Raw genomic sequence first — 42,995 nt, forward strand, 5'->3', positions numbered from 1 at the left:
GGAAAATCACGCCGTTGACCTTCCGTTCGTCCCCGATTTTCTTCATGTGGACGATCATGTGAATGGTGGCTCTGATGTCATCGACCACTTCTGACTTTTGAACGGTCGGAGATCCGCGACGCACCATCTTGCTCATCCGGCCAATGGCGTCTACGGGCGAGTTTGCGTGCATGGTGCAGACAGATCCATCGTGGCCGGTGTTCACCAGTTCCAGGAACATATTCGCGTCGTCGCCCCGGATTTCACCGCAGACGAGGCGGTCAGGCCGTAACCGCAGCGCCGATTCCAGCAGCTTTGTCGGTGATCGAGGTCCATCTTCTTCAGAACGGTCGGCAAGCAGGTCAACAGAGTTTGGTTGCTCGATGTCCAGCTCTGCCACTTCTTCAATTGTTACGATACGTTCGCCCGGATCGATGCGCTTCAGCATTGCATTGAGAACGGTGGTTTTGCCAGACGAGGTGCCCCCGGCAATGATCACATTCCATTTGCTTAGCATCGCAAGGTCGGCCAACTCGTCAAAGTTCATTGTTCCGGCAGCGAGAGCAGCACGCGCGTTTTCAAGCGCACTGTGATCGTTGCTTTGCGCCAATGCGGCCTCTTTGCTGGCGAAGCTGAACGCGCCCAGATCAACAGTTTTCACGCGGAGCAGGCGGATCGCCACAGACCCCACGCCGGTTGTTGCTGGCGGAATCACAACCTGCACCCGCGCTTTACCCTGCTGTGTCGGCACGTTGGCCGTCGCAATCGGCTTCTTTTCTCCGAATGTCACATCGCTGAAACCGGCCACGCAGCGCCCGATGTTTTCTACATCGTCTCTGTTCAGAGTGATGTCTGTCCTGGTCATGTGCGTTGTGCCCATTTCTTCGACCCAGACCGATCCGTCAGGATTCACAGAAATTTCGCTCAGGCTTTCATCGTGCAACAGATGTTCGATCTTGCCTGTATAGTATTCCAGAAGGCTATTCCCGTTCCGCCCGCTCATGTTCTTGTCCTTGTTAGAGCACTTTTTGGAGCAGCGGTGGTTACCTTCGCTGCCTCTCGGCTTTGCCTCGAACGCGAACGCACCCACATAAGTTTTATTGATTCCAAAAAGTGCTGAATTTGCTTCAAAAAAGGCCGCTACCGCACTCGATCATGCTGGCAGCGGCCGGAAAGACCGCTGAGGCGGTCGGCTCATTGTCTCGCGTTCAGAAGCTATCGAACACAACGTCGCGCTGCAGGATCGCGTTGATACGACTGCCCTGATCGACAAAGATTGTCGGAGTGATGCGCAGATATTCATCAAGCGCCGCTGCCGTGGCGTTCTGCAGGTTAGACCCCACTTGCGTTGCCAGATCCGTGCGAACCGAGTTGTTGCTATCGCTGTCAGACACCAGTGCCACCGGCGCAATGCCGATGATGGACAACAGCGCAGCAGTTCCGAACCGCTTCCCAAAGTGTGTATTCACCCTGCCGGTCGCACCTGTCCGGCCTTGGCCGTCCGTACCAGCCGATCCGATCTGAGCGGACAGGCCGTCAGGCGTGATGACACGGCTCCAAACAATCATGATGCGCGTTTGCTCCAATGTCGTATCCGCTCGATACTCGCCATAGAGCTTCGACCCGCGCGGCAGAAGCAAACGAGTGCCGTCCATCGAGTAGACGCCACGCGTGATCGTCGCCACGACACTACCGGGCAACTCCGAGCTGACCGCGCCACCGAACACAGCCGACAAAACCGTGCCTTGCGTTAAGGTGCGCGACGGATCGTCAATGATCGAGGCCCCGACGATGGGGGGATATTCTTCGACCAGATTGTTTTGCCATGTCGTGTTTTGGTTTTCCTGATAGCCGCGCTGTTCTTCAGGCAGGCGGGTATCGTCCGGCTGGACTTGAACCGGTTGAGGGGCAGGGGGGTAGGGTTGGAAAATGACCGGCTGCGATCCGCTGTTAATCGGCTGGTAGTTTTGACCGGGTGCTTCCTGTGCCATCGCGCTTGACGCCAACGTGACCAGGGCGAGGGTGAGTGCTGTTCTGTTCATCGTCAGCTCCATTAGTTTCTGCCGTATGGATTTTCATCGAACACGATGCCGTCTGACTGGTTCTGGCGCTCGCGCATTCGCTTGAGTTCTTCAAGCCTGCGCCGTTCGTCCTCAGTCAGACCTTGGGTTTGCAGATGGCTCATGCTGGCAAGTGCGCGGGCTTCAGCGTCAGCAACAGCTTGGGCAAGCTCTGTCTGAAACTTTTTCTCGCGCTCATCATATCTGACCTGAAGGCGTTCGTTGGTCAGATTCAGCGTTGCGATTTCACTGTCTTTTTCCGTCAGCGAAACTTTTGCATCGGTCAGTTCGCCTTGAAGGTCTGAGATCCGACCATTCTGCTGTTCGATAGTTTTCATGGCTTTGTCAAACCCAATGAATTCAACCGGCTGTGGAGCTGAGTCGGGCGTTGCGACGGCGATTTCCTCCGGCAAAGCTTCTGGTTCAGGCTCGTCTACGTCCGGCCCCCGTGCCGTAAGCAGGCCATAGCGTTCGCCACCGCTTTGTTGCAGGGCATCGACGCGGACACCTGTGCGGCTGTTCTTGGTGTCGTCGCCCAGCACAAACCAAGCGAAACCAACGAACACGGCACCCGCGAGGGCAACGGTTATCAGCTTCTTGGGGTCGAACTTCTTCCGGACACGTTGCGACGGCTGTTCAGCCGCCGCCCGTGCCGCAATTGTTTGATCGCGGTTCATTACTTGCTGCCCCCCGGTTTAACTGTCTGTGAAGTGACAGGCCGACCGCTCACGCTTGCCTGCTGAAACTCGTCGCCATCGTTTCGAACACAGATCGAAGTGTCCTCGATGCGCAGTGTCCAAAGATCTGAAAGGCCCTGCACCTGGATAATGCCGCGCTCTTTGACTGTGGTGTTCACCATCAGCTCGCGGCCATCAGGCAGGACACGGAAGATCCCTGGCAACTCCGCATCCTGTGGGATCTGCATATAGGTGTGTACACCATCATCCCAAACGGCGGTGGGCGCAAAGTCCGCTTTGCCCGAGCGCGAGTAGTTTTGGTTGACGAACCGGCCTGTTGGTTTCGGCTCGCTGCGTGCCACCGTGCCACGGCGCGTTGTGGTCCCGCCGCTGTTGTTTTTGTTGTAGAACGTGACCCGGAATGGAACACGTTTGCGTTCGGCGGCGCTCTCGGCCGGAACCAGATAGAAGTTGTATGTCCCGCGATTGGTCAGGACGGTCAGGTTTGAATCCGAGTTCAGGATTTCCGGCTTGAACGCAATAACGCGACCTTCCTGCAGGCGAGTGATCTGAAAACTTTCAGTGTCGCCCGCACCAATGCTGCGGACGGTTTCGCCCTGCGGAAAGTGAACATAGGTAATCAGGCGTTCACCCACAGGGATGCGGTACACCTGGTTCTCAACGTAATGGAAATGCGTGATGCGATGATCCGCATTCTTCCCGTCTGGTGTCGGTGTGATTTCAGCGAGCAGAGGCGTCGAGAATGCCAAAACTGCTGCGGCGGTGGCAGGGAGTGTTTTGAAAGAACGCTGCATCAGATGTCTCCCATTGCGTCTACGCGGTAGTTGGTGACGACGAAGCCGAATGGATTTTCCAGAAGTTCATCCATCGACGTCACGATTTTCTCCTCAAACCCGAAGGTCACAGTGACCACGTAGCGGGCCGAGGCTATTGCCTGGTTTGGCACGATCAAGGACTTGCGGATCTCGACCTGCACCGTCTCATCGTTGACAGGCGAGACGCCCAGAATTTCGGTCTGCACCTTTGTCTTGGGCGTATAGATTTCGTCAGGATGGTTGTCGTTCGACCCATCCCACAGTTCGCGGTAAGACGTTTCGGCCAGCTCATCAGAACGACGCAGTACCGATTTCAGGCGCTCGTTGTTGTCCTGGACATCATAGGTTTCCCGGTCGCGCACATAATTCGCGACTTCACGGAAGGCCATCGCCTCAGAAGGTTCCAATTCTTCGACCTTTTCGGTCAGCAGCACCGGGAGCTTTGTGTCCGGATCAATAGAGAATGGCACCGCGCGGATTTCCTTCAGGGGAAGGAGCATCGCCCAGCCGATTATGGAGGCAACGCCCATTGCCATACCGACCATGCCGAATACCTGCCATTTGAAGGCATCGCGGCGTGCGCCCAGAAAGAGTTCTTTTTCGTGATCTGTCACGTGTGACATTTGCTCTGTACCTCGATTTATGAAGATTTATTGGCGCGAGCTTGTCGAATGCTCTGCCGGTAACGGTCAGCGGCGTAGCTCTGTCGAGCTGCCCCATCCTGATTGCGGGCTCTGTGCGCTATGTCCCGACGCGCTTGCATTGCGCGAGACGCGCTGTCACGAACGCCAGTCCCGTCACGTGCTGCGGAAGCCATCGCGGCGGCGGTTTTGCCCCCAGCAACAGCACCGCGCGCGCCATCGCTGGCAGTGCCCAATGCACTTCTTGCGGCTGCAACCGCGCCGGTTGCCACAGCAAGACCGGAGGATGCCGAAACTATCGCGCCAGACATGCCGCCTGCCAGTGACGGGATTTGCGTGAGCATGACGATAGCCACGATGCAGATTGCTAGAAAACGCCCGCTCGCTTCCATGTCATTAACATCAGACAAGGAACCAAGCTCCGAGGCGAAAAGCGCCTGAATAAGAGAAACGATGCCTGTCAGAACGACGATGACCATGATCAGGCCAACGGTCGTTTTCGCCCAGGCTGCGAAGATATTGGCTGTGGCTGAGCTGAGCAACGTAGCAATAAACACAGGTGCTAGACCCAGCAGGACAGCCAGACCACCTTTTGCGATGAGTGCCATGCCAGTGCCAAAGGCAACGATGACGGCCCCAACAACCCAGAGAATAGCCCCGGTGATGCTCAGGCCCCAGGTCGCGTTTTCAATGGCCTGCTGGCCCATCAAGAAACACTGAAGCGCAATCTCATCCAACGCTTGCCATACATTAGTGGTTCCAGTGAGTGCCCCGGCAATGCTGTCCGGCAAGGTTTGGACGCCTTGATAGATTGGCTGGAAAAAGGACCAGCTCGACGCCATTCCGATGATTATCGTCGCCCGAATGATCCAGCCTATATAACCACCAAACCCAATTTCTCTGATCTGAAGTACGCCGTTGATCAGCATCGCTACAAAGATCAGCGCAGCAATAGCCCAGAGGGCGGATGCGAGATCCGCCGCAAGGCTGGTGTATGCTTGCTGAGAAAAGTTGCTGATTGCTGATTCAATCGAGCTGACGAAATCCTGAATCACGGCCCACAAGCCTCCTCAATTACAGGGCGCAGCGCTTCCAAGCGTTCTTGCTGCGTCTCTTTGAGCGATTTGAGTTCGCTGGAAGGCTTCGACCAGAATTCGCCCTGGTCTGCGCCCACCAACTCGATTGCAGCTTCGCGGCTAAGGTTGCCGAGCGGGCATTCAGTGCTGAAAGCTTCATCGGATTTGCGCAGTCGGCATTGCTCAATGGCAAACTCATGAGCAGCGATCACTTGCTCATTCAGAATGGCATCGGTCCAGTTGCCGACGACATACTGTTGATCCGCGCCCTGACCAGCGTTAGCGAGCTGTTCAACTCCGTATTCCTTCAGGGGTTTTTTGAACGCTCGCACGCCCGAATAACCAAGACAGGTCCGATATTCCCCAAATGTCCAATCAACATTGGGGGGAAACGGCAGTCTGGCCTCAGCACTGGCCGACGACCCTAAAAGCGTCGCCGTCAGTGTGATCAGGGCGAAAGTGGTGCGGCTTTTCATTGGGTTTCTCCTCTTGCGTAATTGCTAAGCGTCTTTAGGTCCGCTGCGTTTGCAGCCAGATCTGTGCCCGACGCCAGAGCATTAGCAGAGGTTGTGCGCAAGATTTCAATTTCAACTTGCAGGAGTTTTATAAGAACCGCCGTGTTGTAGTCGATTGCGTCCTTCAGATCCTCTTGCTGGCCGATTTCACCGCGCAGTTTTTCAGCATCTTCGGAGAGTTTGCCCGCCATGTCATAGCCCTGTTCGCCCAGAGCGGACGCCATCAAGCCAGCGCCACCTCGCTCCGAGAGAATGCGCCGAGCTGGCACGTCTGACGTACTGAATTCTTTAAGGATCCCATTGTTCAGCCCCAGGCTGATTGATCGGCGTTCCATCGCGAGCCCGGCGACGCCTGGAAGATCGCCAATTGTATCTTCAGTCGCGTCAAGGGCGTAGCCGAGCGTGTTAGCGGCGGTCGCCAGTTTCAAAAAGCTGCGGCTGTTGAACTCGTCCAAATCCGTAAGACCAGAGATGGCCTTAAACGAGTTCTCCAACATGGCGCGCTGCTGCTCGAGCTTCTCATATTGTTGCATCAGCTGTTCGTATTGGCGGACCATTTCCGCGACTTCGCGGGCCGAATTCGCGGCGTCCTGTGCAATGGCTGTGGCGTCGATGGTCGGAACACCTTGGGCCGATGCCATGAGGGGCAGGGCAGTCAGAACTGAAACGGCAATGGTTGTGAGGAATTTCTTTGAAATATTCATCAGACAAGCTCCAAGTTTTCAGGGGGGGTCATGCGCTCAAAGTCGCAGGCGCATTTGCTGCGATAGCCCGAATAGGTGCTGGTGCAGGCCGAGACGGCGGCCAGAACAACAAGGGCGATTACAAGGCGAGTTTTCATGTGATTTCCTTCCAGAAGTTGGGGTTTTGTCGCCAATCAGGATCAGGGAACGATTTTCCGTCTGATCCGCTCAGAACACGGAGAAGCGGGCCGAGAGCGCCGACGTCGACATCGAGCCAAACACTCTCGTCACCTTTCTTCATGAGCATTACGCGGTCGCCAAAGTGTGCCCTCAGCGCGCCCAGCTCTGAATCGTTCAAGCCGATTGCCCGGTAGTCTGCTTCATTGCCGGATCGAGAGGGGAACAAGAGTTGCGTGCTGGTGTTTTCCAGGATCGACTTACTTGCCGCCGACGACAGGAGGTGATCGGGGATCTGAGTCATCATCATCATCATGACGTTCAGCTTCCGATACGTGGTGTAGGCATTTATGAGAATGCCAGCGCCATAAGGGTTGCCAGCAATTACCCATGCTTCATCAATCACAAAGACAGTGGGTATCTTGGTGGCGCAGCGGCGTTCGATCTGGCGCATGACGTAGCTGATCCATGCCAGCCGCACCAATTCGTCATCCAGAACCTCGGAAATGTCGAAAACAAGATGACGGTCGCCAGCAGCAAACGGATCTGTGCCACCCTGGCCAAACATCCAGGACAAGCGGCCTTCGCCAGTCCATTCACTTGCACGCTTGTACAGGTTCTTGTCATCGTCAAAGGCTCTGAACCGTTCCACCAGTGAATCGAAGTTCTGAAGCGCAGGCGGCAAAGTGGCATTCGCTTGGCAAGCCCGCGTGATTTCATCTTTCTGATCGGTGGTCAGTGGTTCGTCATAGCTCAACAGGGCAATGACCCAATTGGCGAGCCAGCTTTGCCCAGCCTCATCCGTCTCGGTCTGAAACGGGTTCATGCCGGTTGGTTCACCAACTCGGACGCGGGTGTACTGCGCACCAAGCGCCCGCATCGGAGCCTCCATTGCCCGGTCTTTGTCAAAAGCGATAATCCGCGCGCCCTGTGCCACCGCCATTGTTGCCAGCAGCATCGCGATCACAGTTTTACCCGAGCCGTTCGGTCCAAGAACGATCGTATGCCCGGAGGGCAGGTTTTCGGCGTCTTTACTGGTCTTGGGAAGGTGCAGCGAAACATCGTAGCTGTCCCCGTGTGTCGTCGGGAAAGTCGCCAATGGCCCCGGCCAAGGTAGCTTTGCCGCATCCAACCCTTTGGGGCGCATGTGGAACGCAACCATATCCGCAAAGTTCTGGTCCGTGATCAGTTCTTCACGGGCGCGGAACGCGAAATTGCCGGGATGCTGCGCGAAGTATACCGCACGGGCCGACATCGCTTCGCGCTTCACTGTGCCGCCTGAAATCTGGATTTCGCCGATGATATGTTTTTCGGCGGTTTTCAGATCTTCCTCTGTCCCGAACACGCAGATCGACAGGTGGTGCTTGCCGAGTGACATGGTGCCGGAGGCAATACCGTCCGCCAGAATGGACAAATCCTCTTCAAGCGACTTCGCTTTGTCGCCTGCCGAGCGCATTTGTCCCGACTTGCGGCGTTCCATTTCCTGCGCCTGGGCGCGGCTGATCTGCAGGAAGGATTGAGAAATGACGACATCAACCGGCAGGTCCAGCCCGTCGAAAATGCCGGGGAACGAAGCCATCGGGTAATTCTTCAGGGAATAGACCCGTATGAAGCGTTCCTGATCATCGTCCGTGACCAGTTTGCCGGTCTTGCCCTGAAACAGTACATCCTCTTGCGGCATGTTGAAGGCGATGGGTTCTGCAATGTTCGTGTGAATGATCGGCTGATACCGACCGTTCAACAGCATTCCATAATAGCCGAGCCAACGCCCCTCGCTGAGCTTCAGCCGGCGCACACGGGCCTCACCCAGCGTGCCTGCCAGTGTTGTGAACACACCGTCGAGCTGTTCCATCATTTCGCGGCGTTCCTCGTCTATCGTTCCAGACGACATGCCGAACATCTGTTTTGCCCGCTCATCCTGCCGCTTTTGGAGAATGGCGCTGATGATGATCTTGCGTTCTTTCAGCTCTGCATCGACGGACGCTGAGCGCATGGCCTGCGCCACTGCACCGGCAAAGCCGGTTGGATCTGTGATGACATGACCCGTCTCAGCCGGGACGGTCAGTCGATGAACGTAAAATGCCACCTCATTGGGTGTTGTGCGCAACACACGCTCAAACCGTTCGGCCAGGAACTCGAACTCGTTTTCGTCCAGCGTATTAGCGTTGATTCCGGTGATTTCTGCAGCGGCGATAAGGCCGCCATTGCGTGTGGAAATGACTTCATCGTCCACGACATAGCCATACGGCAACATCTGAAAGAGGTGCATTTCATCCTTGTGCCAGCTCGGCTCGATCAACGAGCGGGCAAGGGTCCACATGCCTCGGGCAGCAGGCTTAGGCACTATAGTAATCTCCCCCATGATGCTGGCGGTTTTTGGTGCGCGGAGTTTTGGAAAGGGTTACGGACAGGCCGCGGAAGAAAGCCGGTTCCCATTCGTAAAAGAGGCGAAGCCCGGTGTAGAAAGCAAAACCCGCAATGATTGCTGGCGCTATCCCGAACATGAAGAACGAAAGCATGGTCATCCCGAGGATCACCAGCAGATAGATCACGGGTAGGCCGCCCCATTCTGCGGGGCGGCTCAGGCCGCGAAAGACGGTATTTCGGCGCGGCATCGATCAGGCTCCGATGAATGTATCGGCAAGGCCAATGACGGCACCCACAACAATCGCGACCACTGGACCCTTCAGCGAGCCCCAACCGAACACATAGGCAAGACAGCCCCAGATGAAGCCGACAGCGGCAAGGCTGACGCCAACAACCTTGGAGTCGGCCAGCGTTTCGTTGATAAAATCGCCGATCGCGTCTTGGAGCCAGCCAGCGGAGGCGGGAGCTGCACTGACGATAATCATTGCCAGCGCGAAGAACGCGGTCTGTTGGATGAAGTGGGTTCTTTTCATGAGGAAGTGCTCACTTTGCTTAGGATGATCCGCACGTAGTTGCGGGTTTCGGTGAAGGGGGGGACGCCGCCATATTCGACGACGCGGTGAGGCCCGGCGTTGTAGGCGGCAAGCGCCAGCTTCCAGGTTCCGAACTCGCGGTACTGCGCCGCCAAATAGCGGGCACCACCGTCGAGATTTTCTGCAGGGTTCTTTGGGTTCACGCCCAGGTCTTTCGCCGTTCCCGGCATGAGCTGTGCAAATCCATAGGCACCCTTGGGTGACAGAGCATCAGCCCGATACCGGCTTTCCTGCCAGACCAGCGCCATGAACAACTCGGCCGGAATGTCATGGCGTTCCGCCGCTGCATGGATTTCTTTGACGATCCGCACTTGCGACCAGCCGCCCGAGGATCTGCGAGGCCGCGGTGCCTTGCCCGCAATCTCGATCTTTTTCTGTGGCTTGGCCTTCGGGGATTGCGGTTGCTCGTCAAGCGTGTATTCACGCATCCGGATCGGACGCACGACGCCATTGACGATTTCTGCCCGCGCACCGTTCAGAAAGACGCTGCCGTTCGGTTCATACTCGATGACCTGGGCAGGAGCGGGGTTTGTCGCCGCAAACCACAGCAAGAAAGCCAAAGTGGAGCGACTGAAAAGCGTCCTAAGGAGTTGGTTAACAAATCCGTGATCGGATTTGATTTCGCGTTGTTTTGAAAAGATTGGCTTGGGTGGTTTTGATGGTGCCGCTTCGCTTTGATTGGCGGAGTCGGATAGGTGGTGGGCACAGCCCCATCTGGAGCTCACCACGTTCTCTCTTCCGTGTAGCACCATATGCATCGAAGAGAGTTTCCCGCTGATAACGCCGGTTGTTGTTGAGCAATTCAGCCAAGTTTCGAAGGCCAAGGTGATTTCCCTTTATCCTGAAATTAGGTCAACAGTTTTTACATAATTACTATTACGGGTGCTTCGAGCCGGGCGCTTGAGAGGGAGGAAATCAAACGCCCGGTCACCGGCATGACGCCGCTACCGGCTCCACAAGAGACCCATGCTCAGGCCGATTTTCTCGGCTCTGAACCCGTACCCCAGCGTTCCAAAAACCTGCCAATTGGTGTTCTCGATCCGGGCCGTCCCACCGATGGAAAACGCTGAAGAACCCGAGTAGTAGCCGTACCCCATGGTCACGGCCTGAACGGTTCCGTCAGAGAGCGTTGGCACTTGCGCGGCCAGTGCCATGGCGATCCCGTCATTTGCGATGTCAGCATTGCGGTCGATCTGCTGCTGCAACTCATTGATGCGCCGATCCGTATAGGCGTTGGCTTGGGTCAGCGTGTTTGAGTTGCTGTTGTCGATGAATTGCCGAACTTCGCCGTTAAGATCTTCCAGCAGGATCGAGTCATTTTCGATTGTGTGGCTGTTCACAGAACTCTCGGCCAAATCCTCGTTTTGGATTGTGCCGTTGACGATGTCGTTGGATGTCACGCTGTTGTCGATAATCTGGGTCGATCCGACCGAGCTGTCGGCAAGATCGGCCTGCGTCACTGACTGATCAATGATTTCATCCGATCCTACTGAGTTATCAGAAAGTTCATTCTGAGTTATTGAGCCATCCTGAATATCCGTACCCGTGATCGAACCATCAGCAATATCGGTTCCGGTGACTGACCCATCCTGGATGTCCGCGCTCGTGACACTGTTGTTGATGATCTGAGACGCACCGACAGTATCAGCGTCGGGGTGTGCAGCACCGGCTGCTTGAATACGGTCATCAATGGCCTGGTTGATCGAGCTGTTTGAAATGCAGGGTCGATTATCAGTCTCGCTGTCTTGCCCGACATCACAGGTCCGGATTGCTCCGCTTCCGGTTCCGTCGCCCACAATGACGCCAGTGGTACTTTGCGCAGATACGGTAGGAGCGTGGCTGACAAGTATCGTCAGGCTGACAGCTACGCCAAGGGCCAGAGGTTTCGCAATTCCGAATATCTTAAGAACATACCCGACGAACGCGCCGTGTCTGTTGACTCCCGCCTTGCAGACGTGATTCTTGGGAGCAGCATTGAGTGATGCTGTTTTTACCATAGTACAGTTACTTTCTCGATGTGTGAGGAATGCCCCGGATGGATTAGGGGTGTTTCAGGTCCTGCCGGTTGTTGGCGCAACCGACAGGACCGCTCTTTGCTCGGCTAGTTTCCTTCTTTTTGCTGCAATTCAGATTCCAGTTCGTCAGCTCAGCTGCACCACGACGGGCGTTTGCCGCCCCGGTATGGCCGTGCGAGACCTTCCGAAATCAGGACAGGCCCCACCTCATGCCCATTTACACTCGCAACCGCCAGAAAGCGGCCGTAACGATCCAGGTCAGGCTCAATTTCCAGTTTCACCTCCCCGGCAGATTGTATGATTTCTGTCAGGCGCATCTTGGCTTTCATCCCCAGGGCCTTCTCAGCTGCGCATTGCGCGCGGAACGTCTCCGGCGTGTCGAAACCAATCAGGCGATATCGATTATCGCCGTGACCAAGTGTATCGCCGTCAACAGCAAAAACTTCCGAGGCGTTCAGGGACTTGGTCCTGTAAAGCATGTCCAGGCGTTGCAGATAGACCAACACGCCCGCCAAAGCGACCGAGACGAGCAAGATCTTTCTCATGCTCCCTGCCCCACTGGCCGCGAAACGAAAGCAGCATGCCGGAAGGCAAGACGCACGCAATTGATTGCGCGAAGCGTCAATTTCGATGCCAGGTACCCTGTCGTTGTGAAAGGCTGGTACTTCTTCGGTCCGAGCAGGCGGCCAGAATGAGATCCGGCCGGTGCCGCCTTAGACTTTTGATTTTTCGTCAAATGTCTTTGCGATTTCGAGTCCCTCTGGGGTGATCGACTCGATCGTGTAATCTGCTTTGACGCAGAGAATGCGCCCATCCCCAAATTCCTGGTGATGCTTGAAAAGCCCCGGCCAGAGATCGAACTCTCTGGGCTCAGCGCCCGCGCGAGAGATCTTCGACTTGCACAAGGCCCCGACATAGTTCGGAGAGCTGTAAATGCAGTGGTATTTAGGTCGTCCAAGGGAAGCGAGTCCGATAAATTCGTAGCGGCATGTAAAGGGAACCTGATCCTCTTTCAGGCCCCGAACCATCTCAATGGTTACCACAGTGTATTGTCTCTTATTGTCCGCCATGACGACCCCCTATGGATCGCCTTCTACATCCAAAAGTTGTGGACTAAAACACAATCTACGTCAATATAAGAAAGCACGCCAATATACTAAATCGGATTGCCAGGGGCATATTGGCCGGATATTGCTTAGGAGATTCGCAAGCAGGAGAGATCATCTTGAAACGCCTAAAACCCAGAATTCGAAACCGCGCGAAGACCTTTGCAGTTGCACTTGCAGTTCTACCGGCGGTACAGGCCGGTGCTTATCCAATCGACTGTGCGATATTCCTGTGTCTCGCCGGAGGTTGGCCAAGTTCACCTGATTGCGTCGCTGCCAAGGCGGAGTTCATTCGACGTGTCACGCCCTATCCGGTTGAGCCCCCGCTCCAACTCTGGCGCTGTCCGATGAATGCGTCAGGCAGCTCCTCAGGCTTGGGTCCCATGGAACGGTTGGAAGCCATCAAACGCACCAGTGCTAGCCCAGTTCCAGAGCTTCCACTTGACGATACCACTGAGCCGTTACTGGTAGATGTTGCGATCTCCATAGAAGCGATCCAGTCATTTCATGACGACTTCGGCGATAGGCTTCAGGCCACGCCGATCAGCGTTGATCTCTCATCGCCGGATTTCGACATTGTGAGGTCCATCAGGGTTTGGGATGTGCGCCACTACAGCTTTCGCCGTCGGTCGCGAGAGGGCGACTGCGAGCGATCGCTTGATCTGGTCGTTGGCAGCTATGACGACAAGGCAAACTTTCAATGGTCCGAGCGCGCTCCTGCCCCAATCCCTTCTTGGCTGCCACTGGGCAATCGCTGTGAACCTCCCAGCTATTTCCGTGGCGTTGGTGTCGAGTGGACCGACATATTCGGGTTCAGCGACTACGACCTCATCCGATACTGACGAGCCCGCTCTCGCGTGAGCACGTTGCTCCTGCAAGGGCCAGTGAATTTGCCAGCCGCATTGGCAACGAAGCCGTCTGGGCCAGAGGAACATCCTTTCCCAGAAACAAAAACCCCCGCAAGGCGGGGCCTCAGCGGGGATCTTCCTAAGTCACGTTTGATCACCTGATTTATAGGAAGTTTCCGAAAATCTGACAAGGATAAACGCATCTGTGCGAACGGTTTTTCTGTGTCTTTTCGCTGAGGTTCGACCCGCCTTGCTTCCTCAATAAGAAGCAGACCATGAAACCGTTGAACCAATCCAAATACTCTGCCCACAGAAGCTGCGATAACAACTCTTACCTTTGCCAGCTGAGGTTGAAACCATGAGCCTCCGGCACATCTCATCCGCCCATCACCGCGAAAATATACGCTTCCACAACGGTCTTCCCGAGGGCTGGAACCGAGACAGGTTTCGGCAGCTCTGTGTGTGCTATGCTCAGATCAGAGGCGCATCAGCACAGTGTATTCGCACCTTAGAGATCATCATTGATATGATTACGCCATGTGCATTTCGCGATCCGTCTCAGGAACCCTTTTGCTTCGCGCGCCAGGAAACCCTCATTGCCGGGCGTGGCGTGACAGATCGAACAATTCACAATCACGAACGTGAGCTGGAAAAGATTGGATTGATCGAGCGCAGGATTGGCGCAAATGGGGCGCGGTGTAAACGTAAGGCGCTTGGCCTGTTCCTGACCCCAGCCCTGAACCTCATTCCCGAGATGCGCACCGCGGACGAGCGCAGCAAGGCTGAGAAGAAAGAGCATGACGAGCTGCGTGGAGATCGATCACGGCTTTACCGATATGTGAAACACAGCCTGGCAATGCTTTCCTCACTCCCCTGCCCTCCTGAAGGTATCGACGAAATGATGGGTGCGTTTCGGTCCTGGCCGCGCGCTGACAAGTTAAAATATATGTCGCTGGATAAGCTGAGATTACACGTTCGTATGGCCCACGAACTTTGGAAGCGGATCGAAGAGCATGTCGAAAAACCCGGTGAAAATTCCGGTGAACCCGAAGCCTGTTTCGGGTGCCCTATACAAGACCAAATTGAAGAAAAAATTCTGTCCTGTAACGCCGACAGCGAAGTGATAATGCCCTCGGCAAATGCCTCGGAACCAGATTGTTCTAGCTTAGAAAGCAATCATCCGACGGATATTGAACCGTGCAAGTTCCAAAAACTGCCTCGGGTGAATAACCGCACCCTGTATGACCTGGCCTCACCTGAGCTGCGCATGCATATCGATATTGCCGGGGGTGGAGTTCAGAATTCCTCTCCGACACTCTATGCAATCGAGACCGGCGTTTGGTCCCGGTTGTCTGAGATCGGCACCAATGTCTCCGCCTGGCACGCGGCGATTGATCGTCTGACCATCATGGGAGCGATCCTGGCTGGCGTGATCACGGATGCGAGGCTGAGTGATCCGCGGCTGCCGCCCGTTGTCAATCCGGGCGGATATCTGCGCGGTATGGTGCAGGCAGAGGAACGTGGTGACCTGAACCTGATTGCCAGTTTCATGGGGCTCTTGGCGAGGCGGGCGCGGGAAGAGGAGCAAGCCCTCAGATCGGACGGAGCGCCGCCAGCAAATGCCTTGACGCGAGCATGGTAGTGACGCGGAAATTCGTTGAAATACCGTGCTCGAGAATGACCACCGCATTGCCTCTGAACGGGTAGATTTCGTGTTTTTTTACAAAGACATACTCACGTTGTCGTTAGCTAAGGGATTTCCCCAATGTTGCTCTTGTACCAGAAGGTTTATTCCGCTCGGACGACAAGACGGAATAGAAAGACGATCAATGAAAATCGCGGATATTGGCAGGTCTGAGCTGGATTTCAAGCAAACCGGGGAGGCGCGTCTTCAGGAAATTTGCTCCAGGTTCGGATTGGAAAATGCCTCCTATGCCCATATCGACAAACATCACAACATTGTCCACGGTTGTACCACGTTCACAGGCGAGTGGGTCAGACATTACATTGATAACAACCTGGTAACGGTTGATCCTGTTATTCGGTTTGGCGCCACCATGATCGCTCCGATCGACTGGAATGTGTTCGACAAGCAGAACGAACATGCGCCACTATTCGATGCTGCCAGAAGGTTTGGTGTGGGTCAGAACGGTCTTTCCATTCCGGTGATCAACCCGTTTGGCGAGCGTGGTGTCTTTACGATCACGTCCAATCTGCCCCGCTTCGAGTGGGACGCTTTGGTCGTGAGAATACTCCCTGCCCTGCGTCATGAAGCACAGATCCTGCATCTGCTCGCGCTCGATGTCATCGATACGAGTTTCAACTTTCGCTCGGATGCGCTCTCTGATCAGGAGATGGGTGTGCTGAAGATGCTTGCATCCGGCTTGATTCCACCCGTCATCGCCAGTCAGACGGGCTTTTCGTCCCGAACGGTGGATGCGCTGATTGCTTCGATTGAAACCAAGCTCAAAAGCCGCACCATCGAACAAGCAGTCGCTCGGGCAGTGAGTGCGGGTCTTCTCAAATGGACCGATTTCTTTGCTGATCCCGTCGCCGAACTGGTTGATGTCGAACGCAGAATGCTCTGTGGCGGAATCGTGCGCTGGTCTGGCAAGTCTCACGAATTGATTTCATTCGAAGAAGGTCGGACGGTGCGAGGCTTGGAGAGCCTTCAGGCGGTTCAGGTCCAAAACCTTGCCAAGGATTTCAATCTGGATGCTGAAAGGATCCTTGTAGGACTTGGGCTCAACCGGGATCAAAGCGTGTGGATCAGATACCTTTGAACGGCGTTGGCGTTCCATTACGATAGAGCGGGATATGCAGGGAAGTTTCTTTCTACAAAGATATGCCAACAAATTACGTCCGAGCGCGCCCATTATTGACAGTTGTATGCGGCAGCTTATACTACTCAGTAGTATAAATGAGGCCTGATATGAGCGTCAAAGCATCAATATCCCTGACGGAGTCACAAGAGGCCTATGCGCGGAATCTTGTCGCCCAGGGTCATTACGCTAGCCTGTCCGCCGTGCTTCAACATGGGCTTGAACTGATGCGTGAGCAATCGCAAAACACGGATGCACTGCGAGAGCTGCTGGATCAGCGCCGAAACGGACCCTTCGTTACTCTCGAAGAGGGCGAAAAGCGCACGCAAGACATGATCGCACGCAAGCGGGCAGAGCGTGGTCTATAAAGTCGTTCGCGCCGAAGAAGTCACCGCAGATCTCGATCTCATATTTGACTATCTTGTTGAAGCAGCTGAGCACTTTGGTGAAAACTCAGAGACCGCTTTTTTGCGCGCTGAAAATCGCGTCGTCGAGATTCAGGAGAGCCTCGAAGGCCTGGCCAAAGTTCCACATCAAGGCACCTTAAGACCACATCTCGGCAATAGCATTCGGAATGTAACCAAGAACAAAGCGATCATCTATTTTGACGTCGACGATAGTGAACAGGTCGTTCGGGTGCTCGCTGTCTTCTATAGCGGCCAAAACCACGATGCGCACATTCTGCTGCGACTATTGTCCTAAACCCAAAAAGCCTATTGCACGCCCAACGGGATCGTACGTTGAACGGAAAGTCGACACGAGTTGTTTATCCTTGAAGAGGGTTGAAAGGCAGGGATATAGAACATTTTCGCATAGTTTCAGATTGGTCTTTCCGGGCCCGGATTAACCTACGGCAAGTATCTGTCACGCTGCATGTCGCCCTTCTCCACGGAGATACGTCCCTAAACTTTTTAGGTGTCTTCAAATGGAATTGTAAGACTTTCGTCTACAATCTGCTTGACCAAGCGATCGTATAGTTTTCTATCTATGCGGGAAGCTTTTTTCTTAATCACCGCATAGCATGTGAGCGATATGAAGATTTTGGTTGTTGATGACGAACCATTGTTTTGCGAATTGATTTCGGCAGAACTTGCTGCATGCGGGTTTGAAGACGTTCACGCTGTGAACTCCGGAGCTGCAGCGATTTCGCTGGTGAGAGAAATTTCCGACCCATTCGACTGCATACTTCTGGATATTGATATGCCCGGTATGGATGGCATTGAGGTCTGCCGCCTTCTGAGAGTTGAGCCCAATACAACTGAGCTTCCGATCGTAATGGTTACAGCACGGTCCGAAATCGAAAGTGTGGACAGGGCGTTTGCCGCTGGTGCCACCGATTACCTTACCAAGCCAATTGATCGGCGTGAGTTGCAAGGGCGCATGACAATGGCTTCGGGTATGGCCCGCGAGCGTGCCGCTCGCCGGGCCGCACTGGCTCGGAGCACGTCAACAAATAAGTTATCTTTCGAAGAGTCGTTTCGGCTCCAGATAGATCATTCCAGCATGGATTACCTGGCCATGCAGAACTACGTTCTGAAACTCGGAACTATGAGGTTGTTTAGTCTTGTCGCAATTGCGTTTCAGGTCATCAACGCGAGGCAGCTTTACCAGGCTCTCGACAGCTCGGATTTTCAAGACACAATGTCGGACGTTGCCGAGGTGATCGCCGAAGCTTTGGCGTTCAATGATGCGATCGTGTCCTACGTTGGTTCAGGTTTCTTTTTGGCATTGGTCAGCCGTATTCCAGAAATTTCGGTCGAGGAAGTCGCCGCTCAGATCGAACTGAAGCTACAAGACATGAACGAATGGTACGCCAACCTGGATCAGATGCCGGTTCTTATGAGAGTTGGAACGCCCTGTTCCAGGGGAATTGTCAACCTGTCTTCGGCGACTGAGCTACTCGACACAGCTATGCAAAAAACAAAGGAATCCACAGCCGTAGTAGGCGGAGTTTTTGCTGAAAGTTCAAAAGTATATTGAAGGCGCAGATGAGCTTGGTGACATACGATGACAGTTAGGTCTGGAACTACAACTGGTGCAAGACAAATGGACGAGGTTCTCAGGCAACTACGTGCCAAATTCGTCATGTCGTGCCAAGAGCGGTTGGAAACTCTCTCAGCTGCCGCAGAGGACCTGAAAGTTGATGCTGAAAACTCTGATGCCCTCGCTCGGGTTCGGCGAGAATGTCACAAGATCGCAGGTTTGGCCGGGTCGCTCGGGTTTGCCACCATCGGCGATCTAGCTGAGGAAATAGACATTGAGTTCAAAAAAAACCTACTTGTTTGGGCACAGATCGAGCCAAGGGCCCAAGAGTTGATGGCGCGCTTGGCAAATATCGAGGACTAGGCAACGCTTCTTCGAAACATGTTTTGAACGCACTATGCAGAGTATCGCTCGAGGAAAAACTGAAGAACACTGCTATACGTTGGGAAGTCGCATTGGGCACGCAACAAGAAACGCTGAGACAACTAAAGCGAAAACAAAAGCGGAAGTTGTCGCTGATTTACGCTGCGATTATCCTTCTTGGCTGTTTGAGCATTATTCTTATGGACAAGGCGATCACCACGCAGAAACTTGAGGCAGAGCGGTCCGCCGTTCAACGGTCTCTCAATTTGACCAAGTTTCGCTTGGAGCGGCTTATTGAAAGCTACAGCCACATGTCGCGTAGTCTTTCTGTGGTGCAGTTGACCGAGACTGGAGTGGAATTTCAGACTTTGGCCCAGTTGCTTCGCGATAACAATCCAATCATTATCAACATCGCGCGTTCGCAAGATTTTATTATCACGGATGTCCACCCTGTCGAACCAAACCGAGCCCTTCTTGGATACGATTACCGCGATTATCCTCAGCAACTGGCCACGGTGCAACGCGCGTTGGACAGCCAGGAAACGGTGATCTTCGGCCCGATTAGCCTGCTTCAAGGTGGGTTGGGTCTTTTGCTGCGAAACGCCCAACCTGGGCCCGACAATGTGGTCGGAACTATCGTTCTCGATTTTAACCGGCTTCTGGCTGAAGCCGGCATGGTAGCCGAACCACGTGAATACGCGTCGTCGGCGCGAACCGAGATTGCGGAATTGGGCACTCAGATCGTTTTTGGAACCGAAACCATATGGTCGGATGCCCCAGTACTGGCCGAAGTTGAGCTGGGGGATGTCAGGCTGGAGTTGGCCAAAACACCCACGGGTGGGTGGATACCAGATACGGCGCATCGTCCGGTGTTGATACTCACAACAGCTGTTCTGGTTATGATTGCTCTGTTTGGAGTTAACTATGCGCGACGACTGATCGTGGAACGGTCGGACGCCAGACGGCGACTTGTCGATGCAATCAACTCGATTAATGACGGGTTCGTCATTTTCGACAGACAGGACAGGTTGCTTTTGTGCAATCAGAAATACCGTGATTTCTTCGATGTTTCCCGCCACCTTATCGAACCCGGGACAACTTTCGAAACAATCCTTCGCGACGAGGTCAGGCAAGGCCAGTACCCAGAGGCAAAAGGGCGCGAAGAGGAATGGATAACAGAACGACTTGAGCTTCATGCCAACCCCAATGCCCAAACTGAAATCGAACTTGCCAACGGAAGCTGGCTAAAAGTTTCAGAATCTCAAATGAGAGACGGGAGCACCGTCGGGATTCGCACAGATATCACTGAACTGAAAAAAGCGCTGCAAGCGGCAGAAGAAGCGATTGGTACCAAGACCGAGTTCATCAACAATATGAACCACGAGTTGCGTGCGCCTTTGACTGTCATTTTGGGATACATTTCATTTTTTAGAAAGGTCGAATTGTATCCACAGTACCAAGCCTTAAAAAATGCGATTGGTACCGATGCCGAGCTGTCGCGATTGTTGGATGATTTCACAGGCGTAATCGTCAATCAGGCTACAAAGTCCGAAGCTTCCGGAAAGCACCTGCTTGGCTTAATAAACTCTGTTCTGGATTGGGCCAAGTTAAGCTCCGGCAACGTTGAATTAAACTTGGAAACCGTACAACTCGGCGCACTCTTGGCCGAATTGAGCGAAGAGCTGGGTCCTACAGCCGAGAAGAAAGGGCTTCGGCTGGAGGTTCGGGTCGAACCGGTTTCGATTGAGGGAGACCCGTTGCGCCTGAGGCAGATTTTCGTCAACTTGCTCAGTAACAGCATAAAGTTCACAGACAAAGGGTATGTCGCCGTTTCCGTCGAACAGGATGGTACCTCGGTTGTGGTCTCAGTCAAAGATAGTGGACGTGGCATACCGGACGATCAGTTAAATTTGATATTTGATCGCTTCATTCAGGTAAACGCAAATCAGAAAGGCCAGACAGGAACAGGACTTGGTCTTACGATTACAAAAGACTTGGTCCAGTTGCATGGTGGGCAGATTACCGTGTCCAGCATCTACGGTGTAGGCAGTACGTTTCAGGTCAGGTTCGAGAAGGATACTCCCTCTTCCCGTGATGCGGAAAACAACGTTGCTAAGAAATCCGATGTTGTTGAAGTTGGCGCCCAACCTGTTTGAACAAAGGGTATTTGCAATGAGTCTCTTGAAAAAAGTGGTACATGTAGACGACGATGAAGACATTCTGACTATCACTCGTATGTCGTTGGAACTCGTCGGCGACTTTGAAGTCACCCAGTTTAGCTCTGCAAAAGATGCGTTGAATAATCTGAAGAGCCTGCAACCCGACCTTTTCCTTTTGGATGTGATGATGCCGGACATGGATGGCCCCGAGCTTCTTTGCGAGCTGCGAAAGCGCCCGGAATTTCGAGATACGCCTGTCGTGTTTATGACTGCAAAAGCTGAATCCAGCATTCAAAACACCCCCATCAGTGAGAGTGCTTTGGCGTATATAGCGAAACCGTTCGACCCCTTCGCACTTCCAGAACAATTGAAGTCCTTGTTTGAGAACGGGCTTTGAATTTCAATTTCTTTCCAAAAGCTTAGAATGTCCTCGCTTCCTAAATTGTCGTGGCGTCACGGAGATAAGTTTTTGTTGCTTTCAAATTGCGGTTCTCTACCATAAAGAGTGTTCTAATGCACTGTAGTGCCTAGAAAGTGTATACTTGAGAAATTAAGGGGGTTTTGACTTGAGCAGTCCGCCTGAGTCTGAAACGGGTGGCGTGGTCAACTCTGAAGTGTCGCCTTTGATGCGACAAATGATCGACTATTGTCAGGTTGGAATAGATCTGACAGGGCAGCGGTTGCTCATTTTCGCAGCGGCTCTCGCACTTGCGGCATACTACTATGATGACAAATTTGCGGGAATCCTGCTGGTGCTGGTAATCGCATCAGAACTCTTTGATTATTGGCTTTTCAACAAGGTGACGTCGCAAGAAAATACAGATCATCAAGCAGCCAGACGTCTTTTACCCTGGCTTTATTTGAGCACACTTCTCAGCACATCATTGATCATCGCATACTCGGTTGGCATTGCATTTATTCAAGGACCGACAAGCCATTTCATGGCTTCATTCTTTCTTTTTGCGGCAGCCCTTTTTGCAGCGATGCACAGCCACTATGTCCTGCACGTTCTGGTAACCCGCCTTTTATGCTTCGGAGTTGCCTTTCTGTTCATACCGATCAGGGATATCGTGATTACGGATGCCCCCATTCAATCGGAGCTCTGGGCACATCTATTCACAAGCATCTTTGTTCTTACATTTATCGTCGACAGTTCGTTGGGTTACCTCAGGATTTACCGACAGCGTGCTGCACAGTTCGACCTGCTTCAGGACGAACATGAAAAATCAAAAATGGCATACAAGGCGAAATCTGAATTCATCTCAACAATGAGCCATGAACTCAGGACACCGCTAACATCAATCCGGGGGGCAGTTGGTCTCGCACAGTCAGGCAAGCTGGGTGAGTTGCCGGAAAAAGTAGCCGATGTTCTGGATGTCGCCAGCCGCAACTGCATCAAGCTTCTAAAGCTTGTAGACGAAATTTTGGATCTTCAAAGCGTTGAGTCCGGTCTCATGAAGTACGCGCACGAGTTGCTCGACATACGTCAGGTTGTTTCCGACGCCGTTGAAGACACAAAATCCTTTGCTGTCGAACGTGCTGTGTCCATTAAGTCGACCCTGCCGGATCAAGCGATAGTTGTGCGCGGCGACAAACACAGGCTTCAGCAGGTTTTCGAGAATATCTTGTCAAATGCCATTAAGTTTTCGCCTGCCAAAAGCAACGTGCTGATCTCGGTGGAGATTGAAGATACCAGGGTGAAAGTACTGTTCCGAGACGAGGGAATAGGCTTGTCCGAAAAGGACCACGAAAAGGTTTTTGACCGTTTCACACAGGTGGATTCATCAGATACTCGGAAAATCGGAGGCACCGGCTTGGGCATGAATATTTCCAGGCAAATCATGAGTGCGCATAACGGCAGCATCAGTTACAAAAAGAATGACGGCCCAGGAACCACTTTCCTCGTAGAGCTGGAGCGTGCCTTCAATAGCTCAGGACTTCGTTAGGTGCTTGTTGCGCTCATTCAGCCAACCGATGACTTTCGCTTCAAGTTCGTAAGCGGTGCTTTGGCCCCACCTTCTGTTTTGGTTTGCTGTCACTGTGCCCTTAATTTCTGGACGCAGGAACATTGTGGGAAAGTGGGTAAAACTTGGGGGTGATGTAGCGGCTCTGCGGTATGCGTTGGTCAACCTACCATCGAGAACGCCAGTCCGCACAACGGCGACACTGTTTGCGTCTTTGAGCCTTCCCAACTGAACTGGTCCACCGTCACGCATAGAAGCATGAAGCTAGAAAAGCGGATTAGTGTTCAAATTTGTAAGTTTTACGAAAGGCTTCGGGCAGACATTCAACCACTAATGACAGCCAATTATTGGCAACCAACACCATGTAGGTAGAAAATGGCAATCCTATCGTTTTCAGGAAATCTCGTTGGCGCAGCGAGCAGTTTCAATGATGATGGCGACGGCGGCACCGATATTGAGCTTGATCAGAGTGTTGACCTGGATGGCAATGGCAATCCTTGGTATAGTGCAACCGACGCTATTCTAATCGAAATTGACGATGCTGACATCGGACCGGATGGCGAACTGCTTGAAGGGGGTGCCGATGGCAAAGTGACGGTACTCTCGGTCAAAATCAATGGCGTCGAACAACTGGTGGGGCCTGACACAATCAAGTTCGACAGCGGCGGTGGTGCAACCGAGATGGGAGATGGGTTTTTCTTCGTTGAGGGGTTGGAACTCGCGGTCCTGTCTCCGGCAACCGGGATCACCTTTGAAGATTCAGAGGCAAACGATGGTAAACTGATCCTGAATGTCGAAGATCGTGTCGATGACTACGATTTGAACAACAACGGCGACATTGATACAGGCACTGCCGAAATTGGCGATGGCGTCTTCAACATTAACACTTCAAATGTTGTTTGTTTTACGCGTGGAACCCTGATTTCGACAATGGAAGGCGAAATGCCGATCGAAACCCTAAATGTGGGCGATCTGATTGCAACCCTTGATCATGGTTTTCGTCCGATCCGCCTCATTGTTTACAGGAAGCTCAATTTCCCGCAGGACGAATCCAAGCACAAGCCAATTGAATTCAAGCCCGGAAGTCTGGGGCCGGGATTGCCAAAGCGCTCGCTTTGCGTTTCGCCACAACATCGCATTCTCGTTTCCGGCCAGGATGGTGAGTCAACAGGTTACGCTAATGGAGGGCTTGTTGCGGCGAAAGGTTTAACGCATCATCCTGGTGTGCGTCAAAAGCTGGGTTGCAAAGACGTTGAATATTTTCATCTTGTTTTCGACTGCCACGAAGTGATCTTCTCCGAAGGCGTGGCGACGGAATCTTTTTATCCTGGGCATGTAGCTCTTGGATCGATTGACGATGAAACCAGAAAGGAATGTCTGGCGATCTTTTCGCACCTTGGGTTGGAAGAAAATGCACCGATCCGCCACGCTCGGTCTTTCATCAAAGCTGGCAAAGCAAGGCAGGCATACCCTAGGTCCCAACAGATCCGGTCGCCGCTTGTTGCACGTTAACTGACAAAGTATCCATCAGAGATTTACCCAAGGAACAAGGTGATAGCTGTGGAAACAATCGACCCGAAAGGTTTTACCGTTGAAAGCTAGTCTAACGGAGATTTGTTCTGCAGTTCTTTTTGTAGATAATGGAGAATCACTTGAAGTTTTTACCGGTTACCATTGTCGAGTGTGTGGACTAAAGTACCCCAAACCAATCTGGGGCGATGATGGAAATTATCCTCTTCTCGTTGAATGCGATTGTTGTGGTGTTCTAATCGGCTACGAAGACATCAATAGAGAAGCCTGTATTGTTTTTCGTCAGTACTGGCTTCGACACAACGCTCGTTTCTGGCACAGAAAGTTCAAGACACCCCACGAATGGGACATTCATAAACAACTGACAGAGGTACCGTCCAAATACCGTTAGCTCGAAGAAAAACAAATTGAAATTGTGCAGGATTCTATCTGTAATCTGTATGACTTTCTCTGCGGGTTGCGTCACGGCCCGGTTACTTAAGGTTCGTCAATCTTATGGTAGCATCGCGAAAACCTTCAAGTGACAATTCCGCCTGAAGTTTCCGGCTGTTTCGACTCACCATTAGAAGTTTGAGAGTCTGGGAGGACTGCAAACTCATCACCTCTTCGGCACTCAACTGTCGTTCTGCAATACAGCCAACAGAGGAGAGACATGTCGTGAAGGATGCAACTGACAAGTCCTTTTCAGCTACGGACAACCTAACTCCCTCCGTAAACAACAATCCAAACGGTGTAACCAACGTGATCTTGGAAGGATCTGTTGTAAACACAGCAGAAATTAGTCGTTTACCGGTTTCAGCTTGTATGAGTTCTTGTGACACCTGACAGATACGATCAGACATGTCGTTATCGAATGCTGAAACATTTTTGCACTGCAATGTCCAACTGCCATAGGTTTCCGAAAGAGACGTGGGGTTCTGCGCGGAACCTGCTGTCGCCGAAATACTAAATCCTGCCGTTACAAGCAGCGGTCCAAGCCATTGAAAATGTATAGTCGAGTAACGCATCCGCTTAGAACTCAATCTTAAAACCGACGCTGCCGCTCAGCGTGTTGCCCGAGCTCCAGCCCGACCCGAATTCGGAACTGGCTGTCACCTCGCCATATATCGCGGAGCGCGAACCGCTTGCCCCGACCCATTCGTGCGAGCCACCAAACCCGATTTCTCCGCGCCAGGGGCGGATTTCATTGGTCAAGGGTGAGCCGGCAGAATTGACGACAGTTGTCGCATCGATCATGCGAAAGACGTTCGCCGTTGCGTAAAGCCGATTATTCATCGCTCCGATGGTGCCAGTCCGATACTCCAGCGTTCCGCCCAACCGGAGCTCGGAAGTGCTGCCATCTTCAAGGTAGACCTGTTCACCGCCTGCGCCAGTGAACTGGTCAAAATCGACCTCGTAATGCAGGTACTGCAACTCAGGCGTAAGCGAAACAGATGGGCTCAGTGCAAAAGTCTTGCCGATCTCGAGCGACGCCGCGTAACCGGAACCTTTGTTATCCGTGACCAGTCGCGTCCGGTCAGAAGACAGGCCGCTCTTGAACTCTGCATACTGCAACTGCGCGTCCGCGTAGAAGCCCGAGTCCTCATACCAGGTCAGGCTTGCGCCAACGCCGGTGGCATCGGTATCGACATTGCCGTTTGCGACCGAAGAGGAGCCGGACAAGGACGCGGATCCGTGGAAGGCCCAGACACCGCCGGCGAGCTTTCCATTGTCGTATTCGCCAAGCAATGTGTCGAAGCCCAGCTCAACCCGCGTGGAACGCATGTCGTAGTCGATGTCGGAGGTCCCAAAGTCCCTCTCGGTTGTCGAGAATTCCGGATCCAGATCGGAAACCGCACCAGAGGCCTTCATCCAAAATCCGGCGTCCCGACACAACGGATCGCTCTCGGTTGACGCCTCTCTTGCAGTGTCACACAGCGGATCGCTGCCAGCCAGCCAGGTACGCCCCTGAACGCGTCTGTGGTGCCCTTGCAATTTGTTGAGTGCATGCAGATTCTGCGGATAGACCTCGTACACGACATTCGACGGCGACAGCGCGAGTTCCAGAAACTGTAGAAGCCACTGAGATCCAACCAGGTTCAATTCATACACTATATTGCCGAGGGTCACGGTTCCGCCTGCCAACTGGAAATCCCCGGTACTCGTCGCGCCCTGAACGTCGATGAGCAAGATGTCATTTCCGGTCGCTTGGCTCGGGGTTATGTCCTGAACGAAAATCGTTGTGCCGCCTGCCACGACATCGCCGCTGATCAACAGTGTATCGGCCGTATCGCCGGTTGCGTTGACATCCAGCCAAAGGGCGCCTCCGCCTGAATAATCGCCACTTACGGCAATCGAGTCGCCAGTGATGCCGTCCTGAGTGTCTATTGCTCCGGCATTGCGGACACTTCCAACGACAGTGATCAATGAGGCTACACCGGATCGGTGATTGAACGTGCCGCCCGCAAGTGTCTCCAGATCACCGGTCAGACTGAAATCTCCCGAACCGCTGATGATGCCGTTGCTTCCGGCGATCAGGCCCAGCCCCGTTCCGCTGCCGACGATCAGGTCAGAACCGAAATCGACCGTGCCATCAAGAACGGATACGGCTTCCCAGTTGAGAACGCTGCTTGAGGTCGTGGTGATGTTCAGGCCCTGCAGTGTCAGCGCATCAACATACCCGTCGGCCGAACTCGCATCATCGCCACCATCCAGGACTTGCGTCCCATCATATGCTGCCGCTGTCACGGTCGCGATGTCCGAACCGTCCTCTCCGTCAAACCCGGCTGTTGAGCCCGAAGTCCAGGTGAATACATCATTGCCGTCCCCGCCGAATACCTCGCCGGATATCGCCCCTCCGTCCAGCGTGATGGTATCGTCGCCCAAGTTGGCACGAACCTCCAAGGCCACGGTGCCACCGGTCATGGTGATCGCGTCGTTGCCGCGGTCGCCGTAGATGTTGCCGGCGACATCGCCACCGGTCATCAGAAGGAGTGTATCGCCGTTCGTCGTGTTGTTGTTGCCTCTGCCAAGGCTGATATCGCCACCGACCGTGCCGGAAATCACCGTGATGACATCTTGGCCCTCACCGCCTCTGAGGTCAGTGGTGATGGTGGCACCGTTCAGCACGATTGTGTCGTCATCGTTTCCTCCGGTGACCTCATTCACCGTGCCGGACAACAACATTATGTCATCGTTCCCGCGGCCCGCATCGATCTGTCCCTGAATCACGGCGCCATCCACCGTGATGATGTCATCGCCCGGATTCGACAGGACATCCACTCCGATGGTGCCACCCGTCAACGTGATCGTATCCTGACCGCGATCCCCGTAAACGGTTCCGGTAACAGTGCCCCCGGTCATGATCAGCGTGTCGGCGTCGCTGGATGAGTTGATGGTGTTTCCAAGATGAATGTCGGTTCCGACGCTTCCGGCGATCACCGAAATCAAATCGACGCCACGTCCGCCAGCCAGGACCGACGCGATGGTCGCACCATTCAGCGTCATCACATCATCTCCGTCGGCTCCCGTCGCACTGTCGGCCGATCCCGAGATTAGGTCGATCCTGTCAACGCCGTCACCCCCGTCAATGACTCCGGCTACACTCGCCCCATCGAGATTGATCATGTCATTGTCAATCCCACCGAAGACGTCGGTCGTTACGGTGCCAGAAAACAGATCTACCGTATCCGCTCCCGCCCCCGCATCGATCATGCCCACGGTACCAGTGGTGTTGAGCGTAATTGTGTCACCGGTATCAGATGCATTTGACATGTCTTGTCCAGCGCCGTCTCCTCTGATCACACCACCCACCGATGCATTACCGGAAATGGTGATCGCGTCCGAGCCACCTGCACCTTCGATATCGTTGGCGATCACCGTATCACCAGTGATGACGATCACGTCATCGTTGATGCAGCCGTCGACATCGCCAACCATGCTCGCCCCGCCGACGGTCGTCGATCCGCCGCAGACGTTGAGTTGCGCGGAGACCAGGTCGTTGATCGTGATCGCCGCATTTGCGAGGTTCAGAACCTCCCAGTTCACAATGTTTCCGCCATTCAGCGTTCCGGAGAACCCACCAAGCGTCAGTACATCGACCTGCCCGTCCCCCACGGCAGCATCATCACCACCGTCCAGAACCTGAGTGCCGTCGTACTGCGCCGCCGTCACCGTCGCGATATCCGAACCGTCGCCCCCAACGAATCCGGTGATTGCGCCCGAGGTCCATGTGAACACATCATTCCCGTCCCCGCTTAGAACGTTGCCGACTGAGCCGGTGGTAGCGATCGTGATCGTGTCGCCCGAGTCGGCACCGCCATTATGTCCGGCCCCGCCGCCCAAAACATCGCCAAGCACGCTCGCGTCACCGAGGACCGAGATTGTATCGCTCCCGCCAGCGCCTTCGATCGAGCCGGAAACAACGGTGGATCCGGTGACCGTCAGGGTCTCTGCGCTGCGCGATCCAAGAAGGTCCGTCAGCACGCTGGCACCACCCAGGGTCACGTCCCCCCCGGTAACGGTCAGGACCGTCGCCAGATTATTGTCACCGGGAGCATTCACGCCGTTGAGCATCAGACTGTCGAATGTGACGACCGAATTACCTGAATGCGCGCTTTCAAATCCACGGACAGTTGCAGCCTGAACTGCGGTATCGGCATTGATCACGCGGAAACTGTCGGTTCCGGTCCCGCCATCAATGATCGTGTCGACGTTTCCGGTCGTCAGGCCGATGGTCACCGTGTCGTTTCCACCCCCGCCCAGAAACTGCCCGGAAAGAATGCCACTGCTCCAGGTGAACTGGTCGTTGCCTCCACCTGCATCGATATTGGAACCGACATTTGTGCCAAACAAATTGATCCTGTCATGACCCGCAAACGCGAACACCGATCCTTCGATAACACCACCACCCAGAGCAATACTGTCGAATTGGCTTCCCCTCACTGGCTGACGCGACCCGCCCAGAACATTGCCTCTGACCGTGCCGCCTCTCATCGTGAAATTGTTTTCGCGATTGTCGAAGCCGGTTGTGCTGCCAAGAAATACGCTGCCATCGATGACGCCACCATTGATTGTGACGAAGTCCCTGGAAGATCCTGCAAATATACTTCCACCGACGTGCGACGCACCATTCACAATGATAGTATCAACACCGCTAGAGGTGTTGATACCTCCCGTTACCGTCGTATTGGTTATTATGATATTTTTGCCGCCCGAACCTCCGACGATCGATCCGACCGTCCCATTGGTAACGGTGACGAAATCCCTCCCGGTTCCGGTAGCTATCCTTCCAGATACGGTTGAGTCGGTGACGTTGACCCGATCGTTGCCGACGCGTGAGCCGCTAAATGTTTGAATGTTGTTGACGACAACACCACCTTGAACATTGACAGTGTCGCTTCCGTTTCCCGTAGAAACATTTAAACCACCTGGATCATTCGCGGGGTCGCACAAGACCACATCGTTGCCGTTAGTCCCCGTATTCGACGACGTGGTTCCGTTGACCAGACAGGCGGCATCGGCGGTATCCGGCTGTCCGACAAAAAGCATAGCGGCAAGAGCAAGGCCACTTGTAGAAGAAAGGTGCCGCGCATTGGCGCTTATCCAGCCACGGATACCGTCGTTCTTGGTACGAAGTGACAAAACTCGGTCAGTGTCAATCTCACTTCGACGGAGATCGATATTGAAGACAAAGGCTGGTTGAGAATTAGATTGTAAACAGCACTCGGCCGGATCATCCGGGACAGACTGAATAACACCATGCTCCGCTGAAGGACAAAAAAGAAACATCCAAGCCTCTGCTCAATCAATGACTCAACTCCAACCGAACGCCTTCCGACGAGAATCAGCAGAGCTGCACATGCCTAGCACCCTGGGATCGGCCCGCCTTCAACCATAGGGTTACTTACAGTACTGTAATGTTATCTTTGATAATTGTATTACGCAAATAATTATTTGATCTACGGATCTTTGGTTGAGCTTGTGACAAAATGGTAAGTCTATTCTTTGAATGCGCGGAAAATGGTAGTGAAAAAAGGAAGGTTACGGCGAATGTACCGACGGACAGGGGTGCGCTCGGTTGCTGAGGGTGGCTGGTTGTCATGCATGTTGGCGCGCAAGCCTAAAATGTTGGTCGCGATCGCGCTAGCAAACAAAATGGCTCGGCAGATCTGGGCGATGCTTACGAAACACGAGGGCTTCAAGGACCAGGAACTTGTAGGCGCGGCATGAAGCTGAAGTGAGACTGCGAGGACCGGTGCCACGGAAGTGTGAGAAGACATTGATATGAGTGGGCGAAACGATCGAACAGATCTGGACCTGTCGCGTTTTCGTGCTGCCCCGGGTGCTCGTTTAGGCCACTTTCCGCTCGAAGGCGACCGGGCTTTTCCATCCCAATGCTGAGTGTCGCCTGCGCGGATTGTAGAAGCCGTTGATGTATTGGAAGATGGCCAATTCCGCGTCTCTGCGCGTCTGCCACGACCTGCGCCAGATGAGATCTGCCTTGATCGTTTTGAAGAACGTCTCGACGGCCGAGTTGTCATAGCAGTTGCCCTTGCCGCTCATCGATACTTGGAAGCCATGCTGCCGCAGAAGCTTCTGATAATCGTGGGAGCAATATTGGCTGCCGCGGTCCGTATGATGGATGCAGCCCTTGGGCGGCTGGCGTAAAGCGATAGCCATCTTCAAAGCCCGGATCGCCAGGTCTCGCTTCATGCGATTGCTCACCGCCCAGCCAATCACCCGCCGGGAATGCAGATTTAGGATCACGGCAAGGTAGAGCCATCCTTCTCGCGTCCAGACATAGCTGATGTCACCGGCCCACTTCTGGTTCGGTTGATTTGCATGGGAGTACCGGTTCAGCAGGTTCGGCGCGATGTTGAAAGCGTGGTTGCTGTCGGTCGTCACCTTGTATTTCTTCGACCGTTCAACGCGGATGCCATTCTCACGCATCAATCTGCCAACCCGGCGATGACCGACGTTCAGGCCCAGTTCTTTCAACTCTTCCGTCATCCGTAGGCGGCCATAGCTGCCCAGGCTGAGACGCGACTGTTCCTTGATATGAGCCAGAACAATCATGTCTGTCCGCTGCCTTTGGCTGGCCGGACGGCTGCGATAGGCACGCAAGCCTCGTTCGCTGACATTCAGAACCTGGCAAAGACGGTTGGTCGGGAAATCGCGGCCATGCTCTTCGATGAACCTGAACCTCATTGCTTTTGACTCGCGAAGAAGGCTGTGGCCTTTTTTAAGATATCCCTCTCCTCCTTGAGAATGCGGTTCTCCCGTCGAAGACGCTCGTTCTCACGGGCAAGGTCCAACTCCTTGTCCGACACCGCATCAGTGTCGCGATGCGCAGTCACCCACTTGTTCAGCGTTGAAAGGCCAACACCCAAATCCGATGCCACCTGTTTGCGTGTCAGCCCGCTCGTCAGCGCGATCCGCACCGCATCAGCCCGGAATTCGTCCGTCCGTTTCAGTCCCATAGTTCGTCTCCTTTGCTGCAATAAATGCTATCAAAGGAGCGGCCTCAAACCGCGACAGGTCCAATCTGGATAAGGATAACCAGTTAGTCGCTGCGAGTAAGAAGCTCGAAAGTTAGATTTGGACCTGCTCCGCTGATCACCATCCCGGCCTGCGGCTTCTGGATATTTCGCAAAAATAGGCCATACAGAAGTTCGCACTCGATCACACACCTTCAGAGTCTAGAACTCCTTGCAATTTGGGCGTCACCACAGAAGTGATTACATCGGCGTTTGGGCTCTGCACAGCAAAATGCCAAATGCTGACTGGCTACTCGGGCACCGCGGCTACAATACCGCTCGGTTCCGAGAAGCGTGCAAGACATAGGGATACGAGCGTGTATCCCTGGCAGGAAGCAACACAAAACCACCGTCAAACACGGCAATGCCGATACAAGGGATGCAATCGGATCAAGATCATGTTCGGCAAGCTTAAGGACAGGAGGCGCGCGGCAACCCGCAGACAAAGTCATCATAACAGTCTTTGCTCGCAAACTCGTCACACTTGCCAACGTGCTCGTCAAATCCCGTCAGATATGGATTGCTCAAAGCACCTGAGAAATACAGTTGCTAGCTTTATCGCCTTATCTGATCGTTAACCATATAAGTAACAGTTCAGATTTGCGAAGGAAACCTGGAAATTCCCCCTTTCATTATTGTTAATAATTGCATTAATTAATTAATGTCGCTGCAGGCGCCACTCACTCTTTCAGCTCTCCCCTCAGCTGATACCGGTTTGACCTGCGGCGACAGCAACTGTTCCAATACGGCCCAACCGCCACCAAGCTCTTCGCAAGGATGTTGGAGATCAATGGATTGCCGAGGAAGATTGTGATCAACAAGAGCGGTGCCAACGTTGCAGATATTCAGGAAGAAAACAAGATCCGAGACGTTTTGGCTGTTCAGCTAAATTTCAGATAGTCCTGTCGAAGTTCTTGAATATCTTGATCGAACAGGCTCATCGGTTCATAATACGGCGTGTCCGGCACTTGGGTGGGTTCAAATTGTTCAAATCCGCTTTGGCCACGTTGGATGGTGTTGAGGGCACCAATATGATACGGGGGTAGCAATTCAAAAGCGCCACGATTACAGGATTTCGGATGTTTGCTGAGATCACAAGATAATTGCTTCCAGAATGACGCCGTCTCAGTTTTTTCACAGTATTTTACGACACATCAAGATTATGGTTTAAAGGTATTGACGCCTCAGATTCGACTTGAAAGAAGGCTTTTCATTTACAAGTGTAGTATATGAACGGACATGTGCGGATCAAATCCGTTTGGCGAATGCAGACAACAATGGTGTAGCAGCCGTCTCCTAATCAAAAAATCACAATTCTTGTGATATTGACGAGGATGATTGAGCGCTAGGGATAAGGGGGCAATAGTGAGCAGTCCAGGAGGCAAGCTGGATACCGGCATCGTTGAAACATCCATGAGCTTTCTGCTGCGGCGCTCATCGCAGCGGTTCAAAGATGCCATCACTCCTGTTTTGAAGGAAAACGGCATATCTGCTTTGGAGTTCACAACCTTGAATTTGATACAGGCAAACGAATCCTGCATCCTCCGAACCCTTGCGGATGCAATCGGTGCTGAACCCCCTGCGATGAACCGTATCATAAACAGCCTTGAAGAAAAGCAATTGGTTTACCGGCAGAAAGATGCTACGGACATGCGTTTCACATATTTTGAGCTTGCAGATGCTGGTTTCAGACTGATTGACAAAGCGACCCCTGAGGTGCAAGAAGCAGAAGACAGCGTGCTGTCTGATTTGGCGGAAGACGAACGGCAACAACTGTTTTCAGCGCTAAAAAAACTTCTTTGAACGAAAATTTGGCTTCTAGAACAAGCAGATGTGGTGTACAGGCCTTGGCTTCCGTCTGACCTCCCCCCCGCTCGTCCCTAAGTCTTAACGAGAGTCTGGGGGTCTGTGCTGTGCTACCGGAAGTGTCCCCGCTTGGGGTTAGATTTTCCGCCCTTTGATCACACAGACGGGCTGGATGCGTCTGGCAATTTCATGAGCGCTGCTGGGACGTTGTTCCCAATGGCGCTGTGCGGTCTTTCTTCGTTGTTGTCTCTACGCCAAGCCTCCAACTTTTCGGCCGTATCCGCAAGGCCCATGAACCAATGTGCGTTCAGGCATTCGGATCGGAGTTTGCTGTTGAACGCCTCGATGTAAGCATTGTCAGTCGGTTTTCCTGGCCTTGAGAAGTCCATGGTGACACCCCGCTGGTAAGCCCAAAGGTCCATGTCCCGAGAGACAAATTCGCTGCCATTATCGACCCTGATCGTCTTGGGATAACCGGTCTTGCGGCAAATGCGGTCCAAAGTCGCTACGACATCTTCGCCTTTGTAGCTGAACCGGGCGTCCAGCACAGGAACGTAGCGGGAGAATGTGTCGACGACTGTCAGGATGCGCATCTTGCGACCTGTGGCCAACTGATCATGCACGAAGTCCATTGCCCAAACATCATTCGGATTCACGGCCTGTTTGCGGTCTTCGCGAAGCTTTGCCTTCACACGGCGTTTTGGGGTTTTATTGCGCAACTGCATACCCAACTCCTTATAAACACGATACGTCTTCTTCGCATTAATCTCCCAACCCTCCAGGAGCAGAAGCACATGGACGCACCGATAGCCAAACCGCACACGAGTCTCACAAATCTCCTTGATCCGCTGTTCTAACGCGGCCTGGTCGCGTCGACGAAACTTGTGCCGATATGTCCGTGGATCGAACCGGATAAGCCCACAGGCCCTCCGGATCGATACCCGCCAATCAGCTCTGATCTCGTCGACCAGCGTTCTCTTGCGAGCAGGCCTCAGAGCTTTCGCTTGATGACATCCTGAAGCATCTCTTTGTCCAGCGACAAGTCTGCGACGATCTTCTTCAGCCGCCTGTTCTCGTCTTCCAACTCACGCAGCTTCTTCATGTCCGTCGGCAACATCCCGGCATACTTCTTCTTCCAATTGAAGTATGTTGCCTGGCTGATCCCGGCCTTCCGGCAGATCTCAGCAACAGGTGTTCCGTCTTCGCCTTGCTTAATGATGAACGCCTTCTGCGCGTCCGTGAATTTGGATGCTTTCATCGCCTTCCGCTCCTCTCCCAGCCAAGGGAAATCTAGCGGAAAACTCTATCCATAAACGAGGACGTTTTCAGGGATCACAGCAGCTATGACCGCTACCCATTCTATCGCTTCGACCTTGCTGGTCGCCATCGGCATTTCCAAGCACCGGCACGAAGTGCTTATTGGCATGTCGAGGATCTGGGAAATCACCATGCTATATCCGGCGAGCAACGCCCCAGTTGAACGGCAAAGTCGAACGATCCCATCGATCAGACCAACAGGAATTCTACCTGCTACTCAGCTACAAAGATGACGTCGATCTGGAAGCCAGATTGGGCGAATGGGAAGCTTTCTACAACTTCCAAAAGCCACACGGCGAACACAACGGAAAGACACCTTACGAAGCGCTCAGAGAGAAGCTATAGTCAAACATTGGGATGACTCGCACGTAACTGAACCTTACAGCCACATGATTTACAGATATGATCGAAGAGAGCAAGCCATGTTCGGGCAAACGGCACTGGTTGCAGAGATTTTTGGTGACAACTTTGGCGAAGCGGTTCTGGAATATGTTTCGAGAACCGCGACCATCGCCAATCTAAGTGTATTCTATTTTCCGGACTTAACACATCCGAAGCCGGTTCAATCTGTCTGGGCCGGTCGGATTGATGATTATTGGTTGCGTCGCAATGGAACAGTGATTGCAAATGATCCTGCACTTTACCTTCCTGTTTTAGAAGATGTTCGAGCATCGCCGACCTCTGGTATTCATATAGAACGATGGCATCCTAGTGATAGCGATCCGATAAAATTCATGTTCGACCAATTTAATGTTATTGAACGGGTTACTACTGCTTCCCGAAAAAGATCGTTCGGATACAAGACCTTTTTTCTGCGTGACAAAGCTGATGGCTGGATCTCTGATAGTGAATATGACGCTTTGTGTAATGTTCTAGTTTTTGTGCATGAGTTAATTGGTTTGAGGCACCGATTGTTAGGATCGGGAAGTTTCCAATTCGTGTCTGGGCCGAGTGCTTCCAGTCTGCGAGAACAACCGGCCACGCAATTCTCGCGATTGTCCAAGAGGGAAGCACAAGTTTGCGACTATGTTTTGAATGGTATGACCGTCACCGGGACTGCACTTGACTTGTGCATTTCCGAAACGACAGTCAGAACACTGCGCCGCCGTGCTTACCGAAAGCTAAACGTAACTTCGGCAGCCCAGTTGATGGTTCTAGTCGCAGACCATCTAAGGCATGAATAAGGCGGGATGGCCAACCATTTTTTCATGCGTGTGGGTTACTGAGAAACATGTGGACATGGATCGCCACGTTGAATCTGCGAGAATGGATATTCTACATTGAGCCAGATAGCTGAGAAAATTGTCAAAGAAACCCGTCATCCGACCAATAGTGCAGCACTACTTGCCGCTGTGTTGCGGGATGATTTTGGTCAGGTCGTACTTGAGTGTGTATCGGACATTGCAACTATCAGAAATTTCTGTGTTTTCTATTTTCCTGACCTAAGACAACCGAGGGCAGTTCATTCCGTCTGGTCAGGCCAAGTTGGCGACTTTTGGTTGCGCCGGCACGGTGCTGTAATAGTTAACCAGCCTGAACTGATCGATCCTATCCTCGAAGATATTCGGACTGCTCCGGTAGATGGAGTCAGACTGGAACGCGGGCGCCCCGTAAATGGTGACCCGGCAAAGCCATTATACGATCAGTTTGGTATTCTCGAACGGATCGCGGTTGTGTCACGCGATGTTCAGTGCGGATACCAAAGCTTTTTCCTTCGTAGTATGTCCGACGGTTGGCTTACTGACCAAGAATACGAAGGTCTTCTCGAGTTTCTACCTCTGGTGCATGAAGTTATTGGACTCAGGCAACGAATTGTTGGCTCCGAGAATTTTCAGTTCGGATCCGGATCGAGCGTATCAGGCTTGCGAGAGCGTAGGGTTTTGCAGTTTTCTAAGCTTTCTGAGCGCGAAGCGGAGGTTTGCGACTGTGTCGCAACTGGCATGACTGTAGCCGCGACGGCAATTAAACTGGGTATTGCTGAAACAACGGTCAAAACATTGCGTGGACGAGCCTACCGCAAGCTCAATATTAACTCTGCAACCCAATTGATGATGCTGTTCTTTCATGGTTCACGGAGTGAATGATAACGTGAGCAACCAACAAGTGGTCCTGCTCCACGGCTTTGTTGCACAAATCCTGTCAGGTATTCACTGTGTGACTCCAGCGTTAAAACTGGATGGAATGAGTAGTTGGGTCTCCACGAAATACAGAACCACGAACTGGTCGTCCTAGAATGACAGCTTGAGGCAACGCGGATCGCTTTCGATCTGGTTTGTTCCCGAGATGGTGTGGGCGCCCCCACCAAGCGGCAAGCGCGGCCGCCAACGGCGTTCTAGCAATGCCGCGATCCAGACCTGCCTGACCCTGAAGGTGCTGCTTGGCATGCCGCTCCGGCAGACCACGGGTTTCGTCGAAAGCTTACTGCGGTTGGTGGGATTGGGCTGGGCAGTGCCGGATTTCGGCACCTTGTGCCGCCACCAGAAGACACTGAACGTGAGCCTACCCTATCGTGGCACCGGCCCGCTGAACCTTCTGATCGATAGCACCGGCATCAAGTCCGAGGGCGAAGGTGAATGGAACGCTCGCAAGCATGGCGGCCCGAAACGTCGGATTTGGCGCAAGATACACATCGGAATTGACGAGGACACGCTGGAGGAGCGGGCCGTCGAGGTCACGACCAGCAATGTTGGTGACGTGCCCGTGTTGCCGGACCTGCTCGATCAAATCCCACCCAATCAGGACATCGGGTCAGTGACCGCCGACGGTGCCTATAGCACGCGCAGGTGCTATGACGCCATTGCCGCCCGCAATGCACATACCGTCATACCCCCTCGCAAGAACGCGAAGCCGTGGAAGGCCACGAGCGCCGGCGCCATCGCCCGGAACGAAGCGGTAAACGCCTCGCGATACCTGGGCCGCGCTATCTGGCGACGGTGGAGCGGATACCACCGCCGAAGCCGCGTCGAAAGCAAGATGAACTGCATCAAACTCCTCGGCCAATCATTGATGGCAAGAGACTTCGACCGGCAGGTCGCGAAAATCCAGGTCCGTGTGGCCGTGCTCAACAGCTACATCGCTCTTAGCACACCCGTCACGGTGCCCGTAGGATAGGTCTGTCCGGGGAAAGGGGAAGTCCGGTCAATATCCGATTTGTGCAACACGGGCTTGTAGAATTTGTCATCCACCGGAACTACAGAAAAACACAATTTTTTCTGCGAGGGTTAATTGAAAAGTGAGGGCAAGTTGCAACTCGAGGGCGAAGGAGCGCATGTGACGTTTGCATCGACCCGTAGAAATTAAGGCATAGGTTGGAAAATGGCAAGCGATCGAGATGTTGCTCAGGTGGACCTCATTGTGGATAAGTTAAGTGGCCTGACACTCGACTACCTTTGTTCCGATGGATTGCGCTTTGTCATCAGATTTCACGATGGCAAAGCTAGTTACTGGGCGGTCGGACAGGACGGATGGATTTCTAACCGCAACGATAGCATCCCATATCGCTGTCGTGAACTTCGCCCGGGATTGATCTGCGCCGTATGCCACGAACAATGCCTAGGCGACATCGTTACCTTAGTCATTGATTTTGAAGAACAGAAAATTTTCTCCACCGCGCTCTGGGGTTACCCTGCTGATGAACGTAGGCTATATTTCGAAGATGGCAGTATTACTGCCGTAGTTCGAGAAAGTTGACGTGCTACTAGTTCAAGAGAACTGACCCACCTGTGCTCTGAAACCCGATTTTCCTGCCGTTTGTAGTTAGAGTTTTTCGCTCGTATTTTCCTTTGGTTGGGAAGGAGCGAAGACGATGAAAGCGTCGAAGTTCACGGACGCGCAGAAGGCGTTCATTGTAAGCGGTGCGCCGATCACACGTCTGCGGCGTAACTCCAGGGCATCAGGCTGCTGATGTTGGACTGTTTATGCCCGTTTGCGATAGCGGTCAGTGTTCGAGTGAGCCAGGCATGCGGATCTACGCCGTTCAATTTGGCGGTTTCGATCAGAGTGAATGCGATGGCCATGGCTTTGCCGCCGCCCTCGGAACCTGCGAACATCCAGTTTTTGCGGCCTATGGCGATTGGGCGGATTGTGCGCTCGACGCTGCTGGAATCCAGTTCCACGCGTCCATCTTCAAGGAAGACGTCGGTAAACAAGCTCTGATGCGCGGGTTGGATACCGCATGACCGAATGTGCGTCTCGGGACTCTTCCTATCTTACAACGGGAATCAACTCGTGTTGGCCTCAAAGCGAGTGTCGGATATTCCCCTGCCGTTAACCTCGCGCCCGCCATTGGGCGCATGTCGGCCGCGGCTAACAGGCAGGCATGGTGCGGCGGGCGATGTCCCACATGAAGGCGGCCATTTCCCTTGCGATGGCAGTGGTGATGACTGTGGATTTCTTGCCCCGTTGGCTGAGTTTTCGATATCGAGCCGTCAAACGTGATTGTGCTTCCCAGGCAATATCCTGCACCTCAGCCGACTGGTCTTGAAGGATGTATAGCTTGCTGACGCCCGGTCGGGCTTGTAGGCGATAGGTCCAGGCACCTTCGATCAGCTTGTGACGAACGCGGGAGTTGCCCGCCCGGGTAATCCCGCCACGCTTGGTCGTTTTTCCTGTTGAGTATTCGCTTGGCACAAGCCCCAGATAAGCCATCAGTTTTACCGGCGTTTCAAACCGGCGCACGTCCCCGATCTCGGCCATGAAGGTAACGGCACTTATAAGCGCCACACCCCGCAAGGCCTGCAGCGCATTCACAGCCGGGGCGAGGTCCCATTCCGGCACGAGAGCTTCGATATGTCCGGTCAGCCGGTCCAGGCGTTCGGTGGCATTGCGCTCAGCATGCAGCATCTCCTGAAGGGCGATTTGATCCGCCGGATGATCGAAGCTCTGGCTTTGCAGCCACCTGTGATACCGCATCGTCCACGGCTTAGTCCGATGATAGATTCGCCCATGGCGCAGTATGAACGCCGAAACGAGATGGCGTTTGTGCCGCTGGTCCTCTGCCGCGCTTTCCCGAGCCCGAACCAGGTCGCGCATCGCCTCATGCGTTTCATCAGGAACCCAGATCGGCGTCAGTTCTCCGGCACGCAAGAGGCGGGCCAGTCGAATGGCATCCAACCGGTCTGTCTTTATGCGCTCACCGGCACGAACCGGAATCAACGAGGGCGCGACAACACAGCATTCGAAACCGAACGCGCGCACCTGCCAATAAAGGCCATATCCCGTAGGCCCCGCTTCATAGCATATCGAGACAGGCGCCCCACGCCCGGAAAGTTTTTTGAGCAGCCGGTCGACGCTGGCAGGGGCGTTCTCAAAGGTGCCCAAGATGAGAACTTCGTCACGCACCCCACCACCGGCGATTGCAACTGCCAGCTTGCCCTTCGAAACGTCGATCCCGACATGGATCGTCGGTTGTTCTTTCGTCATGCCTTCCTCCATCGCAGATCGACGGCACTTGCTGCCATGCGATCAGGATACAGGCTGAACCATCATGCGTGCGCCGCTGGAAAAAGACATGCGGTCTTACAGCGCATTGTAAAGCTGGGCGAGGAAGGTACGCCGGTTGCGGAGATTTGCCGCAAGGCTGGGATCAGCCAAGCGACGTACTTCAACTGGAAGAAGAAGTACGCAGGTCTGATGCCGTCCGAGATGAAGAAGCTGAGGGAGTTGGAAGATGAGAACCGGCGGCTGAAGAAAATTGTCGCCAATCTAATGCTCGACAAGGAAATGCTTCAGGATGTCGTCAAACGAAAGCTCTGAGGTCGGATCGTAAGCGCGAGATCATCGACGGCGTTCGGGAATACTTGTTCGTTGTCTTGCTCATGATACTCCATCCTACTCAAGAGTCGGAGCCTCCGGCAAACCCGGCGCAGTTCAATCCGGCCAGTTTAAAAAAGCCCGAATAACGGAGATTTGCGAGACGCGTGTTCGATATGGACATCGACGCGTGCACTATGTGCTGCGACGAGAAGGTTGGGAAGTGAATCCCAAGAGCGTCTACAGGATTTACAAGGAAATGGGTCTGCAGCTTCGAAACAAGTCACCCAAGAGGCGCGTGAAAGCCAAACTGCGATAAGACCGCGCAGATGCTGTTTGCGCGAACGATGTTTGGGCAATGGACTTTGTGCATGACCAACTGGCTACTGGGCGCAAGCTTCGCATCCTGACGGTTGTAGACACCTTCTCACGCTATTGTCCTGTTATAGATCCACGCTTCAGCTATCGAGGTGAGGATGTCGTGGCCACATTGGATCGTGTTTGTCGTGGCATGGGGTATCCCAAAACGATACGTGTGGACAATAGGCGCGAAGCGATAATCATATGCCCCACAAAAGTTTGCGCAAGCGACACGCAAAAGATTGTCATTATTAATTATTTGTGATAATTTAATACAAATTTAGCTAACCGAAACTGCTCAAGTATCGCGTGTCACAAGAATAACAAAGAGACAATACCGTAGTGTTAACCTCCGGGTCAAAGACGATTGGGAACTTATCAGTTATTCTCGCAATAAACGGTCAACGCCGCGAAATCGAATGCCGGGGAGATACGATATTGCGGCGACCCAGCCCTGCTGACTCCGAACCAAGCAGGGCTGGGTACATCTAGGGTCAGGATCTGTAATTTATGGAGCTCGGCGGTGTTTCCCTTGAGGGTTTCAAGGATCTGTCCGCACTGATTGCTGTAAGGCAACCGTGCTGTATCGGGTTTCACAAGGCCGAACGTTGCATTGAGTCGAAGCGGGTTCCTAGGCCCATCCGGTAACCTTTGCAGATCGTTCGTCCCTGCCTCCCCTCTCGGGACACCACCCTCGGATAAGCTTTCCGGCTTCACCGCTGGCAATTGATTTCTATCTCATCTCACGCTTCGAACAAAGTACCGTCACGCAGCATCGCGTGCATGATGACAGCAAGCCGTCTAGCGAGTGCCACGCGTGCCTTTCTCAGACCTCGACGTTTGGCGATCTTCTGGGCCCAGGTTTTGAGGGCGAAGTTGCCACGACTGCGCGTCAGGATCGAGTTGGCCGCTTCGTATAGCAACTTGCGTACCATACTTTCGCCCTGCGTGGTGATGCGTCCCGTCCAGTCGATTTCCCCCGACTGGTAACGCCTGGGGACCAGTCCGAAGTAGGCACCGACGGTGCGGGATTGTCGGAAGCGGTCAGCTTGATTAATGGCCGCTGCGAAAGCAGCGGAAGTTTGAACGCCAACGCCAGGGATGCTCATGAGCTGCCTGCAGGCCGACGATTGGTGAGCGAACTCATGCAAGACACGATCCAGTTGCTTGATCTGTTCCACCAATCCGGCTCTGGCGGCGACCAGCGCCGTGATGCTCTGGCCAAGGCCTGGTATGTCGACAGCAGTCATCACTCGGTCGATGAACGACTTGCCCTGACCGGGGCCGGATTTAAACCCGAAAGTTGAACAAATACCGCGGATCATGTTGTTCGTCCACCAAAAAACGGGGCTGCAAGTCAATAAACCGGCTGACAACCGAAACCGCCAAACTGGGGAATTTTAGCCTGCCCGTTTTGGGGAAATTTGAGATGCCATTGACAATCGGAGCCGTGAATCACGCTGAGTGGCGAAAATCAATGCACCCTAACCCTAGACTATTTGAATGCTTGTGGGGCTGTCCACAAATGGCAATGCCGAGAAAAGCTATAGTCAAACATTGGGATGACCCGCACCTCACAAATAAGCTAGACTACGCAGTTTCGAACCGAAGAGCGACTCTCAACCCGGGTGAGTTGTTAGCAGCCTCTAAGAGTGCTGAATGATGATCGGCTATAGCTTTCACTAGCGCAAGGCCTAAACCATTCCCAACATTATTTCGTTCGCTTTCGAGCTTGTAGAAGGGAATAAATAGCTTTCCCCCGACATTCCCCAAGTGGCATGCCGTCTGACGTGAAGATCGCCTTACTCTGCTCACCGGACAAGCTTTTTTTGCCCCGACCGGCGTCTGCG

At 53.5% G+C, this 42,995-nt stretch carries 39 protein-coding genes and 5 pseudogenes; 21 read left to right on the forward strand and 23 right to left on the reverse strand.

The features are described 5' to 3' along the window. The 16 genes from ACR0M9_RS19420 to ACR0M9_RS19495 form a co-directional block, all read right to left on the reverse strand. On the reverse strand, positions 1 to 982 hold a 982-nt coding region (locus tag ACR0M9_RS19420), incomplete at its 3' end, for an ATPase, T2SS/T4P/T4SS family (RefSeq protein WP_480774407.1). Positions 983 to 1,187: 205 nt separating this feature from the next. After that, a complete protein-coding gene (locus ACR0M9_RS19425) occupies positions 1,188 to 2,021 on the reverse strand; it encodes a TraB/TrbI/VirB10 family type IV secretion system protein (protein ID WP_480774408.1) in 834 nt (277 codons plus the stop codon). An 11-nt stretch (positions 2,022 to 2,032) separates the two neighbouring features. Beyond that, positions 2,033 to 2,716, reverse strand: coding sequence for a hypothetical protein (locus ACR0M9_RS19430; RefSeq protein WP_480774409.1), 684 nt, complete (start codon positions 2,714 to 2,716; stop codon positions 2,033 to 2,035). Beyond that, positions 2,716 to 3,531 carry a TrbG/VirB9 family P-type conjugative transfer protein gene (locus tag ACR0M9_RS19435; protein ID WP_480774410.1) on the reverse strand — a complete coding sequence of 272 codons (816 nt, stop codon included), beginning with the start codon at positions 3,529 to 3,531 and terminating at the stop codon, positions 2,716 to 2,718. Before ACR0M9_RS19435 ends, ACR0M9_RS19430 begins: the two co-directional genes overlap by 1 nt. Next, entirely contained in the window at positions 3,531 to 4,175 is a 645-nt protein-coding gene (locus tag ACR0M9_RS19440; RefSeq protein ID WP_480774411.1) for a VirB8 family type IV secretion system protein, read from the reverse strand. Before ACR0M9_RS19440 ends, ACR0M9_RS19435 begins: the two co-directional genes overlap by 1 nt. 17 nt (positions 4,176 to 4,192) lie before the next feature. After that, complete coding sequence (locus ACR0M9_RS19445) at positions 4,193 to 5,248, reverse strand: TrbL/VirB6 family protein (protein ID WP_480774412.1); 1,056 nt, start codon at positions 5,246 to 5,248, stop codon at positions 4,193 to 4,195. Next, positions 5,245 to 5,745: a hypothetical protein gene (locus ACR0M9_RS19450; protein WP_480774413.1), complete on the reverse strand. Its 501-nt coding sequence runs from the start codon at positions 5,743 to 5,745 to the stop codon at positions 5,245 to 5,247. Before ACR0M9_RS19450 ends, ACR0M9_RS19445 begins: the two co-directional genes overlap by 4 nt. Then, a complete protein-coding gene (locus tag ACR0M9_RS19455; protein WP_480774414.1) occupies positions 5,742 to 6,488 on the reverse strand; it encodes a type IV secretion system protein in 747 nt (248 codons plus the stop codon). Before ACR0M9_RS19455 ends, ACR0M9_RS19450 begins: the two co-directional genes overlap by 4 nt. Beyond that, positions 6,488 to 6,625 (reverse strand): hypothetical protein, encoded by a 138-nt coding sequence (locus ACR0M9_RS19460; RefSeq protein ID WP_170417970.1) that lies wholly within the window; start codon positions 6,623 to 6,625, stop codon positions 6,488 to 6,490. The genes ACR0M9_RS19455 and ACR0M9_RS19460 overlap by 1 nt, the downstream gene beginning before the upstream one ends. Continuing rightward, positions 6,622 to 8,988, reverse strand: a complete 2,367-nt coding sequence (locus ACR0M9_RS19465; protein ID WP_480774415.1) for a VirB4 family type IV secretion/conjugal transfer ATPase — start codon at positions 8,986 to 8,988, stop codon at positions 6,622 to 6,624. Before ACR0M9_RS19465 ends, ACR0M9_RS19460 begins: the two co-directional genes overlap by 4 nt. Then, positions 8,981 to 9,259 (reverse strand): VirB3 family type IV secretion system protein, encoded by a 279-nt coding sequence (locus tag ACR0M9_RS19470; RefSeq protein ID WP_480774416.1) that lies wholly within the window; start codon positions 9,257 to 9,259, stop codon positions 8,981 to 8,983. The genes ACR0M9_RS19465 and ACR0M9_RS19470 overlap by 8 nt, the downstream gene beginning before the upstream one ends. 3 nt (positions 9,260 to 9,262) lie before the next feature. Continuing rightward, complete coding sequence (locus ACR0M9_RS19475; protein ID WP_170474368.1) at positions 9,263 to 9,544, reverse strand: hypothetical protein; 282 nt, start codon at positions 9,542 to 9,544, stop codon at positions 9,263 to 9,265. Next, positions 9,541 to 10,164, reverse strand: a complete 624-nt coding sequence (locus ACR0M9_RS19480) for a lytic transglycosylase domain-containing protein (RefSeq protein ID WP_480774417.1) — start codon at positions 10,162 to 10,164, stop codon at positions 9,541 to 9,543. The genes ACR0M9_RS19475 and ACR0M9_RS19480 overlap by 4 nt, the downstream gene beginning before the upstream one ends. Positions 10,165 to 10,548: 384 nt before the next feature. Next, on the reverse strand, positions 10,549 to 11,601 hold the full coding sequence (locus tag ACR0M9_RS19485) for a YadA-like family protein (RefSeq protein WP_480774418.1): 1,053 nt from the start codon (positions 11,599 to 11,601) through the stop codon (positions 10,549 to 10,551). A gap of 149 nt (positions 11,602 to 11,750) precedes the next feature. Continuing rightward, positions 11,751 to 12,164 (reverse strand): thermonuclease family protein, encoded by a 414-nt coding sequence (locus tag ACR0M9_RS19490; RefSeq protein WP_480774419.1) that lies wholly within the window; start codon positions 12,162 to 12,164, stop codon positions 11,751 to 11,753. Between the two features lie 168 nt (positions 12,165 to 12,332). Beyond that, a complete protein-coding gene (locus ACR0M9_RS19495) occupies positions 12,333 to 12,689 on the reverse strand; it encodes a hypothetical protein (RefSeq protein ID WP_480774420.1) in 357 nt (118 codons plus the stop codon). Positions 12,690 to 12,844: 155 nt separating this feature from the next. On the opposite strand from ACR0M9_RS19495, the gene ACR0M9_RS19500 reads away from it, so the two are divergent. From ACR0M9_RS19500 to ACR0M9_RS19550, 11 genes are all read left to right on the forward strand, one after another. Further along, complete coding sequence (locus ACR0M9_RS19500; RefSeq protein WP_480774421.1) at positions 12,845 to 13,567, forward strand: hypothetical protein; 723 nt, start codon at positions 12,845 to 12,847, stop codon at positions 13,565 to 13,567. A 364-nt stretch (positions 13,568 to 13,931) separates the two neighbouring features. Beyond that, positions 13,932 to 15,215 (forward strand): helix-turn-helix domain-containing protein, encoded by a 1,284-nt coding sequence (locus ACR0M9_RS19505; protein WP_480774422.1) that lies wholly within the window; start codon positions 13,932 to 13,934, stop codon positions 15,213 to 15,215. Between the two features lie 25 nt (positions 15,216 to 15,240). After that, on the forward strand, positions 15,241 to 16,356 hold the full coding sequence (locus ACR0M9_RS19510; protein WP_480774423.1) for an autoinducer binding domain-containing protein: 1,116 nt from the start codon (positions 15,241 to 15,243) through the stop codon (positions 16,354 to 16,356). Positions 16,357 to 16,505: 149 nt separating this feature from the next. Continuing rightward, positions 16,506 to 16,763 (forward strand): ribbon-helix-helix domain-containing protein, encoded by a 258-nt coding sequence (locus tag ACR0M9_RS19515; protein WP_480774424.1) that lies wholly within the window; start codon positions 16,506 to 16,508, stop codon positions 16,761 to 16,763. Beyond that, on the forward strand, positions 16,753 to 17,097 hold the full coding sequence (locus ACR0M9_RS19520; RefSeq protein ID WP_480547153.1) for a type II toxin-antitoxin system RelE/ParE family toxin: 345 nt from the start codon (positions 16,753 to 16,755) through the stop codon (positions 17,095 to 17,097). Before ACR0M9_RS19515 ends, ACR0M9_RS19520 begins: the two co-directional genes overlap by 11 nt. A 330-nt stretch (positions 17,098 to 17,427) precedes the next feature. Next, positions 17,428 to 18,375: a response regulator gene (locus ACR0M9_RS19525; protein ID WP_480774425.1), complete on the forward strand. Its 948-nt coding sequence runs from the start codon at positions 17,428 to 17,430 to the stop codon at positions 18,373 to 18,375. 66 nt (positions 18,376 to 18,441) lie between these two features. Continuing rightward, positions 18,442 to 18,741, forward strand: coding sequence for an Hpt domain-containing protein (locus ACR0M9_RS19530; protein ID WP_480547157.1), 300 nt, complete (start codon positions 18,442 to 18,444; stop codon positions 18,739 to 18,741). A gap of 92 nt (positions 18,742 to 18,833) precedes the next feature. After that, entirely contained in the window at positions 18,834 to 20,897 is a 2,064-nt protein-coding gene (locus tag ACR0M9_RS19535; RefSeq protein WP_480774426.1) for an ATP-binding protein, read from the forward strand. A gap of 16 nt (positions 20,898 to 20,913) precedes the next feature. Further along, entirely contained in the window at positions 20,914 to 21,297 is a 384-nt protein-coding gene (locus ACR0M9_RS19540; protein WP_480774427.1) for a response regulator, read from the forward strand. A 169-nt stretch (positions 21,298 to 21,466) separates the two neighbouring features. Then, positions 21,467 to 22,846: a sensor histidine kinase gene (locus ACR0M9_RS19545; protein ID WP_480774428.1), complete on the forward strand. Its 1,380-nt coding sequence runs from the start codon at positions 21,467 to 21,469 to the stop codon at positions 22,844 to 22,846. Between the two features lie 393 nt (positions 22,847 to 23,239). Next, a complete protein-coding gene (locus tag ACR0M9_RS19550) occupies positions 23,240 to 24,376 on the forward strand; it encodes a Hint domain-containing protein (protein WP_480774429.1) in 1,137 nt (378 codons plus the stop codon). 491 nt (positions 24,377 to 24,867) lie between these two features. Here the strand turns inward: ACR0M9_RS19550 and ACR0M9_RS19555 are convergent, their stop codons facing one another. Beyond that, positions 24,868 to 25,401: an invasion associated locus B family protein gene (locus tag ACR0M9_RS19555; RefSeq protein WP_480547167.1), complete on the reverse strand. Its 534-nt coding sequence runs from the start codon at positions 25,399 to 25,401 to the stop codon at positions 24,868 to 24,870. A 4-nt stretch (positions 25,402 to 25,405) separates the two neighbouring features. Further along, the gene (locus tag ACR0M9_RS19560; RefSeq protein ID WP_480774430.1) at positions 25,406 to 29,227 is read right to left on the reverse strand and encodes an autotransporter outer membrane beta-barrel domain-containing protein; all 3,822 of its coding nucleotides are present in this window, start codon (positions 29,225 to 29,227) and stop codon (positions 25,406 to 25,408) included. Positions 29,228 to 29,239: 12 nt separating this feature from the next. Here ACR0M9_RS19560 and ACR0M9_RS19565 point away from each other — a divergent pair, with 12 nt between their 5' ends. Next, the gene (locus tag ACR0M9_RS19565; RefSeq protein ID WP_480774431.1) at positions 29,240 to 29,677 is read left to right on the forward strand and encodes a hypothetical protein; all 438 of its coding nucleotides are present in this window, start codon (positions 29,240 to 29,242) and stop codon (positions 29,675 to 29,677) included. 783 nt (positions 29,678 to 30,460) lie between these two features. Continuing rightward, positions 30,461 to 30,604: pseudogene (locus ACR0M9_RS19570) on the forward strand (IS110 family RNA-guided transposase); the annotation flags it as partial. Between the two features lie 120 nt (positions 30,605 to 30,724). Here the strand turns inward: ACR0M9_RS19570 and ACR0M9_RS19575 are convergent. Then, positions 30,725 to 31,854 (reverse strand): IS3 family transposase gene (locus ACR0M9_RS19575; RefSeq protein ID WP_480774432.1). Its coding sequence is split into 2 segments (ribosomal slippage): positions 30,725 to 31,611 and positions 31,611 to 31,854, totalling 1,131 coding nucleotides; the frame shifts between segments, so codons are not numbered across the junction. Between the two features lie 253 nt (positions 31,855 to 32,107). On the opposite strand from ACR0M9_RS19575, the pseudogene ACR0M9_RS19580 reads away from it, so the two are divergent. Next, a pseudogene (locus tag ACR0M9_RS19580) lies at positions 32,108 to 32,351 on the forward strand (IS5/IS1182 family transposase); the annotation flags it as partial. 973 nt (positions 32,352 to 33,324) lie between these two features. Next, positions 33,325 to 33,714: a MarR family winged helix-turn-helix transcriptional regulator gene (locus ACR0M9_RS19585; RefSeq protein WP_480547171.1), complete on the forward strand. Its 390-nt coding sequence runs from the start codon at positions 33,325 to 33,327 to the stop codon at positions 33,712 to 33,714. A gap of 158 nt (positions 33,715 to 33,872) precedes the next feature. On the opposite strand, the gene ACR0M9_RS19590 is transcribed toward ACR0M9_RS19585, so the two are convergent. Then, positions 33,873 to 34,975, reverse strand: a protein-coding gene (locus ACR0M9_RS19590; protein ID WP_480774433.1) for an IS3 family transposase whose coding sequence is annotated in 2 segments (ribosomal slippage) — positions 33,873 to 34,714 and positions 34,714 to 34,975 — 1,104 coding nt in all. Because the reading frame shifts where the segments join, the coding sequence is not laid out codon by codon here. 66 nt (positions 34,976 to 35,041) lie between these two features. Between ACR0M9_RS19590 and ACR0M9_RS19595 the strand changes: the two are divergent. The 5 genes and pseudogenes from ACR0M9_RS19595 to ACR0M9_RS19615 all read left to right on the forward strand — a co-directional run. Next, positions 35,042 to 35,379 (forward strand): annotated as a pseudogene (locus ACR0M9_RS19595) (integrase core domain-containing protein); the annotation flags it as partial. A gap of 44 nt (positions 35,380 to 35,423) precedes the next feature. Then, the gene (locus ACR0M9_RS19600; protein WP_480774434.1) at positions 35,424 to 36,218 is read left to right on the forward strand and encodes a helix-turn-helix transcriptional regulator; all 795 of its coding nucleotides are present in this window, start codon (positions 35,424 to 35,426) and stop codon (positions 36,216 to 36,218) included. Between the two features lie 96 nt (positions 36,219 to 36,314). Next, a complete protein-coding gene (locus ACR0M9_RS19605; RefSeq protein ID WP_480774435.1) occupies positions 36,315 to 37,118 on the forward strand; it encodes a helix-turn-helix transcriptional regulator in 804 nt (267 codons plus the stop codon). A gap of 157 nt (positions 37,119 to 37,275) precedes the next feature. Next, the gene (locus ACR0M9_RS19610; protein WP_480774436.1) at positions 37,276 to 38,145 is read left to right on the forward strand and encodes an IS5 family transposase; all 870 of its coding nucleotides are present in this window, start codon (positions 37,276 to 37,278) and stop codon (positions 38,143 to 38,145) included. 204 nt (positions 38,146 to 38,349) lie between these two features. Further along, positions 38,350 to 38,724 (forward strand): hypothetical protein, encoded by a 375-nt coding sequence (locus ACR0M9_RS19615; RefSeq protein WP_480774437.1) that lies wholly within the window; start codon positions 38,350 to 38,352, stop codon positions 38,722 to 38,724. A 173-nt stretch (positions 38,725 to 38,897) separates the two neighbouring features. Here ACR0M9_RS19615 and ACR0M9_RS19620 read toward each other — a convergent pair. Together ACR0M9_RS19620 and ACR0M9_RS19625 are read right to left on the reverse strand one after the other, a co-directional pair. Then, a pseudogene (locus tag ACR0M9_RS19620) lies at positions 38,898 to 39,167 on the reverse strand (transposase domain-containing protein); the annotation flags it as partial. Between the two features lie 172 nt (positions 39,168 to 39,339). Next, positions 39,340 to 40,455 (reverse strand): IS110 family RNA-guided transposase, encoded by a 1,116-nt coding sequence (locus ACR0M9_RS19625; RefSeq protein ID WP_480774438.1) that lies wholly within the window; start codon positions 40,453 to 40,455, stop codon positions 39,340 to 39,342. A gap of 105 nt (positions 40,456 to 40,560) precedes the next feature. Between ACR0M9_RS19625 and ACR0M9_RS19630 the strand changes: the two are divergent. Beyond that, positions 40,561 to 41,344: pseudogene (locus tag ACR0M9_RS19630) on the forward strand (transposase); the annotation flags it as partial. 544 nt (positions 41,345 to 41,888) lie between these two features. On the opposite strand, the gene ACR0M9_RS19635 reads toward ACR0M9_RS19630, so the two are convergent. Beyond that, entirely contained in the window at positions 41,889 to 42,470 is a 582-nt protein-coding gene (locus ACR0M9_RS19635) for an IS110 family RNA-guided transposase (protein WP_480547185.1), read from the reverse strand. Positions 42,471 to 42,995 lie beyond the last annotated feature (525 nt).

It is taken from the genome of Ruegeria sp. CH2 (assembly GCF_056537065.1).

Bases quoted from the DNA above. Each gene is read 5' to 3' on its own strand.
- ACR0M9_RS19460 (WP_170417970.1), bottom strand. From the start codon at position 6,625: ATGAAAACTCGCCTTGTAATCGCCCTTGTTGTTCTGGCCGCCGTCTCG.
- ACR0M9_RS19530 (WP_480547157.1), top strand. From the start codon at position 18,442: ATGGACGAGGTTCTCAGGCAACTACGTGCCAAATTCGTCATGTCGTGC.
- ACR0M9_RS19615 (WP_480774437.1), top strand. From the start codon at position 38,350: ATGGCAAGCGATCGAGATGTTGCTCAGGTGGACCTCATTGTGGATAAG.
- ACR0M9_RS19455 (WP_480774414.1), bottom strand. From the start codon at position 6,488: ATGAATATTTCAAAGAAATTCCTCACAACCATTGCCGTTTCAGTTCTG.
- ACR0M9_RS19505 (WP_480774422.1), top strand. From the start codon at position 13,932: ATGAGCCTCCGGCACATCTCATCCGCCCATCACCGCGAAAATATACGC.
- ACR0M9_RS19625 (WP_480774438.1), bottom strand. From the start codon at position 40,455: ATGACGAAAGAACAACCGACGATCCATGTCGGGATCGACGTTTCGAAG.
- ACR0M9_RS19585 (WP_480547171.1), top strand. From the start codon at position 33,325: ATGAGCTTTCTGCTGCGGCGCTCATCGCAGCGGTTCAAAGATGCCATC.
- ACR0M9_RS19485 (WP_480774418.1), bottom strand. From the start codon at position 11,601: ATGGTAAAAACAGCATCACTCAATGCTGCTCCCAAGAATCACGTCTGC.
- ACR0M9_RS19475 (WP_170474368.1), bottom strand. From the start codon at position 9,544: ATGAAAAGAACCCACTTCATCCAACAGACCGCGTTCTTCGCGCTGGCA.
- ACR0M9_RS19540 (WP_480774427.1), top strand. From the start codon at position 20,914: ATGAGTCTCTTGAAAAAAGTGGTACATGTAGACGACGATGAAGACATT.
- ACR0M9_RS19550 (WP_480774429.1), top strand. From the start codon at position 23,240: ATGGCAATCCTATCGTTTTCAGGAAATCTCGTTGGCGCAGCGAGCAGT.
- ACR0M9_RS19495 (WP_480774420.1), bottom strand. From the start codon at position 12,689: ATGGCGGACAATAAGAGACAATACACTGTGGTAACCATTGAGATGGTT.
- ACR0M9_RS19525 (WP_480774425.1), top strand. From the start codon at position 17,428: ATGAAGATTTTGGTTGTTGATGACGAACCATTGTTTTGCGAATTGATT.
- ACR0M9_RS19600 (WP_480774434.1), top strand. From the start codon at position 35,424: ATGATTTACAGATATGATCGAAGAGAGCAAGCCATGTTCGGGCAAACG.
- ACR0M9_RS19450 (WP_480774413.1), bottom strand. From the start codon at position 5,745: ATGAAAAGCCGCACCACTTTCGCCCTGATCACACTGACGGCGACGCTT.
- ACR0M9_RS19490 (WP_480774419.1), bottom strand. From the start codon at position 12,164: ATGAGAAAGATCTTGCTCGTCTCGGTCGCTTTGGCGGGCGTGTTGGTC.
- ACR0M9_RS19470 (WP_480774416.1), bottom strand. From the start codon at position 9,259: ATGCCGCGCCGAAATACCGTCTTTCGCGGCCTGAGCCGCCCCGCAGAA.
- ACR0M9_RS19430 (WP_480774409.1), bottom strand. From the start codon at position 2,716: ATGAACCGCGATCAAACAATTGCGGCACGGGCGGCGGCTGAACAGCCG.
- ACR0M9_RS19635 (WP_480547185.1), bottom strand. From the start codon at position 42,470: ATGATCCGCGGTATTTGTTCAACTTTCGGGTTTAAATCCGGCCCCGGT.
- ACR0M9_RS19565 (WP_480774431.1), top strand. From the start codon at position 29,240: ATGACCCGCAAACGCGAACACCGATCCTTCGATAACACCACCACCCAG.
- ACR0M9_RS19515 (WP_480774424.1), top strand. From the start codon at position 16,506: ATGAGCGTCAAAGCATCAATATCCCTGACGGAGTCACAAGAGGCCTAT.
- ACR0M9_RS19435 (WP_480774410.1), bottom strand. From the start codon at position 3,531: ATGCAGCGTTCTTTCAAAACACTCCCTGCCACCGCCGCAGCAGTTTTG.
- ACR0M9_RS19440 (WP_480774411.1), bottom strand. From the start codon at position 4,175: ATGTCACACGTGACAGATCACGAAAAAGAACTCTTTCTGGGCGCACGC.
- ACR0M9_RS19555 (WP_480547167.1), bottom strand. From the start codon at position 25,401: ATGCGTTACTCGACTATACATTTTCAATGGCTTGGACCGCTGCTTGTA.
- ACR0M9_RS19425 (WP_480774408.1), bottom strand. From the start codon at position 2,021: ATGAACAGAACAGCACTCACCCTCGCCCTGGTCACGTTGGCGTCAAGC.